Annotated in this window: 57 protein-coding genes and 1 riboswitch (1 of these 58 running past the window's edge); of the genes, 35 read left to right on the plus strand and 22 right to left on the minus strand. The window is 70.6% G+C overall.

The genetic code is table 11. The features are described from left to right. Positions 1-63: 63 nt before the first annotated feature. From MFF06_RS01815 to MFF06_RS01825, 3 genes are all read right to left on the minus strand, one after another. A complete protein-coding gene (locus tag MFF06_RS01815; RefSeq protein WP_238201302.1) occupies positions 64-324 on the minus strand; it encodes an exodeoxyribonuclease VII small subunit in 261 nt (86 codons plus the stop codon). Between the two features lie 186 nt (positions 325-510). Continuing rightward, on the minus strand, positions 511-1,023 hold the full coding sequence (locus MFF06_RS01820) for a tyrosine phosphatase family protein (protein ID WP_238201303.1): 513 nt from the start codon (positions 1,021-1,023) through the stop codon (positions 511-513). Between the two features lie 136 nt (positions 1,024-1,159). Next, entirely contained in the window at positions 1,160-1,381 is a 222-nt protein-coding gene (locus MFF06_RS01825) for a hypothetical protein (protein ID WP_238201304.1), read from the minus strand. A gap of 261 nt (positions 1,382-1,642) precedes the next feature. On the opposite strand from MFF06_RS01825, the gene MFF06_RS01830 reads away from it, so the two are divergent. Together MFF06_RS01830 and MFF06_RS01835 are read left to right on the plus strand one after the other, a co-directional pair. After that, positions 1,643-2,200 (plus strand): metallophosphoesterase, encoded by a 558-nt coding sequence (locus MFF06_RS01830; protein WP_238201305.1) that lies wholly within the window; start codon positions 1,643-1,645, stop codon positions 2,198-2,200. A gap of 179 nt (positions 2,201-2,379) precedes the next feature. Beyond that, complete coding sequence (locus MFF06_RS01835) at positions 2,380-3,078, plus strand: 50S ribosomal protein L25/general stress protein Ctc (protein WP_238201306.1); 699 nt, start codon at positions 2,380-2,382, stop codon at positions 3,076-3,078. Positions 3,079-3,158: 80 nt separating this feature from the next. Here the strand turns inward: MFF06_RS01835 and pdxH are convergent, their stop codons facing one another. Then, positions 3,159-3,758: a pyridoxamine 5'-phosphate oxidase gene (pdxH, locus tag MFF06_RS01840; RefSeq protein ID WP_370876760.1), complete on the minus strand. Its 600-nt coding sequence runs from the start codon at positions 3,756-3,758 to the stop codon at positions 3,159-3,161. Positions 3,759-3,895: 137 nt separating this feature from the next. Here pdxH and MFF06_RS01845 point away from each other — a divergent pair, with 137 nt between their 5' ends. Further along, on the plus strand, positions 3,896-4,435 hold the full coding sequence (locus MFF06_RS01845; RefSeq protein ID WP_238201307.1) for an RT0821/Lpp0805 family surface protein: 540 nt from the start codon (positions 3,896-3,898) through the stop codon (positions 4,433-4,435). Positions 4,436-4,574: 139 nt separating this feature from the next. Here MFF06_RS01845 and MFF06_RS01850 read toward each other — a convergent pair whose 3' ends face one another. Next, positions 4,575-4,886: a hypothetical protein gene (locus tag MFF06_RS01850; RefSeq protein ID WP_238201308.1), complete on the minus strand. Its 312-nt coding sequence runs from the start codon at positions 4,884-4,886 to the stop codon at positions 4,575-4,577. Positions 4,887-4,986: 100 nt separating this feature from the next. Next, on the minus strand, positions 4,987-5,841 hold the full coding sequence (locus tag MFF06_RS01855; protein WP_238201309.1) for a C40 family peptidase: 855 nt from the start codon (positions 5,839-5,841) through the stop codon (positions 4,987-4,989). Between the two features lie 236 nt (positions 5,842-6,077). Between MFF06_RS01855 and MFF06_RS01860 the strand changes: the two genes are divergently transcribed. After that, positions 6,078-6,410 carry a hypothetical protein gene (locus tag MFF06_RS01860; RefSeq protein WP_370876756.1) on the plus strand — a complete coding sequence of 111 codons (333 nt, stop codon included), beginning with the start codon at positions 6,078-6,080 and terminating at the stop codon, positions 6,408-6,410. Between the two features lie 376 nt (positions 6,411-6,786). On the opposite strand, the gene MFF06_RS01865 is transcribed toward MFF06_RS01860, so the two are convergent. Beyond that, on the minus strand, positions 6,787-7,509 hold the full coding sequence (locus MFF06_RS01865; protein WP_238201311.1) for an MgtC/SapB family protein: 723 nt from the start codon (positions 7,507-7,509) through the stop codon (positions 6,787-6,789). 234 nt (positions 7,510-7,743) lie between these two features. On the opposite strand from MFF06_RS01865, the gene MFF06_RS01870 reads away from it, so the two are divergent. The 10 genes from MFF06_RS01870 (at position 7,744) to crcB (ending at position 16,579) form a co-directional block, all read left to right on the plus strand. Next, positions 7,744-8,757, plus strand: coding sequence for an AAA family ATPase (locus tag MFF06_RS01870; protein WP_238201312.1), 1,014 nt, complete (start codon positions 7,744-7,746; stop codon positions 8,755-8,757). 241 nt (positions 8,758-8,998) lie between these two features. Continuing rightward, positions 8,999-9,850, plus strand: coding sequence for a DUF58 domain-containing protein (locus MFF06_RS01875; protein ID WP_238201419.1), 852 nt, complete (start codon positions 8,999-9,001; stop codon positions 9,848-9,850). Between the two features lie 246 nt (positions 9,851-10,096). Further along, positions 10,097-10,561 carry a DUF4381 family protein gene (locus MFF06_RS01880; RefSeq protein ID WP_238201313.1) on the plus strand — a complete coding sequence of 155 codons (465 nt, stop codon included), beginning with the start codon at positions 10,097-10,099 and terminating at the stop codon, positions 10,559-10,561. 20 nt (positions 10,562-10,581) lie between these two features. Then, on the plus strand, positions 10,582-11,601 hold the full coding sequence (locus MFF06_RS01885) for a VWA domain-containing protein (protein WP_370876761.1): 1,020 nt from the start codon (positions 10,582-10,584) through the stop codon (positions 11,599-11,601). Beyond that, positions 11,598-12,521, plus strand: a complete 924-nt coding sequence (locus MFF06_RS01890) for a vWA domain-containing protein (RefSeq protein ID WP_238201315.1) — start codon at positions 11,598-11,600, stop codon at positions 12,519-12,521. The genes MFF06_RS01885 and MFF06_RS01890 overlap by 4 nt, the downstream gene beginning before the upstream one ends. Further along, positions 12,521-13,426 (plus strand): tetratricopeptide repeat protein, encoded by a 906-nt coding sequence (locus tag MFF06_RS01895; RefSeq protein WP_238201316.1) that lies wholly within the window; start codon positions 12,521-12,523, stop codon positions 13,424-13,426. Before MFF06_RS01890 ends, MFF06_RS01895 begins: the two co-directional genes overlap by 1 nt. Beyond that, the gene (locus tag MFF06_RS01900) at positions 13,420-14,733 is read left to right on the plus strand and encodes a hypothetical protein (protein ID WP_306421641.1); all 1,314 of its coding nucleotides are present in this window, start codon (positions 13,420-13,422) and stop codon (positions 14,731-14,733) included. Before MFF06_RS01895 ends, MFF06_RS01900 begins: the two co-directional genes overlap by 7 nt. A gap of 94 nt (positions 14,734-14,827) precedes the next feature. Next, positions 14,828-15,256: a lanmodulin LanM gene (gene lanM, locus MFF06_RS01905; protein WP_238201318.1), complete on the plus strand. Its 429-nt coding sequence runs from the start codon at positions 14,828-14,830 to the stop codon at positions 15,254-15,256. 199 nt (positions 15,257-15,455) lie between these two features. Beyond that, positions 15,456-15,968, plus strand: coding sequence for a hypothetical protein (locus MFF06_RS01910; protein ID WP_238201319.1), 513 nt, complete (start codon positions 15,456-15,458; stop codon positions 15,966-15,968). A 72-nt stretch (positions 15,969-16,040) separates the two neighbouring features. Beyond that, positions 16,041-16,117: riboswitch (Fluoride riboswitch) on the plus strand. 72 nt (positions 16,118-16,189) lie between these two features. Further along, on the plus strand, positions 16,190-16,579 hold the full coding sequence (gene crcB, locus MFF06_RS01915) for a fluoride efflux transporter CrcB (RefSeq protein ID WP_238201320.1): 390 nt from the start codon (positions 16,190-16,192) through the stop codon (positions 16,577-16,579). Between the two features lie 107 nt (positions 16,580-16,686). On the opposite strand, the gene MFF06_RS01920 is transcribed toward crcB, so the two are convergent. Then, the gene (locus MFF06_RS01920) at positions 16,687-17,517 is read right to left on the minus strand and encodes a pyruvate, water dikinase regulatory protein (protein WP_238201321.1); all 831 of its coding nucleotides are present in this window, start codon (positions 17,515-17,517) and stop codon (positions 16,687-16,689) included. 462 nt (positions 17,518-17,979) lie between these two features. Between MFF06_RS01920 and MFF06_RS01925 the strand changes: the two genes are divergently transcribed. Genes MFF06_RS01925 through MFF06_RS01935 form a run of 3 tightly spaced genes read left to right on the plus strand, consistent with a single transcriptional unit; the run spans position 17,980 to position 19,895 of the window. Continuing rightward, positions 17,980-19,080, plus strand: a complete 1,101-nt coding sequence (locus MFF06_RS01925; protein ID WP_238201322.1) for a uroporphyrinogen decarboxylase — start codon at positions 17,980-17,982, stop codon at positions 19,078-19,080. A 4-nt stretch (positions 19,081-19,084) separates the two neighbouring features. Then, positions 19,085-19,516, plus strand: coding sequence for a protoporphyrinogen oxidase HemJ (gene hemJ, locus MFF06_RS01930; protein ID WP_238201323.1), 432 nt, complete (start codon positions 19,085-19,087; stop codon positions 19,514-19,516). A 34-nt stretch (positions 19,517-19,550) separates the two neighbouring features. Further along, on the plus strand, positions 19,551-19,895 hold the full coding sequence (locus MFF06_RS01935) for a lysozyme inhibitor LprI family protein (RefSeq protein WP_238201324.1): 345 nt from the start codon (positions 19,551-19,553) through the stop codon (positions 19,893-19,895). A 109-nt stretch (positions 19,896-20,004) separates the two neighbouring features. On the opposite strand, the gene MFF06_RS01940 is transcribed toward MFF06_RS01935, so the two are convergent. The 4 genes from MFF06_RS01940 to MFF06_RS01955 form a co-directional block, all read right to left on the minus strand. Further along, positions 20,005-20,394 carry a type II toxin-antitoxin system VapC family toxin gene (locus MFF06_RS01940; protein WP_238201325.1) on the minus strand — a complete coding sequence of 130 codons (390 nt, stop codon included), beginning with the start codon at positions 20,392-20,394 and terminating at the stop codon, positions 20,005-20,007. Next, the gene (locus MFF06_RS01945; RefSeq protein ID WP_238201326.1) at positions 20,394-20,633 is read right to left on the minus strand and encodes a type II toxin-antitoxin system VapB family antitoxin; all 240 of its coding nucleotides are present in this window, start codon (positions 20,631-20,633) and stop codon (positions 20,394-20,396) included. Before MFF06_RS01945 ends, MFF06_RS01940 begins: the two co-directional genes overlap by 1 nt. A gap of 61 nt (positions 20,634-20,694) precedes the next feature. Then, entirely contained in the window at positions 20,695-21,669 is a 975-nt protein-coding gene (gene hisG / locus MFF06_RS01950; protein ID WP_238201327.1) for an ATP phosphoribosyltransferase, read from the minus strand. Continuing rightward, positions 21,666-22,805: an ATP phosphoribosyltransferase regulatory subunit gene (locus MFF06_RS01955; RefSeq protein WP_238201328.1), complete on the minus strand. Its 1,140-nt coding sequence runs from the start codon at positions 22,803-22,805 to the stop codon at positions 21,666-21,668. Before MFF06_RS01955 ends, hisG begins: the two co-directional genes overlap by 4 nt. A gap of 392 nt (positions 22,806-23,197) precedes the next feature. Between MFF06_RS01955 and MFF06_RS01960 the strand changes: the two genes are divergently transcribed. The 8 genes from MFF06_RS01960 to MFF06_RS01995 all read left to right on the plus strand — a co-directional run bounded on the left by MFF06_RS01960 (position 23,198) and on the right by MFF06_RS01995 (position 28,648). Beyond that, positions 23,198-23,920, plus strand: coding sequence for an SDR family NAD(P)-dependent oxidoreductase (locus MFF06_RS01960; protein ID WP_238201420.1), 723 nt, complete (start codon positions 23,198-23,200; stop codon positions 23,918-23,920). Continuing rightward, positions 23,913-25,133 carry a hypothetical protein gene (locus tag MFF06_RS22620; protein WP_283207232.1) on the plus strand — a complete coding sequence of 407 codons (1,221 nt, stop codon included), beginning with the start codon at positions 23,913-23,915 and terminating at the stop codon, positions 25,131-25,133. Before MFF06_RS01960 ends, MFF06_RS22620 begins: the two co-directional genes overlap by 8 nt. Further along, entirely contained in the window at positions 25,130-25,585 is a 456-nt protein-coding gene (locus tag MFF06_RS01970; RefSeq protein WP_238201329.1) for an NUDIX hydrolase, read from the plus strand. The genes MFF06_RS22620 and MFF06_RS01970 overlap by 4 nt, the downstream gene beginning before the upstream one ends. Next, on the plus strand, positions 25,585-26,052 hold the full coding sequence (locus MFF06_RS01975; RefSeq protein WP_238201330.1) for a TIGR02301 family protein: 468 nt from the start codon (positions 25,585-25,587) through the stop codon (positions 26,050-26,052). The genes MFF06_RS01970 and MFF06_RS01975 overlap by 1 nt, the downstream gene beginning before the upstream one ends. Before the next feature lie 166 nt (positions 26,053-26,218). Next, complete coding sequence (locus MFF06_RS01980; protein ID WP_238201331.1) at positions 26,219-26,473, plus strand: hypothetical protein; 255 nt, start codon at positions 26,219-26,221, stop codon at positions 26,471-26,473. Between the two features lie 80 nt (positions 26,474-26,553). Next, entirely contained in the window at positions 26,554-27,411 is an 858-nt protein-coding gene (gene ygfZ, locus MFF06_RS01985; RefSeq protein ID WP_238201332.1) for a CAF17-like 4Fe-4S cluster assembly/insertion protein YgfZ, read from the plus strand. A gap of 2 nt (positions 27,412-27,413) precedes the next feature. Beyond that, positions 27,414-28,034 (plus strand): DNA-3-methyladenine glycosylase I, encoded by a 621-nt coding sequence (locus MFF06_RS01990; RefSeq protein ID WP_238201333.1) that lies wholly within the window; start codon positions 27,414-27,416, stop codon positions 28,032-28,034. Then, complete coding sequence (locus MFF06_RS01995) at positions 28,031-28,648, plus strand: HD domain-containing protein (RefSeq protein WP_238201334.1); 618 nt, start codon at positions 28,031-28,033, stop codon at positions 28,646-28,648. The genes MFF06_RS01990 and MFF06_RS01995 overlap by 4 nt, the downstream gene beginning before the upstream one ends. 177 nt (positions 28,649-28,825) lie before the next feature. Here MFF06_RS01995 and MFF06_RS02000 read toward each other — a convergent pair whose 3' ends face one another. The 7 genes from MFF06_RS02000 to MFF06_RS02025 all read right to left on the minus strand — a co-directional run bounded on the left by MFF06_RS02000 (position 28,826) and on the right by MFF06_RS02025 (position 38,360). Further along, positions 28,826-29,215, minus strand: coding sequence for a hypothetical protein (locus MFF06_RS02000; RefSeq protein ID WP_238201335.1), 390 nt, complete (start codon positions 29,213-29,215; stop codon positions 28,826-28,828). 191 nt (positions 29,216-29,406) lie between these two features. Continuing rightward, positions 29,407-31,773 carry a xanthine dehydrogenase family protein molybdopterin-binding subunit gene (locus tag MFF06_RS02005; protein ID WP_238201336.1) on the minus strand — a complete coding sequence of 789 codons (2,367 nt, stop codon included), beginning with the start codon at positions 31,771-31,773 and terminating at the stop codon, positions 29,407-29,409. After that, a complete protein-coding gene (locus tag MFF06_RS02010; RefSeq protein WP_238201337.1) occupies positions 31,770-32,246 on the minus strand; it encodes a (2Fe-2S)-binding protein in 477 nt (158 codons plus the stop codon). The genes MFF06_RS02005 and MFF06_RS02010 overlap by 4 nt, the downstream gene beginning before the upstream one ends. Before the next feature lie 485 nt (positions 32,247-32,731). Then, a complete protein-coding gene (locus tag MFF06_RS22765; RefSeq protein ID WP_370876757.1) occupies positions 32,732-33,088 on the minus strand; it encodes a DUF6968 family protein in 357 nt (118 codons plus the stop codon). A 417-nt stretch (positions 33,089-33,505) separates the two neighbouring features. Continuing rightward, positions 33,506-35,473 (minus strand): potassium transporter Kup, encoded by a 1,968-nt coding sequence (locus MFF06_RS02015; protein ID WP_238201338.1) that lies wholly within the window; start codon positions 35,471-35,473, stop codon positions 33,506-33,508. A 367-nt stretch (positions 35,474-35,840) separates the two neighbouring features. After that, entirely contained in the window at positions 35,841-37,157 is a 1,317-nt protein-coding gene (ispG, locus tag MFF06_RS02020; RefSeq protein ID WP_238201339.1) for a flavodoxin-dependent (E)-4-hydroxy-3-methylbut-2-enyl-diphosphate synthase, read from the minus strand. Between the two features lie 285 nt (positions 37,158-37,442). Continuing rightward, positions 37,443-38,360, minus strand: a complete 918-nt coding sequence (locus MFF06_RS02025) for a LysR family transcriptional regulator (RefSeq protein WP_238201340.1) — start codon at positions 38,358-38,360, stop codon at positions 37,443-37,445. A gap of 171 nt (positions 38,361-38,531) precedes the next feature. Here MFF06_RS02025 and MFF06_RS02030 point away from each other — a divergent pair, with 171 nt between their 5' ends. From MFF06_RS02030 to MFF06_RS02055, 6 genes are all read left to right on the plus strand, one after another. Further along, a complete protein-coding gene (locus MFF06_RS02030; protein ID WP_238201341.1) occupies positions 38,532-40,028 on the plus strand; it encodes a CoA-acylating methylmalonate-semialdehyde dehydrogenase in 1,497 nt (498 codons plus the stop codon). Between the two features lie 239 nt (positions 40,029-40,267). Next, complete coding sequence (locus MFF06_RS02035) at positions 40,268-41,410, plus strand: acyl-CoA dehydrogenase family protein (RefSeq protein ID WP_238201342.1); 1,143 nt, start codon at positions 40,268-40,270, stop codon at positions 41,408-41,410. Further along, complete coding sequence (locus MFF06_RS02040) at positions 41,410-42,450, plus strand: enoyl-CoA hydratase/isomerase family protein (RefSeq protein ID WP_238201343.1); 1,041 nt, start codon at positions 41,410-41,412, stop codon at positions 42,448-42,450. Before MFF06_RS02035 ends, MFF06_RS02040 begins: the two co-directional genes overlap by 1 nt. A gap of 168 nt (positions 42,451-42,618) precedes the next feature. Then, positions 42,619-43,515: a 3-hydroxyisobutyrate dehydrogenase gene (gene mmsB / locus MFF06_RS02045; protein WP_238201344.1), complete on the plus strand. Its 897-nt coding sequence runs from the start codon at positions 42,619-42,621 to the stop codon at positions 43,513-43,515. Next, positions 43,512-44,285, plus strand: coding sequence for an enoyl-CoA hydratase (locus MFF06_RS02050; RefSeq protein WP_238201345.1), 774 nt, complete (start codon positions 43,512-43,514; stop codon positions 44,283-44,285). The genes mmsB and MFF06_RS02050 overlap by 4 nt, the downstream gene beginning before the upstream one ends. 89 nt (positions 44,286-44,374) lie before the next feature. After that, positions 44,375-46,105, plus strand: a complete 1,731-nt coding sequence (locus MFF06_RS02055) for an AMP-binding protein (RefSeq protein WP_238201346.1) — start codon at positions 44,375-44,377, stop codon at positions 46,103-46,105. A 91-nt stretch (positions 46,106-46,196) separates the two neighbouring features. Here MFF06_RS02055 and MFF06_RS02060 read toward each other — a convergent pair whose 3' ends face one another. From MFF06_RS02060 to MFF06_RS02070, 3 genes are all read right to left on the minus strand, one after another. Then, the gene (locus tag MFF06_RS02060) at positions 46,197-46,730 is read right to left on the minus strand and encodes a Dps family protein (protein ID WP_238201347.1); all 534 of its coding nucleotides are present in this window, start codon (positions 46,728-46,730) and stop codon (positions 46,197-46,199) included. A gap of 143 nt (positions 46,731-46,873) precedes the next feature. Continuing rightward, a complete protein-coding gene (locus tag MFF06_RS02065; RefSeq protein ID WP_238201348.1) occupies positions 46,874-48,415 on the minus strand; it encodes a L,D-transpeptidase family protein in 1,542 nt (513 codons plus the stop codon). Between the two features lie 87 nt (positions 48,416-48,502). Beyond that, complete coding sequence (locus MFF06_RS02070; protein ID WP_238201349.1) at positions 48,503-49,684, minus strand: endo-1,4-beta-xylanase; 1,182 nt, start codon at positions 49,682-49,684, stop codon at positions 48,503-48,505. A gap of 93 nt (positions 49,685-49,777) precedes the next feature. Here MFF06_RS02070 and MFF06_RS02075 point away from each other — a divergent pair, with 93 nt between their 5' ends. The 4 genes from MFF06_RS02075 to MFF06_RS02090 all read left to right on the plus strand — a co-directional run. Continuing rightward, positions 49,778-50,620, plus strand: coding sequence for an SDR family NAD(P)-dependent oxidoreductase (locus MFF06_RS02075; protein WP_238201350.1), 843 nt, complete (start codon positions 49,778-49,780; stop codon positions 50,618-50,620). 28 nt (positions 50,621-50,648) lie between these two features. Beyond that, positions 50,649-51,236 (plus strand): hypothetical protein, encoded by a 588-nt coding sequence (locus MFF06_RS02080; RefSeq protein WP_238201351.1) that lies wholly within the window; start codon positions 50,649-50,651, stop codon positions 51,234-51,236. Positions 51,237-51,360: 124 nt separating this feature from the next. Further along, positions 51,361-52,836, plus strand: a complete 1,476-nt coding sequence (gene zwf / locus MFF06_RS02085; RefSeq protein ID WP_238201352.1) for a glucose-6-phosphate dehydrogenase — start codon at positions 51,361-51,363, stop codon at positions 52,834-52,836. Between the two features lie 225 nt (positions 52,837-53,061). Beyond that, positions 53,062-53,201, plus strand: partial view of a hypothetical protein gene (locus MFF06_RS02090; protein ID WP_238201353.1) — the 5' portion only. Its footprint extends 52 nt past the window's final position; the window shows 140 of its 192 coding nt (coding positions 1-140); it begins with the start codon at positions 53,062-53,064; its stop codon lies beyond the right edge, outside the window.

A 53,201-nucleotide genomic window follows, 5' to 3' on the forward strand; every position in this document is an offset into this window, starting at 1 on the left:
ATTGCTCAGGGGTGATCGCCACGCTCACATCCTCATCTCAAACGGGGATCGACCCGAGCCTTGTCACGACACGTCGAGGGGGGCGACCCCCTCGGGGCGCCCGTCGGCCGTCAGCGTGATCCTCTGGATCCGCGCCTCGGCCTGCTTCAGCAGCGCCTCGCAACGCCGCTTCAGCGCCTCGCCCCGTTCGTAAATCGTCACCGATTCGTCGAGCGCCACATCGCCGCGCTCCAGCTTGCGCACGATCTCCTCGAGCTGCTCCAGGGCCTTCTCGAAGGGCAGTGCGTCGATCGACGGATCGGTGTCGGCTTTGCTCGCTGTCATCCCATGCCACTCGTTGGTCTGGTTCTAAGGCGGGTTGCAAACCGCGGACAACCCGCACCTCGCGGTGTCGGTCGAATCCCGCTGCGCTTTTGCCGGTGACGGGCGCGTTTGCGCCACACCGGCCCCTCAGCGCAAGTCATGATGGCAAATCACCATGGCAAGGCACCATGCGCTTTGCGAGGCGGCTCATGCCAGGGCCAGGGTGAAGGGTACCCCCTCGAACGCCTCGGCGCCCCGTCCGATCGCCGCGATGGCGGCCACCATCCGGCCCGAGCGGCCGAGCAGCCCGTCGGCGATGGCGACGAGGCGCGGGTTCGGCGTCGCGGAGGGCGAGGCCGCGCGCAGGGCGGCGGCGATTTCCGCCTCGTCCCGCTCCGGCGCCAGAGCGCAGGCGGCGATGTAGGCGGCCGCTGGGGAGCGGCTGATCCCGGCATAGCAATGCATGACGAGAGGCTTGTCCCGGGGCCAGCCCCGCACGAAGGCGAGGAGGGCGGCGACATGCTCCTCCGCCGCCAGGACATGGCCGTCCATCGGTGCGGCGATATCGCTCACGCCGATCACGGCGTGGTTCTCCGGCGGCACGGAGGCAGGCCGCTCGACGGTGGTGCCGACGGTCGCCAGGGTGAGGACGTGGCGTGCGCCCGTCGCGGACACGGTGTCGGCGAGGCGGGAGAGCGGGCAGACGTGGAGGGTCGGCATCGGGGTGCCGTGCCCTGCGATCGTGTCCGATCGAGGGCCGACCGGGACGGTCGATCGCCGGGATCGAGGGCCGGGCGCCGCCGCTTCTGATGGCGGTCTGCGGCGTCCCGGCCACCGGGCCGGGCCCGGCTCCGGGTCAGGCGTTCACGGCCAGGGCGTGCGGGTTGCCGGCGAGGCCGGCGCAGAGGTCGTCGATCTCGGTGAGATCGAGGGCTTGGCCCGTATGGGCGGCGATGGTGTCGATCAGGTGATCCTGGCGGGGATCGAACGGATGACCCTGCATCCGGTAGAACTGGTAGTAGCGCAAGGCGGCGAGAACGGTGTCGCGTTCACGGTCGGTTACGGTGAAGTTCTGCATGGGTCTTCGCTTCCCCTTGTGGCTTCAACGAACGCCCGGACCGGACCGCGACGCCTCGGCCCAAGCTTGACCGTTGTAACGCGGATGCCGCGGGGCGGCCAGTTCTTGACAGATGCCGGGGATGTGATTCGCCTCGATTGGCATTTCGCGCCGCGCCGGGCCCCGGACGCGGGCGAGATCGCCTTAAGACTATAAGCCGCATCGCCGAGGGGGCGCGCCGCCGGGTTGACCCGGTCCCACGGGGCACGCGACGACGGGACGATGGCGACCTTCTTCACCGCCGACACGCATTTCGGCGACCCCCACGTGCTGCGCCACGGCCGGGCGCATCACGGCACGGTGGAGGCCCACGACGCCGCGCTGATCGCCGCCTGGAACGCCGTCGTGGGGCCGGAGGATACGGTCTGGCACCTCGGCGACTTCGCCGTGGAGGCGAGCCGCGAGCGCTGCGCCGCGATCTTCTCGCAGTTGCGCGGGGTGAAGCGGCTGGTGCGCGGCAACCACGATTCGAACCGCATCCTCGACCTGCCCTGGGCCGAGCCGCCGGTGGAGAGCGCGAGGCTCACCCTCGCGGACGCCACGGGCCGGAGCCGACGCCTGTTCCTGTCGCACTATGCCCACCGGGCCTGGCCCGGCCTGTGGCGCGAGACGCTCCACCTCTTCGGCCACAGCCACGGCTGGCTCCCCGACACGAGCCGCTCCTGCGACGTGGGCGTGGACGCCTGCGACGGGCGGCCGGTGGGGCTCGACGCGATCCTCACCCGGCTGGAGCGGGCCGAACTGGCGCCCGAGGAGTTGGCGCGGCACGGGATGCGGTGAGGGGCGTGACGCGCAGTGCAGTCATCCCAAAAAGTTTGCCATCCCACCCCCTTTTCGTGTAACGCCACGGCGCGCCCCCGAGACACCCTTGGAGGCAGGGGCGCGTCGGGTACGGGTGGGCCGTCCTTGTCGGGCGGCCTTTTCGCGTTCCGGCTCCAGCTATCTGAAGGATCACGCCCATGAGCGCTACCAAGTCGCTTGAGGCCGTGGCACGCGACCGGGTCGGCAAGGGGGCCGCCCGGGCCGTCCGTCGCCAGGGCCAGGTTCCCGCCGTCATCTACGGCGCGGGCCAGCCGCCGGTCTCCATCGCCATCGACCTCGTCCGCACCCGCACCCTGATCTACGCGGGCGGCTTCAAGACCACCCTGTTCGAGATCGCCGTGGGCGGCCGCAAGCTGCGCGCCATCCCGCGCGACTTCCAGCTCGATCCGGTGAGCGGCGTGCCGCTGCACGTGGACTTCCTGCGGGTCGTCTCGGGCCAGACCGTCACGGTCGAGGTGCCCGTGCGCTTCGTCAACGAGGACGAGGCCCCCGGCATCAAGCAGGGCGGCGGCACCCTCAACATCACCGCCCACACTCTCGAGCTCGAGGTCGCCCCCGACAAGATCCCCGAGGCGATCGAGGTGGACCTGACGGGCCTCGAGATCGGCGACGTGATCCACGTCTCCGACGTGAAGATCCCGGCCGGCACCTACACCGGCGAGGCGACCGACCCGGTGGCCAACGTCGTGCCGCCGACGGTGCTCGGCGCCGAGGTCGAGGCCGAGGAGGCCGCGATCGCCGAGGCGCAGTCCGCCGAGGCCGCCGAGGAGAAGGCCGAGGCCGAGGCCGCCGCCGAGGAAGAGAACAAGTCCGACGAGGAGAAGACCGAGGAGTAATCCTCCGGTCCCTCGTCGCCCACGGAAAAGCCCCGGCCTCGCGGCCGGGGCTTTTTTCGTGGCTCAGCCTCGCTCCGGCGTCAGGGATAGAGCCGCTGTCCGCGCCAGCCTTCGCCGTCGCGGACGAAGCGCACGCGGTCGTGCAGGCGGAATTCGCCGTTCTGCCAGAACTCGATCGCGGTCGGGACGATGCGGAAGCCGGTCCAGTTCGAGGGTCGCGGCACCGGCCCCTCGCCGAAGCGCTCGTCCAGCACCGCCACCTCGTCCATCAGCGTCTGGCGGTCGGCGAGCGGACGCGACTGCCGGCTGGCGATGGCGCCGAGGCGACTCTCCCGGCGGCGGCTCGCGAAGTAGGCGTCGGCCTCCTCGTCGCTCACCCGCTCCACCGGTCCCCGCGCCCGGATCTGGCGCCGCAGGCTCTTCCAGTGCAGCACGAGGGCGGCCTTCGGGTTGGCGGCCAGTTCCACGCCCTTGGCCGAGTCCACGTTGGTGTAGAACACGAAGCCGTTCGCATCGAAGCCCTTCAGCAGCACCATGCGCACGTCGGGCAGGCCGTCGGCATCGGCGGTGGCCAGCGCCATCGCGTTCGGATCTTCCGGTTCGGAGGCCTCCGCCTCCCGCATCCAGGCCGCGAAAAGCGCCACGGGATTCTCGGCGCGGGTGAAATCATCGCCCACAATTGAGTGGGCGCCACCGATCGTTAACTCGTTCAAGGGAACACTCCTGGCCTGTCACGTCCGGGGCCTGAGGGGGCAACGGCGCGTCCGTCGAACGGAAAGACCGCCGTGAGTCAGGGTGTGATGGTCTGATGGTCTCGATGAGCTGTAAAGAGTTCCGTTGCCTCGTCCCGGCGGGGTTCGGTCTGTGCCTGGGCGTCATCCTCACCGGATGCAGCCAGCCGTTGCTCCTCTTCCGGAGCACGCCGGAGCCGACTGCCGCCGCCGAACCCGCGACCACGGGTAGCATCGACGCGCGGCCCAAGACGTTCGGTCCCGATCTCAGCGGCGAGGATTGGCGGCGGGCGCAGGGCGCGCTGGTGCTCGCCCTCGATCCGCAGGGCAACGGGCGTCCGGTGAAGTGGGACAACCCGGAATCCGGTATGCACGGCTCGGTGAACCCCACCGGCCTGCCCTTCGTCGCCGACGACCAGATCTGCCGCAACTTCCTGGCCTCCGTCATCGGCACGGAGGGGAGCCGCTTCGTCCGCGGCACCGGTTGCAAGCCCTCGGGCGGCGACTGGACGCTGAAGCGCGTCCACACCGCCGCCGCACCGAAGGGCACGACCGAGAAAGAGACGAAGGAGGCCGCGGCCTCGAAAGTCCCACAGGGCACGAAGGGCGCCAAAGAGGACGAGTGACGTCCTCTTCCCGTGTCCGTCGTGACAGGGATGTGACCCCTCTGCCGCCGCCCCGGGTGCCGCGCTCGCCTGCGGCGCCCCGGAACGACGATGACCGGCACCGACGTCCCCTCAACCAGCGGCGAGGGGGCGCCGTGTCTCAGTACGGGTAGCCGTAATAGGGCCGCATCCGCAGGCGCGGCTGCCGGGCCGGCTCGGGCTGGACGCGCGGCGGGGCCTCGTAGCCGTAGGCTTGCCCGGGGGCGTAGGTCCGCAGATACGGATCGAGGGCGGGATCGCGGTAATTGCCGTTGTTGACCCCGGCCGACCGGTCGTTCCCGTTCAGCGAGGAATAGGGCGAGAGGCCGCTGCCGGAATTGCCGCCGCCGCCGCCACCGAAGGCCAGGGCGGCCCCGGGCAGGAGGGCGAGGAGGCTGGCCCCGAGGACGAGGCCGATGGGCTTGCCGGTCATGATGATCTCCGGTGAGAACGGAACTTGGCCATTCAACGGGTGGGCCGAAGGCAGGGTTCCTTGGGGTGAGGGGTTCCGGGGAGTGACCGCAGGCCGCCGCTCACGACCTGCGGAGGCGGCGGATCGCGGTCACCGCCCCGTAGCTTTTGGCAAGGATGCGGGCGCGGGCCTGGGCCAGGGGCTCGACGGCCACCGCCATGTGGTGGCCGTTGGCGTGGATCAGATGCGTGCCGTCGAGCATCATCCCCACATGGCCGCGCCAGAACACGAGGTCGCCCCGCCGCAGGCCCTCCGCGCCGTCGGGCGACACCGCATCGAGGCCGGCCTCCTGCTGGTCCGCGTCGCGGGGGCACGGAATGCCCGCGAGGTGCAGGCAGAGCTGCACCAGCCCCGAGCAGTCGAGGCCGAGGCTCGTCCGCCCGCCCCAGAGGTAGGGGGTGCCGACGAGGCGTTCGGCGGTGCCCGCGACATCCGCCTCGGTGAAGCCGGTGTCCCGGCAATGCTCGGTGAAGACGAAGCCCGCCGCCGTTTCGAGGTACTCCCCCACGACGCCCAGCGCCGTCGGCCGCGCGCCCAGGCTGAGGTGGCCCAGCGGCGGGCGCTTCAGGTCCGGCTCGGGATAGAGGAACGTCCGCAGGGCCGTGACGACATGGGTCGGCGCCGTGTCGGCCGGGGCGAGGCTCCCCTCGGGCAGGAAGCCGACATAGCCGTCCCGCGCGAGCTGCACGAAGGCGTGGCCGTCGATCGTGTCGTAGAAGGTCACGGCATCGCCGAGCAGCACCTCGGTGTCGATGCCGGATTGGGGGGAAGGCTCCCGGCGCAGGGGGGCCGAGGCCACGCCGACCCGCCGTTCCCGGCCCTCCACATAACGCTCCGCCTGCACGGTCCCGCGCAGGCGGCTGTCGGCGAGGGCGGCGCGAGCGGGGGTGAGTCGCGGATCGCGGGAATCGGTCATGGGGCCGAGGATAGGCCCGGACACCTTTCCAGAAAACGCCGGCCGGCTCCCGAGTGGGTCGCCGACGGGCCGGGAGCGGGCGGCGGCGGCACGGATTCTGCGGCACGGTGACGCGAACCGGTCGACCCTCGGGAAAGGCAGGCCCTGCGCGGGCTGCATCATCACCTTCGTTTGATGCACTGCACAACCCGTGCGGAGCGCGCTATGTTCTCCGCATGAAGACTGCGAGTCGTCCCGTGAAGAAGACACAGAAGAGCTTCGCCGACCTACCGCCGATCCGCGTCCGCCGCGAGCCGCCGACCGTCGTGGAGGCCGTGGCCGCCGCCCAGGATCTGGCCGACGACCTGGAACAACAGGTGGAGATCGCCGCCGGTCTCATCGGCCTGCCCGCCGACGAGGTGCGCCCGCACGTGGTGGCGGCCCAGCGGGCCAAGCCGGAGCGGGCGCCCGAGCGGATCCTGAGCCACGCGAGCCCGACCCGGGCCCCGCGCACGGTCATCGTGGAGCGCCGCACCCGTCCGACCGTCGTGGTGGAGCGCCGGAGCCGCCCGCTCACGCCGCACCGCTGACGGATTCGCGTTCCGCCCGGACAGGCGCCCTGTTGCCCTGCGCGACCTCATCCTGAGTGTCCGGCCGGAAAGGTCGTTGCCCCCTCCGTCTTTGCGAGCGGAGCGAAGCAATCCAGGGATGCGCCACGGTCGGAATCGGCCTGCTGCCCCGGATTGCTTCGCTCCGCTCGCAAAGACGAAGAGGGCTTCATGGGCCTCCAGGACCTTCTCGGCCAGTTTCTCAAGGACGAGGGGGGCGGGCGACCGTCCGGCCAGACCCTCAGGATGAGGACGAGTTTGGGAGAACCGCCGCCTTCCCCGCCACACCCTGAGGAAGTCCCAGGGGCTTCGTCCCCCGGCCCCCCCCCGAAGTGACGATCCCTGTGGGGATCCTGGATCAATCCGCCGTGGTGCGGCTCGCCCAGGTGGCGTGCCGGATGCCGGGGGCCCTCTCCAGCTCGGCGGTGACCGCATCGAGCTCGTGCGCCTCGACGGCGCTCGCGGTCAGTGTGGCGATGACGTCCACGGCCTCGTCGCCGCGTTCCTCGATCTCGATGGCGCTCACGGGATAGTTCGCCGCCTCCAGCCGCTCAATCAGCAGGTCCTGGGCCGGGCCGCTGGCGCCGGGCGCCGTCGTGACCTGGACCTCGTAGGTCGCCTCCGTCTCCGATTCGCGGATGGGCAGGCGGTCGATCAGCTTCACGAGGGGGCGCAGCGCCGTGTTGCAGGCCAGCACCGTCGCGGTGACGAACAGCGCCTCCAGCGGCATGTCGGCTCCCGCGAAGGCGCCCACCGCCGCCGAGCACCAGAGGGTGGCGGCCGTGTTGAGGCCGCGCACGTTCATGCCCTCCTTCATGATCACGCCGGCGCCGAGGAAGCCGATGCCGGAGATCACGTAGGCGACGGTGCGGGTGCCCCCCTCGGCTCCCGTGAGCCGCATCCCGAGATCGACGAAGGCCGAGGCGCCCACCGACACGAGCACGGCGGTACGCAGGCCTGCGGTGCGCTGGCGGTACTGCCGCTCGGCGCCGATGAGCGTCGCGAGGCAGAACGCGACGACGAGGCCGAGGGCGGATTTGGCCGGTTCCGGCAGGCCGGCATAGGTATCGGCGAAGGTCATGACGTCACGGAAGGTTGGGTTCGGCAGGAGGTCTTTGCGCCGCCGCTGATCGGCCAAGCTTGTGGAGGAAACGTGACACGATGCCGGACATCCGGCGAAGCGCACAGGATTGACGGCCCTCCGGCCGACGGGCACACCCGACCGTGTCCGAGGACCACGCGACAAAGCGGGGCCCGGCGACGAGGAGACGTGCAGGATGCCGCAAGCGACCGCCCTGTCGGGACTGCGTCTTTCATGAGCGATGCCGCGTTGGTCGATCGCTCACCCCCCGGCGGCTCCGCGGTCGACGCCGCCGGCCTGCACGGCCGGGTGCTCGCCCTGCGGGACGGGCTGGAAACCGGCCTCATCGGGGCGTCGAGCCTCGTGGAGCGGCTCCTCATCGGCCTCCTGACCGGCGGCCACCTGCTGATCGAGGGCGCGCCCGGCCTCGCCAAGACCCGCGCGGTGAAGCGTCTCGCGGAGGGGCTCGACGGCTCCTTCGCCCGCATCCAGTGCACCCCCGACCTAATGCCCGCGGACCTCACCGGCACCACCGTCTGGCGCCAGGACGGCGGCCATTTCGAGTTCCTGCCGGGGCCGCTCTTCCACGCCCTGGTCCTGGTGGACGAGGTGAACCGCGCGCCGCCGAAGGTGCAGTCGGCGCTCCTCGAATCCATGGCCGAGGGGCAGGTGACGGTCTCGGGCGAGACCCACCGCCTGCCCGATCCGTTCATGGTGGTGGCCACCCAGAACCCGATCGAGCATGCGGGCACCTTTCCCCTGCCGGAGGCGCAGCTCGACCGCTTTCTGCTCCACGTCTACGTCGACATGCCCGACGCGGCCTCCGAGCGGGCGATCCTCGACCTCGTGGAAGGGGAGATGACCCACAGGATCGCGCCGATGCCGACCCGGCTGACCATGGCCGAGGTCCGGGCCGCCCGCGAGGCGGCGCTCGCCACCTACGTCTCGCCGGCCCTGAAGGACTACCTCGTGCGCCTCGTGGCGGCCACGCGCACCGACGAGGCGGCGCCGGACCTGCGCGGCGCCATCGAGCACCCGGCCTCGCCGCGCGGCACCCTCGCCCTGATGATGGCGGGCAAGGCGCGGGCGTGGCTGCGGGGCCGGGACCACGTGACGCCCGAGGACATCACCGAACTCGCCCGCGACGCCCTCTCCCACCGGATCGGCCTGACCTGGCGGGCCTCCGCCGAGGGCAAGACCGCCCGTGGCCTGATCGACGACCTCGTGCGCCGGGTGAAGGCGTTGTGAGTGTGGGGCAGGACAGTCGGAGGTTGTCCGCGAGTCGCCCTCATCGACGGTCCTGGCGGCTCATGAGGCCCGCGGCGTCCTTGCGAGCGCAGCGAAGCAATCCAGGGCAGCGGGCCGTTTCCGACCATGGCGTGTCCCTGGCTTGCTTCGCTGCGCTCGCAAGGACGGGGGGGGCCCGTGATCTGTCCAGCCGGACTCTGAGGAGGAGGATCGCGTGATCCACCTCTCCGGCGAGGCGCTGATGGGCCTGCGCCACCTCGCCCGGCGGGGGGCCGCCCCGGCGACCCGGACGCTCGCAGGCCTGCCCGGCGGCATCGTCACGAAACGCCGGGGCCGGGGCTCGGAGCCGGAGGACGTGCGGCCCTGGAGCGAGGGCGACGACCGCCGCCACATCGACCGCAACGCCACCGCCCGCACCGGACAGTTGCACGTGCGCACCCACCACGACGAGCGCGACCGCGCCGTGGTGCTGCTCGCCGACTTCCGCCCCTCGATGCTGTTCGGCACCCGCCGAACCCTACGCTCGGTGGCGGCCGCAGAGGCCCTGGCCCTGCTCGGCTGGCGGATCGTCGCCGATGGCGGGCGGGTCGGCCTCGCCGTGGCGACGGTGGACGAGCCCGTGGTGCTGCGCCCCGCCGGGGGCGAGCGGGCCATGGCCTCCGTCACGGGGGCCCTGGCGCTCGCCCACGCGGGCGCCCTGGAAAAGGCCGGCGAGGCCGACCCTCCCCTGGAGCCCCTGCTCGGCATCGCCGCGAGCCTCCTACCCTCGGGCGGCCACTTGGTGATCGCCAGCGCGCTCGATGCGCCGGGGCCGGATTTCGAGCGCCTGCTCGGCCTCGTGGCCGAGCGGGTCTCGGTGCGCCTCGTGCTCGTGAGCGACGCCTTCGAGCGCGCCAAGCGGCCGGGCTTCTTTCCCTTCGCCCTTTCCGACGGACGGCGCGGCTCCCTGCGCGCCGACGGGGCCGGAGCCCGGGCCCTCGACGCCCGCCTGTCCGATTACGCCGCCCGGGGCATCGCGGGCCTGCGCCTCGACGTGGAGGCCGGACCGGAGACCTACGCCCCATTGATGGAGCGGCTCGATGCGGTGTTGTGAGCCGAGGACTCTCCGACCCCCAGGATCGCTGGAGGGTGACGTCACGCTTCGATTGCGCTCCCTCCCCCCTCTGCGGGGGAGGGTGGCCCCCGAAGGGGGTCGGGAGAGGGGAGCGACGGTGCAGGATGAGGCACGCCGAGCGACACCTTCGGAACCGCCGCTCCCCTCTCCCCCCCTGCTGCGCAGGGTACCCTCCCCCGCAGAGGGGGGAGGGAGAACCCGAACCCATATCGGGGGAGGCGAACGATGACCCCCGCCGACGCCCCCGCGACCCTCGACCAATTGCGCGGACTGCACCTGCCCGGCGGGGCGGCCGGTCCCGTGGACGAGGGGATTGTCCTCGCCCTCGTCCTGGGCTTCGGGGCCGCCCTGCTCGTCGGGCTCGGCCGCTTCGTCCTGGCCCGGACCCGCGCGAGCGTCCGCCGGGCGGCGCTCGCCGACCTCGCCGGGAGCCGGACCCTGCCGGGACCGGAGCGGGTTCTGGCTCAGGCCCGCCTGCTGCGGCGCCTCGTGCGCACTCTCCAAGGGGACGACGCCGCCTCCGCGCAGGGCGCCGCCTGGGCCGGGCGCCTGGATTCGACCCTGCGGACGGACTTCTTCACCGCCGGGGCGGGACGGGTGCTGGCCGACGGCCTCTACCGGCGGGAGACGCCCGACCCGGTCGTCCTCGACGCAGAACTGTCCCGGTTGATCGGGAGGCTGCGCGCATGAGCGCCTCCGTCCTCGGCCTCCTGCCCGGCTCCCTCGCGGCCTTCGTCACGGGCTTCGACCTCGCCCTCCCCTGGCTGTGGCTCCTCCTGCCCCTGCCTTGGCTCGCCGCCCGGCTCCTGCCCCGGGAGCGGATGGAGGGCGGCGCCCTGCGCGTGCCCGGCACCCTCGTGACCAGCACGGGCACCGGCGGCGCCGTGGCCGGGCGCGGACGCCGCCGGGCCGTCCTGCTCTGGGGACTGTGGATCGGCCTCGTCGCGGCGTTGAGCGGGCCCCGCGTGATCCTGCCCGGCCACGCCCTCCCCGCCTCGGGCCGGGAGATCATGATCGCCATGGACCTCTCCGGCTCCATGGAGCGGCGGGACTTCGCCCTCGACGGCGAGACGGTGAGCCGGCTGGCGGCAGTCAAGCGCGTCGGCGCGGACTTCATCCGCCGCCGGGCGGGGGACCGGATCGGCCTCGTGATCTTCGCCGACCAAGCCTATGCCGCCGCCGGGCTGACCTTCGACACCGCCTCCGTCGCCCGCGCCCTGGAGGAGGCGACGATCGGCATCACCGGCCGCTCCACCGGAATCGGCGACGGCCTCGGCCTCGCCCTGCGGCGCCTCGACCCGAGGGATGCCCGTGGCGACAGCTCCTCGCCCGAGGGCAGGCCCGCCGCCACCAGGGCGGTGGTGCTGCTCTCCGACGGCGCCAACAACGCGGGCCAGACCACGCCGAAGGACGTCGCGGACCTCGCCAGGGAAATCGGCGTGAAGGTCTACACCATCGCGCTCGGCCCCCGGGACCTCGCCGACGCCAACGGCGAGCAGGACGTGGTCGACACCGAGACCCTGCGCGCCATGGCCGAGACCAGCGGCGGGCGCTTCTTCCGGGTGAAGACCACGGACGACCTCGTCGCCGTGGCGAACGCCATCGATTCCCTCGTCGGCGGGCAGGCCGACGCGCCGCCCCTGCCGCTGCGCCGGGACCTGTGGATCTGGCCGGGCGCCCTGGCGCTGGCCTTCGCCGTCGCCCTGCTGGCGGGGAGGACCTCGGCATGACGCTCGCGGGCCTCACCCTCCTGCGGCCCTGGTGGCTCGCGGCGCTTCCCGCCGTCGTCCTGCTGGCGCTCTATGCCGTGCGCCGGGCCGCGCCGCTGGGCGATTGGGGCCGGGAGATCGATCCGGCCCTGATGGCCTACCTGACCCGTACCGGCTCCGTGCTTGGGGGGCGGCGGGGCGCGAACCTCGCGGCGGGGCTCTGTGCGGGCGCCATCGTGCTGGGCCTCGCGGGCCCCGCGATCGAGCGGCGGGACACGGGCAGCTTCCGCAACCTCGACGAGACGGTCCTCGTCGTCGATCTCTCCCGCTCCGTGGCGGAGGGCGGCAACCTCCAGGGGGTGCGCGAGACCGCCGCCGCCGTCGCCGAGGCGGCGGGCACGCGGCCCGTCGCCCTCGTCGTCTACGCGGGCGACGCGTACCTCGCCGTCTCGCCCACCACCGACCGGGATAGCCTCGGCACCACCCTCTTCGCCCTCACCGCCGACACCGTCCCCGACCGGGGCAGCCACCCGGAGCGCGCCCTCGCGCTGGCCTCGCGGACGCTGGCCGAGGCGGGGGTGATCGCCGCCGACGTGGTGCTCGTCAGCGACGGCGACGGGATCGGCGAGGCGGCCATGCGGGAGGCGGCCGCGATCAAGGCACGGGGCTGGCGGCTCGCCACCGTGTTCGTGCCCGCCAAGGCGCAGGTTCCCGGCGCGCCACCGCCGGACAGGACCGCCCTCTCCCGGCTTGCCTCCGTCGGTGGCGGCGTGAGCGCCGACATCGCCACGCCGGGCCCGGTGCTCGAGACGGTGGCCGCGCCCACGGCCCAGCACCTCGCGGAGGGCGGCTACGGGGTGGTGGCCTTCGCCGACCTCGGCCGCTGGCTGCTCCTGCTCGCGGCCCTCCCTGCCCTCCTCCTGTTCCGCCGGAGCGCCTGATGCCGAGCGGCCTCGCCTCGCCCCCCGCCGTCGCCCTGCCCCGGTCCTGGCGCCGCCCGGCCCGGATCACGGGCCTCGCGCTGCTGGCCGCGGGGATCCTGACGCTGGCCGCCCTGTCCCAGCCCCGCACCGGCCTCGGCCGCCTGCTCATAGCCGTCCACCTGCCGGGCCTCGCCGTGCCGGTCTTCGACGATCCCGCCTGGCGGGCCGCCGCCCTGTACGAGGCGGGACGGCCGGAGGAGGCCGCCGCCCTGTTCCGGTCGGGCGGGCGGCGGGCCAGCTACAACCTCGGCAACGCGCTCGCCCGCGCGGGCGACCTGACGGGAGCCATCGACGCCTACGACGAGGCCCTGCGCTACAACCCCCGCGATGCGGACGCGCAGGCGAACCGGTCGCTGATCGCGCGGATGATCCAGGAGGCGATCGACCGCGGGCCCGGCGGTGGCATCGCCAATGGCACCGCCCAGTACGGCGCCCGCTACAACAAGAGCGCCCACCAGGACCCGAACGACGACATCAACGCGAGTTCGAGCGGCGAGGGCTTGGCCGGCAACAAGGAGGCGAGCAGCAGCGCCTCGCTGCCGGGCAACAGCGTCGTTTCCCGGCGGGGCCGCGCGGAGCAGGCGGCGATCGATTCCGCCGCCGGCAAGGCCCGGGGCTCGGCGGGCGACGCGGCCGGACGCGGGCGCTCCGGCACCGGCCCCGCCATGGTGGCCGAGGCGCCCGAGCGCGAGGCGCGACGGGTCACGAAGAGCTTCGAGGCCCACGAGATCCGACCGGACCGCCTCTGGCTCCAGACCCTGCCCGACGACCCCGGCCGCTACCTCGCCCTCCGCCTGAAGGCCGAACACACCCGGCGCGTCGAGGCTGGCACCGCCATGCCCGCGGGAAGCAACCCATGGTGATTCTTTTGGGGTTCTCGCGATCTCGCAAGGATGGAGCGGGTCGATCGACGGGGTGGCGCCTTGCCCTCGCCTTACTGTTGCTCGCCCCCCTGTCGTGGCCCGCGCCCGCCCGCGCCGAGGTGGAGCCCGGCGACCTGACCCTGACCGTGACGCCGGAGTTGAACGGAGGCGCCAACCCCTACGCCCGGGAGATGGTGCTGCTGCGGATCCACGGGGTCTACCGCCAGCCGATCCTGCTGGAGGAGGTGATCCAGCCGCCGCTCGCCAACTTCACCTGGACGCAGCTCGGCCGCGACCATTGGAGCAAGACGCGGCTGCCCGACGGGCAGACCGCCATCGCCTTCGACCGCACGGTGGCGGTCTTCCCCCATCACGCGGGCGACTTCACCCTCGAACCCTTCATCCACCGGCTCACCATCAACGACGTCGGGGCGCGCAAGGTGGTGGACGTGCGCTCGGCGCCGGTGCCCATCACCGTCGCCCCCTGGACCGCGCCGACCGGCGGACCCGACGCCCCCGAGCCCTGGTGGCTCCCCGCCCGCGACGTGAGCATCGCCGATTCCTGGAGCCAGGACCCGGAGACGGTGAAGATCGGCGAGACCGTCCGGCGGACGGTGGTCCTGGAGGCCCAGGGCGTGGTGGCCGAAGGGCTTCCGCCCCGCCCCGTGATGCGCACCCGGGGCATTATCACCTTCGCCGGTCCCGTGACCCGGGAGACCATCATCACGCCCTCGGGCCCCGTCGCCCGCGCCACCTACGTCTGGGACGTGCGCCCCGGCGTGCCGGAGGTGATCCCCCTCGACGCCATCGCGATCCCCTGGTTCGACACGGTGTCCCGCACGCAGCGCGAGGCGGAGATCCCCGCCCGCCAGATCGGCGGGGGCCTGCCCGACCGGGAGACCGGCGGCGGGGGCACGGCGGTGCGCTCCTCGCTGCTGGCCGCTGCGGCCGGAACGATGGCCTTCGGCCTCGGTCTGGCCCTCCTCGGCTTCCGGCGCGACCGGACCTCCCTGCGCCTGCCCAAGGCCCAACGGCGCGCGCTCCGCGACGCCGCGCGGGCCCACGACCCGGCCGGTTTCCGCGCCGCCGTCTCCGAGGGCGAGCGGGCCAACCCGGAACTCGGCCGCCGCTGGCGGCAGGAGCCGGCGACCGCCGCCGCCCTCGCTTCCCTCGACCGGGCGGTCTACGCGAAGGACGGCGGCGACGCGCCCGACCTCGCCGCCCTCGCCAGGGTCCTCGCCCGCAGCCGGCCCGCGCCGGTCGCTGCCTCGGCGGGGCGCCTGAAGCCCCTCGACGGGCCGGCCTGAGCCGCTCCTCGTCGCTTCGTGATGGGGGGCGGGGGAACGCGCCGCCCCGTCGCGCCTTGGGTCCGCCGGTGCATTCCGCAACCGGAGACCTTCCATGATCGGACAGACCCGCACGAGGACCCTGCTCGCGGCCCTCCTCGTCACGGCCGTGGCCCTGCCCGCCACCCTGCCGCAGCCCGCCGCCGCCCGCTCGGGCGGCGCCGCCAAGAGCCTCAAGGCGATCGACACCGACAACGACGGCACGATCGACCTCGCCGAGGCCCAGGCCGCCGGGAAAGCCACCTTCGAGCGCCTCGACACCGACAGGGACGGCTCGGTGGACACGAAGGAGTTGCAGGGCCGGATCAGCAAGAAAGAGATGAAGATGGCCGATCCCGACAACGACAAGTCGGTCGATCAGAAGGAATACGACGCCCTCGTCGCCGAGCGCTTCAAGGCGGCCGACCCGGACGGCGACGGCAAGCTCGACGCCAAGGAGCTGAAGACGCCCGCCGGCCGCAGCCTGCTGCGCCTCCTCAAGTAGCGGGCTCGCAGGGCCGGAGGACGATCCCTTCCGGCCCTTCTGCCTCATTTTTCATCACGTAAATATTTTGAGCATAAGCCCAAGTGATGGGCAAGCATCAATGTTTTGCACTATCTTGCGTCAATTGCATTGCCTCCGTAAACCTGACTGCAGCGGACGAAACGGTCCGGTTTTCAGATGATACCCGGAGGATGAAACCATGGCGCACGTGCACGAAGTCAAGGACCGTTTCCGCAGCCGGCTCGCCGCGGCCGACGCCCGCAGCAACGGCTTCCGTCAGAAGCTTCTGGAGGACGGCACCCGCGCGCTCCGCCCGGTGATCGAGGTGCTGACCCTTATGGCCGAGGTCCTCAACGAGGAGGACAACGTCCACGGCTGCATCACCGGCCTCGACCCCGTGATCGACGGCGACAACTTCGTCACGCTCTGCGCCAAGCTGCGCGGGATCGAGACCGAGCAGAAGATCAAGATCAAGTACGGTCCCGAGCTCGGCGGCACGAACTATATTTCCATCTCGGGCCTCAACCAGCGCTACAACGAGCGCCTCGTCCCCGGCGCCAGCACCAGCGCCCATATCGGCCGGGTGATCGGCAGCGACCTGCACCTCGACGAGCACCGCGGCACGGACCTCGCCGACGTCATCCGCGACGTGATCGAGGATTTCTACGTGGCGCAGATCGAGCAGCGCAGCCACTTCGCCATCGCGGCGTAAGGGGACCCGGCACGGGGAAGAGGGCACGGCGATCGCCGTGCCTTTTCCTTTCACCGGTCCTGTATTACCCTCGCCGTCGATGGGGATGGAGCTCCCCCGATAACCGCCTTGCCGGATGACCGGCCAGGGCTGATGGCTCCTACCGTGAGGGCGGTCTCCGCTCGCGGTGGGGGCGTGCCCGCATCGTGGGCGGCCCGCCCGTTCAGACGAACGGGACTGGCATGGTCAACACTTTCATCGTCTTCCTCGGCGCCGGGATCGGCGGAGGCTTTCGGCACGGGCTGAACCTCGCCGTGGCGCGACTTCTGCCGGGCTTCGGATTTCCCCTCGCGACGCTGATCATCAACGTGCTCGGCTCGGTCCTGATGGGCGTGCTCGCCGAGGGCTTCGCCCTGCGCGGGGCGGCGGGCCACCCCGCCCGGTTGTTCCTGACCACCGGCGTGCTCGGCGGCTTCACCACCTTCTCGACCTTCTCCCTCGACGCGATCGCCCTCTACGAGCGCGGCGAGACCACGGCGGCCGCCGTCTACGTCTTCGCCTCGGTGGCGCTGGGCCTCCTCGGCCTCATCGCGGGCATGGCGCTGGTGCGCACGGTGCTCGGCGGCTCGTAAGGGGTATCCAGAGGGCTCGCCCTCTGGGGGGTGCAGGGCGGCGCCCTGCCTTCCCAGGGGTTTCACCCCTGGACCCCACCCAAGGACTTGTCCTTGGGGATCCCGGATTATTCCGCGATGAACTTCATCCGGTGGTCGCGGTGCAGGTCGAGGATGGCGGCGGCCGTCTCCTCGATGGAGCGGCGGGTCACGTCGATGGTCGGCCAGCGGTTGCGCATGAACAGGCGGCGCGAGGCGGTGATCTCGTCGGAGACCGCCTCCCGGTCCACGTACATCGAACTCTCGTCCGCGTTGAGGCTCGACAGGCGGTTCTGCCGGATCTGGATGATGCGCTCCGGCGAGGCGAACAGGCCGACGATGAGGGGCTTGCGCGCCGCCTCGATCTCGGCGGGCACCGGCACCCCGGGGATGAGGGGGAGGTTCGTGGTCTTGAGGCCGCGGTTGGCGAGGTAGATCGAGGTCGGCGTCTTCGACGTGCGGCTGACGCCGAGCAGGATCACGTCCGCCTCCTCCAGATCCTCCGGCAGGTTGCCGTCGTCGTGGGCGAGGGTGAAGTTCATCGCGTCGATGCGCTTGAAGTACTCGGCGTTCAGCATGTGCTGGGCGCCCGGCCGGGCCGCCTTCTGTGTGCCGAGGTAGGATTGCAGCAGGTCGTGGACCGGTTGCAGCACCGAGAGGCACGGCGAGCCCGATTCCCGCGCCGCCATCTCCAGCCGCTGCCCGAGATCGCCGCCCACCAGGGTGTAGAGCACGAGGCCCGGCGCCGCCCGGATCTCCGAGATCACCCGCTCCAGCTGCGAGCCCGAACGCACCAGTGGGTAGACGTGCTCGATCGCCGACACGCCCTCGTACTGCGCCGCCGCCGCCCGCCCGACGTTGATCAGCGTCTCGCCGGTGGAGTCGGACACGAGGTGGAGGTGGAAGTAGCTGCGGCCCATGCGCGGCGTCTCCGGCCGGGGGAGTTCGGGTTATCCAACGGCGAACCGCCGGGGAGTCGATGAGTGTGGATAGGCAGCCCTCTTTGGCCGGTCCAGTGCCGAGAGGGCGCCGGCTATCGACTCCGGCGTGCACAGGCCGTCAAAATAGGACGGATTCCAAGCGCGAGTCGGGAAAAGCGGGATGCGCGAGGCCGCACCCCCGGCTCCCCCTTCTCCAAGCCCTTGGACGGGAAGCCTCTTCCATCATCTTCGCCGGAATCCTTTAAAGCTCCGTTAACGGCGCCTGGCCGGGGATCGGGTGTGGATACGGTTGCGCTCCCGTGATCCAGCCTCCAAGAGAAAAAACAGAGTCTAAGATTCTCTCTTTTCTTTTAGAGAGGTCCCCCTGGGGATGCGTCGCGACCGGACCGGTAGCGAAGAGAACGGGGTCGGGAGCGTATGACGGATCGAGCGGACAGGACGATGCTGAAGGTCCTTTCGGGCGAGGCCGTCTGGCCGCCGCCCGCCTGGATGATGCGGCAGGCCGGACGCTATCTGCCGGAGTACCGGGCCACCCGGGCGACGGCGGGCTCCTTCCTCGACCTGTGCTACACGCCCGACTTCGCGGTGGAGGTGACCCTCCAGCCGATCCGCCGGTTCGGGTTCGATGCGGCGATCCTGTTCTCGGACATTCTCGTCGTGCCCCATGCGCTCGGCCAGGACGTGCGCTTCGTCGAGGGCGAGGGGCCGCGCCTCGATCCGCTGAGCGACCGCGCCGCCTTCGAGCGCCTGCGCGAGGCGGGCGACGGGGCGGTGATGACCCATCTCGCCCCCGTCTTCGAGACGGTGACGCGGCTGCGGGCGGAGCTTCCGGCGGAGACGACCCTTCTCGGCTTCTGCGGCGCCCCCTGGACGGTGGCGAGCTATATGATCGGCGGCCGGGGCACGCCGGACCTCGCCCCCTCGCGGGCGCTCGCCGAGGGCGACACGGCGCTGGTGGACGAACTGATCGACCGTCTCGTCACCGTGCAGACCGACTATCTCGTGCGCCAGCTCGAGGCCGGCGCGGACGCCGTGCAGATCTTCGAATCCCACGCCGGCACCCTGCCGAAGGCGATGCCCGCCTCGCCGGGCTTGATCGAACCCGTGGGCGACGTCACCGAGAGCGCCCTGCCGGGCGGGGCGGCGCCCGACGCCCTCACCCGCTGGTCGCTCCAGCCCATCGCCCGGATGATCGCGGGCATCCGCTCCCGGGTGCCGGATGCCAAGATCATCGTTTTCGCCCGGGGCTCCGGCCTCGACGGCCATGCCCGCGTGGTGCCCGAAACCGGCGCCGACGCGGTGGGTGTCGATTGGGGCGTCGATCTGAAGGCCCTGCGGGGCCGCGTGCCGGCTTCCACGGTCACGCAGGGCAACCTGCACCCCGAGACGCTGATCGAGGGCGGGGCGGCCCTGGACGCGGCCGTGGACGGCATCCGCGAGGCCGTGGAGGGCCTGCCGCACGTCTTCAACCTCGGCCACGGCATCACGCCGCAGACGCCGGTGGCCCATGTCGAGCGGATGCTCGCCCGGCTGCGGGGCTAGGCGCGTGCTCTACGACTGGATCAAGGCCGGGCACATCGTGAGCCTCATCGCCTGGATGGCGGCGATGCTCTACCTGCCCAGGCTGTTCGTCTACCACGCGAGCCTGCCGCCGGGCTCGGAGGCGCAATCGGCGACCTTCAAGATCATGGAGCGGCGCCTCCTCAAGGCGATCATGACGCCCGCCATGATCGCGACCTGGGCGTTCGGGCTGCTCCTCGCCTGGATGAGCGGCTACTACGCGAGCCACTGGCTCCAGGCGAAGTTCGCCCTGGTGGTGGCGCTGTCGGGCATCCACGGCTGGCTCGCCCGGATGGTCAAGGACTTCGCCGCCGACCGGAACAGGCGGGGCCACAAGTTCTACCGCGTGATCAACGAGGTGCCGACGCTGCTGATGATCGTGATCGTCGTGCTGGCGACGGTGAAGCCGGGATTCTGAGGGAGCCTCCGGCAGGCTCGGCCGTTATGGCCCCATGCGTGTCACGACATCGACCCTCGCCCTCGTCCTCACCCTCGCCGCCGGCTCGGCTCAGGCCGCGAGTTTCCCCTGCGACAAGGCCGAGGCGCCCGACGAGAAGGCGATCTGCGCCCACCTTCCCCTCAACGACCGCGACGTCGAGATGGCGACCCGGTTCGAGATCCTGAAGGCCGTGCTGCCGATGGGCGGCCAGTCGAAGCTGCGCGACGACCAGGAAACCTGGCTCACCGAGCGCCGGACCTGCGGCGCCGAGGTCGAGTGCCTGCGCACCGCCTACGACGCGCGTCTGAAGGTGCTCCGTGCCGTCCTCGGGGAGTTCGCCAAGCAGGGACCGCAATAATCCGGGATCCCAAAGGACACGTCCTTTGGTGGGGTCCAGGGGGCAAAGCCCCTGGAACAAGGCAGGGCGCCCTGCGCCCGCCAAAGCGCCCGATCCTTTGAAATTTCCCTCAGACAATGTCCGTTTGAGAGAAGTCATCGCCCTTGAAGAGGAGCGGTACGCCGAAATGGCGGGCGCAAGCATAGGCGAAGCAGTCACCGAAGTTGAGTGAAGCGGGATGCCGGCTCTTGCCGTAGCGCTCGAAGGCATCGAGCGCCCCTTCGCCCACCTCCGGTGGAACCGGCATGACGATGATGGCCGCGAGCGCGAGGTATTCGCGCACCGCCGTCCGTGCCTCGAAGAGGGGAAGGTCGAGGCGGCGCGCTACCGCCACCGTGGTCTCCCAGACCGCGAGCGGCGAGATCATGCGCCGGGGCGCCTGCTTCAGGCGGGCAAGGAGGTCGTCGGCTTCGTCTTCCCCCACCAGGATCGCCGTCAGGGCCGAGGCATCCACGAACATCAATCGCGCTCGTAGAGGCTGTCGATGAAGACCTTGTCGACCGGCTTGCCCACGCCGCTGCGGGCCCGGAGATCGCGGGTGAAGGTGCGGGTCATCTCGATGAGGTCTGGCTCGGCCTTCGTCCGGGCGATCTCGTTGCGCAGGGCCTCGCGGACGGCCTCGGTCTTGGTCGAGCCCTTGAGCGCCGTCAGTTCGTCGGCGAGCGCATCGACCTGCGGATCCTTGACATAGAGGGGCATCGGAACGGCTCGACCGGGATATTCCTGCAACGTTAGGGGATATCCCGGTGACTGTCCACGCTCACACCCTGGCCAGCAACCGCTCCGCCAGGGGGTTCTCGGCCGCGAAGGCGTAGTCGATCCGCCTCACGCTCACCGCCCGGGCGCCCGCCGCCACGAGGGCGTCGGCGAGGTCGAACATCGCCGCCTCGGGGCAGCGCAGGACGATCTCGCCGTCGGGCCCGCTCGGGGCGCCGTAGGGCAATTCCGCCTCGTGCAGGCCGGCCAGGGTGGCGAGGTCGATGGTGCCGTTCTCCGGCATGGCGGCCCGGACCTCGCGGGTGGTGCGGGCGCGCTCCTCGGCGCTGATCCGGCCGAGCACCGCCTTCAGGGCGGTCCGCTGCGCCTCGCCCCAGGGGGCCTTGAGGGAGGCGACGAGGTTCGCCTCCGAACGCAGGATGATCCCGTCGTCGAGGACCTTCAGAGCGTTGGCCGCCAGGGTCGCGCCGGTGGTGGTGATGTCCACGATGATCTCGGCCGAGCCCGCGGCGGGCGCGCCCTCGGTGGCGCCGAGGCTCTCGACGATCCGGTAGTCCGCGACGCCGGTCTCGGCGAAGAAGCGGCGGGTGAGGTTCACGTATTTCGTCGCGACACGGAGACGGCGGTTGTGGCGGGCGCGCATGGTGGCGGCGACCTCGTCGAGGTCGGCCATCACCCGCACGTCGATCCAGGCCTGGGGCACGGCGACGACCACCGTGGCATTCCCGAAGCCCAGGGGCGTGAGCAACTCCACTTGGCCGCGCACGTCGGGCAGGGTCTCGCGGATCAGATCCTCGCCGGTCACGCCGAGATGGGCGGCGCCGGAGGCGAGCTGGCTCGCGATCTCGGAGGCGGAGAGGTAGCGCACCTCCACGCCCGGCACGCCGACGAGCTTGCCGCGATAGTCGCGGATCCCGGTGCCCTGCGTCAGCTTCAGCCCGGCGCGGGCGAAGAAGGCGCTGGCGTTCTCCTGCAGGCGCCCCTTGGAGGGGACCGCCAGAACGAGGGCGTCGCTCATCGGCCGGCTCCCGTGGCACGCTCGATCCAGAAGGTGCAGCCCACCGCCGGCAGGGGCGTGGGGCTGCCGAGATGGGAGAGCAGGCCGTCGTACCGGCCGCCGCCGACGAGCACCGGCCCGTCGCCCTGGGCCACCTCGAAGATGAAGCCCGTATAGTAGTCGAGGTTGCGGGCGAAGCCGCCCTGGAACCGGAAGGTCTCGACGGGCAGACCGCGGGCGGCGATGAAGCCGGTGCGCTCCTCGAACAGGTCGAGGGCCGCCTCCACCGCCTCGTGGCGGATGCCCGCATCCGAGACCAGAGCCCGGAGGTCCCGTGCGGCGGAATCGGGATCGCCCGAGACGGCGCGGTAGCGGTCGAGGATCGCCCGGTTCTCGGAGTTGAGCCCCGCCCCGCCATTGGCCTGGGCGGCGGCCCGGCCGAGGAAGCGCTCGGCGATCTCGCCGGCGCTGCGCCCGCCCACCGCCGAGATGCCGGCGATGGCGAGCACATCCTCCACGAAGGCGCGCACGCCCTGCGGGTCCTGGCCCTGGATGGCGGCCAGCAGCCCCGCGTGGCGGTCCTCCCTCGGCTGACCCTCGGCCCCGTTCGTCACCCCGTCGAGGGACCGCCCGGCGGCCAGCGCCCGGAGCGTCCGGCGCTTGGCGGCAGGGGGAACGGCCAAGCCGTCGAGGAGGGCGACGGTGAGGCCCATGTCGCCGAGGCGGACCTGCGGAGCGGTCCGCCCGAACAGCGCCAGCCCCTCCAGGGCGAGGCCCAGCACCTCCGCGTCGGCGGCGGGCGTGTCGGTGCGGCCGATCGATTCGATGCCGGCCTGGAAGAACTCGTCCGGCTCGTCGGCGGCGAGCCGGAAGACCGGGCCGCAATAGCTGTAGTCCGCCGCCTGCCCGTCCGCCCGCTGGCGGTGGAGGCGGCACACGGGGATGGTGAATTCCGGCCGCAGGCAGAGTTCGGCCCCGCCCGCATCCTGCGTGACGAAGATGCGGCGGCGGATATCCTCGCCGGACAGCTCCAGGAAGGGCTCGATCGGCTGGAGCACCGGGGGCGCCACCGTGGCGTAGCCCGCGGCGGCCAGATGGGCGAGCAGCCGCGCCTGGGTGGGCTCAGCCGTTTCCGAGTCGGGCTCCGGTCGCGTCATGGTCATCCTCGTGCGCGCGCTCTGTAGCAACCGGCGCAACGCTTGGCGACATGGGGCGGCTGTGGAGGAGGACGGACCTTGTTGATCTGCGGTTTCGCGGCGCTCGGACGCGGGCCACAGCCTCACCGTCATCGCGAGCGACAGCGAAGCGATCCAGGGCGGCGGGACGTCTCCGAACGAGGCGAGTCCCTGGATTGCTTCGCTAACGCTCGCAACGACGGTGGCGACTCTGAAGGCCCTTGCACCCGCCGCGTGAGTCCGGTGCCCTGGATTTCCCGCGTTCCTCCGCCTAGACGTTGCAGTGCACCGGCGGAATCCATCCCGCATCGGGGCGCCCGCCCGCTAGCGAGGCTTGAACCGTGGCCCTCCCTCTCAACGAACGTCGGCGCATCATGCTGCTCACGGGGGCGAGCCGGGGCATCGGCCATGCCACCGTCAAGCGGTTCTCGGCGGCCGGCTGGCGGGTGATCACCTGCTCGCGCCAGCCCTTCCCGGAGAACTGCCCCTGGGAGATGGGGCCGGAGGACCACCTGCAGGTGGACCTCGCTGACGCCGCCGACACGGTGCGCGCCGTGGAGGAGGTACGCGGGCGCCTCGCGGCCGAGGGTGGGGTGCTGCACGCCCTCGTCAACAATGCCGGCATCTCGCCCAAGGGGCCGGACGGCGAGCGCCTGGGTGCGCTCGGCACCGAGTTCTCCGATTGGCTGCGGGTGTTCCAGGTGAACGTCTTCGCCACGATCCTCCTGGCCCGGGGCCTGCGGGAGGAACTGGCCCGCGCCAAGGGCTCCATCGTCAACGTCACCTCCATCGCCGGCTCGCGGGTGCACCCCTTTGCCGGGGCGGCCTACGGCACGTCGAAGGCGGCGCTGGCCGGCCTCACCCGGGAGATGGCCGCCGATTTCGGGCCGATCGGCGTGCGGGTGAACGCCATCTCGCCGGGCGAGATCGACACGTCGATCCTCTCGCCGGGCACGGAGAAGCTGGTGGAGCAGATTCCCCAGCGCCGCCTCGGCACGCCGGACGAGGTCGCCAAGGCGATCTACTTCCTGTGCACCGAAGCCTCCTCCTACGTGAATGGGGCCGAGCTGCACATCAACGGCGGGCAGCATGTCTGACGCCCCCGGCTTCGGGAGGCGCGCCGTCATCGCGAGGGGCTCGCGGTCCGCTCCCAGATCCGCCGGGCGCGACCGCGCGGTCCGGGACGGGCGCCCGCGTCCCTCGAACCGGTGGGGCGTGGTGCTGGCCGTCGCCGCCGCCCTCGCCCTGCCCATGGGCTCCGCCCGCGCCGAGCCGGCCCTGCGCCTCCTCGATCTGCCCTTCAAGGTCCGCGAGATGCGCGGCCCCCGCAGCGAACTCGCCGTCGCCGTGGCGACTTCGGGCCTCCTGCCCCTCGTCCGCCGGAACGAGGCGGGCCGGGAGGGTGGCAGGGAGGCGAGCGGGTCCGGCACGCCGATCGCCGTGGTCTGGGGCGACGAGGGCGGGGCGATCCTGCTCGTGGAGAACGGCTCCGTCGCGGTGAAGCCGGTGGGGCGCGAGGCGGTGGAGGACCTCGTGGCCTCCGAGACGCCCAAGGGAGCCCTGCCGGGCGTCCGCCGCGCCCTCGACGGTCCCCTCAGCGCCTTCCTGACCGGCCGCACCCGCGCGCCCGACGGCAGCCCCGCCGCCGCGACCCTCGCGTTACGGGAGCGCCAGCCCCTGGGGGTGACCTCCGAGCCGAAGCCCGTGCCCGTGGCGACGACCGATCTGCCGCCCGGCGACGGTGCCGTCTTCGCGCCCCAGGCCCCGCGGATCGTACCCGTGGCGGGACGCCCCGCCATCCTCGCCGCCACCGTTGCGGGAGCGGGAACGGGGAGCTTGGTGCTGATCACCCGATCCGGATCCTCGCCCGCCCCCTGGAGCGTCACGGCCCGCTCCGCCCCCGGTCCTCGCCCGTCCCTCGCGGCGGTCGGCGCCTTCTCCGGCGCGGACCCATCCGAAGCGGCCACCGTCGATGCCAAGGGCACGCTGCGGCTCTGGCGCCTCGCCCCGGACGCCATCACCCCCGGTCCCGAGGCGGCCGGATTCCTCCCCGGCGAGGGCGATGCCGCCCTGGCCGACGTCGTCCAGGCCGGACACGGCACGGAACTGGCGGTGCCGCTCGCCGGGGCGTCGGCCCTCGTCCTGATGTCCGCCCAGGGTGGGGCCCTGACGGAGCGGCTGCGCATCGCCTTGCCCGCGCCCGCCGGGAGCGGCATCGCCAGCCTGGGTGAGGGGGCGGCCTCGCGGCTCGTCGTCGGCCTGAGCGACGGGCGGATCGCCGCCATCGCCCTCGACGGGGGTCGGCCGTGAGCGAGGCCGACGATCGGACCTTCCCCACGCGGCCCTTCGTCGGCGCATCCATCGCCGTGATCCGGGACGGGCGCGTCCTGCTGGCCTCCCGGGCCAACGAGCCGATGCGCGGCGTCTGGACCCTTCCCGGGGGTCTGGTGGAGGCCGGCGAGACCCTGGCCGAGGCGGCCCTGCGGGAACTCGTGGAGGAAGTCGGCGTCACCGCCGAGGTGGTCGGCGTGCTCTCGCCGACCGAGATCATCGTGCGCGACGGGACCGGCCGCGCCCGGCACCACTACGTCGTCCACCCCCACGCCGCCCTGTGGCGCGGCGGCGAACCGATGGCCGGGCCGGAGGCCCTGGGCGTGCGCTGGGCGGACTTGTCCGAGATCGGGGCGCTCGAGACCACGCCCGGCCTCGTCGGCACCCTGCGGGAGGCCTTCGCGCGGGTGGACGGACGGGGGACGGCGTGATGGGACGGATCCCTCACCGCACGGGCGGGTGGGCGGCGCTCCTGTGCGTCGCCCTCCTCGCGGGTCCCGCACAGGCCCAGCAGCGCGCCAAGCCCCCCGCCAGGGAGACGACCAAGGACACGGCGAAGGAGGCCCCCAAGGAGCAGCCCGCCCCGGCCGACGCCCCCGCCCCCTACGACCGGGATCTGATGCGCATGGCCGAGGTGATCGGCTCCCTTGCCTTCCTGCGCAATCTCTGCGCGACGGCCGACGCCGCCGAGTGGCCGACGCGCATGAAGGCCCTGATCGAGGCCGAGGGCATCACCCCCAACCGGCGGGACCGGCTCGCGGGCGCCTACAACCGGGGATACCGGAGCTACGCCCTCACCTACCGGGTCTGCACCCCCGCCGCCCACGAGGCGGCGGCGCGCTTCCTCACGGAGGGCGAGCGCCTGTCCCACGGCCTGGCCGGGCGGTTCGGCGGGTGAGGTGATGCGCCCGGGCCACAGGGCGATGCGATCCGGCCGATGGCCGGCATTCGATCGACCGCGTTAACCGATCTGCAATTACCGGCTAGGCGTCCCGCATTGAGCCGCCTATCATCCATCCTGTCCGCCGTTCTGTTTCAGAGCGGCGCAATGGAAGTGTCGGACCATGCAGACCATCTCCCACACCGCCCCCCTCGAGGCCGATGTCGAGGAGAAGCGTGCCGCTTTGAGCTATGTCTCCGAAGCGTTCGCGGAAGGCTGCCTCGATGGTCTCGACGGCGATTGCATGGCCCAGGCCGCCCTGTTCGCGGCCTTCCAGGAACTCGTCATGACCTATGGCGAGGAGGCGACCGCGCGCTACGCCGAAGGTTTCCCGGAGCGCATCCGCGGCGGCGCCTTCACCACCACCTTGCAGCATTGAGATCCGGCGGCCCGCCGGTTGAGGCGGGCCGCCTTCGCCCTTACCTCCCGGCTGCCACCGCCGTGTGAGGATTGCCCCGAATGCCCATCGCCCTGTTGCCGGACCGCGCCCTCGTCACCGTGACGGGGCCGGACGCCACGAGCCTCCTGCAGGGCGTGCTGACCTGCAACGTCGAGACCCTGCAACCGGGCGAGGCACGCCTCGGCGCCCTGCTGACCCCGCAGGGCAAGATCCTGTTCGATTTCCTGATCTCGCGGATCCCGGACGGATTCAGGCTCGATGCGGCGGCCGACAAGGCGGCCGACCTCGCCAAGCGCCTGACCCTCTACAAGTTGCGCGCGGCGGTCGAGATCGCCGCCGATCCGACCGTCGCGGTGGCCGCCGCCTGGGACGGGGCGAGCCCGGCCGCCGAGACCGCCACCGTCGCGGACGCCCGCCATCCCGACCTGGGAGCCCGCCTCTACGCCGCCGAGGGCGCCTTCTCCGCCGACGCCTCGGAGGAGGGTTACCACGCCCACCGCCTCCGCCTCGGCGTGCCGGAGGGCGGGCGGGACTTCGCCTACGGCGACGCCTTCCCCCACGAGGCGCTGATGGATCAACTGGGCGGGGTCGATTTCCGCAAGGGCTGCTATGTCGGCCAGGAGGTCGTCTCGCGGATGCAGCACCGGGGCACGGCCCGCACCCGGTTGCTGGTGGCGGAGTATCCCGGGGGGGCTTCCCCCGCCCCCGGCACGGAGGTCCAGGCCGGGCAGAAGGTGCTCGGCATCACGGCCGGCGCGGCCGGAACCCATGGCCTCGTCATGCTGCGGCTCGACCGGCTCGGCGACGCCCTGGCGGCGGGCGAGAGCCTGCGGGCGGGCGGCCAGGCGCTGGCCGTCGGCCGCCCGGCCTACGCCACCTTCGCCATGCCGGATGCCGGAAGCGGGACCTCCGCCTGACCATGGACACGCCGCTGCCCGAGGGGCTGATCCTCCACCCCGACGGGTGCCCGCGCTGCTGGTGGGCCGGGCAGGACCCGCTCTACGTCGCCTATCACGACACCGAATGGGGCGTGCCGGAGCACGACAGCCGCGCCCTCTACGAGAAGCTGATCCTCGACGGGTTCCAGGCGGGCCTCTCGTGGATCACCATTTTGAAGCGCCGGGAGGGATTCCGCGCCGCCTTCGACGGATTCCGGCCGGAGGTCATCGCCCGCTACACGGAGGAGGACGTGGCCCGGCTGATGGCCGACACGCGCATCATCCGCAACCGGGCGAAAATCGTCGGGACCATCGCCGGGGCCAAGGCGTGGCTGCGGATCGAGGAGAGCGGCCCCGGCTTCTCGCGCTTCCTGTGGGAGTTCTGCGAGGGTCGGCCGATCCAGGGCCATGCCCGCAGCCGCGCCGAGATCCTCACCGAGACGGAGGTCTCGAAGCGGATGGGCAAGGCGTTGAAGGCGGAAGGGTTCTCCTTCTGCGGGCCGACGATCATCCACGCCTTCATGCAGGCGGTGGGGATGGTGAACGACCACCTCGTCGGCTGCCACCGGCACGGGCCCTGCGCGGCCCTGGCCGAGGCATGAGTGTGAGCCGGACGGCCGAGAGCCCCCGCGCGTGGCAACGGATGCTCTCCGGGCGCCGCCTCGACCTCCTCGACCCCTCCTCCCTCGACATCGAGATCGGCGACATCGCCCACGGCCTCGCCCGGGTCGCCCGCTGGAACGGGCAGACGGCGGGACCGCATGTCTTCTCGGTGGCCCAGCACAGCCTGCTGGTGGAGGGAATCGGCCGCCACTGCCATCCGGACGCCACCCCGGCCGAGGGTCTCGAATTCCTGCTCCACGATGCGCCGGAATACGTCGTCGGTGACATCATCTCGCCCCTCAAGGCGGCGATCGGCGACGCCTACAAGGGTGTCGAGCGGCGCCTGCTGGCCGCCGTGCGCCAGCGCTTCGGCCTTCCGGCTCCGTCGCCCGCCCTCGCCCGCCGGGTGAAGCGGGCGGACCGGATCGCCGCCCATTGGGAGGCCGTGCGGCTCGCGGGCTTCTCCGCCGGGGAAGCCGCCCGCTATTTCGGCCCGGCCGTCACCCTGCCGGACCCGGTGCTGGCCCTCGCCGACCCCTGGCCGACGGGTGACGCGCAACGTCGCTTCCTCGCCCGGTTCGAGGAGCTGAACGAGGGGTCCCGCAGGACATAGAGCGTCTTCCGGGACTTTCAGATCGCCTCCGCCGCCACGTCCTCGCGAGCGACAGCGACCCAATCCAGGGCAGCGGGACTTCTCCGAACGGCGCGCCGGATGGCTGCGCCGGGGGCGTCGCCCGAAGGCACCCGCGCCGACCCCGCCGGAGGATCCGGTCCTCCGGGATCCCCGACCTTACGGGGCCTTGCCGAGTTGGGACTTCGCCCGCTCCACGGCAGCCTCGCAGCCCTTCGCGTCGCCCTTGGCGTCGGCGGTCTTGGCCTCTTCGAGGGCCACCTTGGCCTGCTGGGCGGCGTCGGCCCCCTTGCCGGCTTCGGCGGACTTCTCCGGCGGCGCCTGGGGCGCTTCGTTCGCCCGGGCTCCTTCGGTACCGGTCACGCCCTCGCCGCCGCGCTTGGCCGCCGTGCCCTGGCCGCTGGTGTTCGCGGCGATGGCGTCATGCGTCTCGGCCTTCACCTTGCCCGACAGGGCCTGGATCTGCTCGGAGCAGGGGGAGGCGAGCGTCGGCGTGGCGAGGCTCGCCACGAGGCAGAGACCGGCCAGCACGGGGGCAAACTGTTTCATCGATCCTCGGTCCGCGACCGGCGGGCTCATCGGGGCCCGCCTCACGTCCTTAACCGCGGGCGGCGCAGGCGGTTCTGCGGACCGGCGTGAATTGCGATGGTTCGAACCACCCGCCCGGAACGGCAACGGGGAGGCACGCCCTCACAAGCGTCCCTCCCCGCCGTTCGTTTAGCCCAGGTGCGGGGCCGTGGTCAGGCGCCGGCGGCCTGATCGCGGATCGGCAACTGCCGGATGCGGCGGCCGGTGGCGGCGAAGACCGCGTTGGCGATGGCCGGCGCCACAGGCGGGACGCCCGGCTCGCCGACGCCGCCGAGCGGTCCGTCGAAGGTCCCCGTCGGCACGAGGTGGACGCGAACGACCTTCGGGGCAGCGTCGATCCGGATGATCTCGTAGCCGTCGAAGTTGTTCTGCTGGGCGCGGCCCTGCTTGAAGGTGATCTCGGAGGTGAGGGCGAGCCCCATCCCCATGACCACCGCGCCCTCCATCTGCGAGCGGATGCGCTCCGGGTTGACCTGCGGGCCGCAATCGACGGCGATGTCGATGGCCTGCACCTTCACCTGGCCCTTCTCGTCGACCTCCACCTCGGCCGCGACCGCCGTGTAGGTGACGAAGCTGTAGTGCCCGGCGATGCCGAGCCCCCGGCCCTTCTCCAGCTTGCGGCCCCAGCCGGCGCCTTTGGCGGCGGCCTCGATCACGCCGCGCAGGCGGCCGGTGTCGATCGGGTAGCGGGCGGGATCCTCGCCGTAGTTCCACACGTCGCCGATGGAAGCCGGGTCGATCTTCCGGGCGGGGCCGATGAGATCGAGCAGGTAGTCCTTCGGATCCCGCCCCGCCTCGTGGGCCAGCTCCGAGACGAAGGACTGGATCGCGAAGGCGTGCGGGATGTTCGAGACCGAGCGGAACCAGCCGATCCGCACATGGGCGGCGGCCTCCGGGTTCTCCAGCCGCATGTTGGGAATCGCGAACGGGGTGTTCACGAGGCCCATGCCGAGCTCGAAGGGCAGCTCGTGCTTCGGATCGGGCGCGAAGATCGAGCCGATGGTGGGCGCGCAGGAGCGGTGGAGCCACGCCACCGGCATGCCCTTGTCGTCGAGCCCCGCCTCGATCCGCTCGGCGGAGATGGTGTGGTAGTAGCCGTGGTGGATGTCGTCCTCGCGGGTCCAGGACAGCTTGACCGGTGCGCCGCCGACCTCGCGGCTGCACAAGGCCGCCTCGACGATGTAGTCGGGCTTCGACTTGCGCCCGAAGCCGCCGCCGAGCAGCGTGACGTTCACCGTCACCTTGTCGTCGGGCAGGTTGAGGGCCTTCATCAGCCGGTCGTTGGCCGCCTGCGGACCCTGGGTCGAGGCCCAGGCTTCACAGACGCCGTCCTTCACCCGCACCACCGCCGCCGGGGGCTCCATCGGCGCCTGGACGAGGTGGGGGACGAAGTACTCGGCCACGAGCTTCTTCTTGGCCTTGGCCAGCGCACCATCGACGTCGCCCTGCGTGCGCACGACCTTGCCGGGCTTGCGCGCCGTCTCCTCCAGCTCTTTGCGGAACACGTCGGTGTCGTAGGAGGCGTTCGGGCCGTCGTCCCAGGTGATCTTGAGGGCGTCGCGGGCCTTGAAGGCCGCCCAGGTGTTCTTGGCCACCACGGCGACGCCGCCGAGCGGCATGAACTCGGAGGGGATCGGGGCGCCGTCGATCTTGAAGATCTTCACGACGCCTGAGACCTTCTTGGCCTCGGAATCGTCGAAGGACTTCACCGTGCCGCCGTAGACCGGCGGACGGGCGATGGCCGCGTAGAGCATCCCGTCGAGCTTGGTGTCGGCGCCGTAGACCGCCTTGCCCGTGGTGATGTCGCGGTTGTCGATCAGCCCGATCTTGCCGGTGCCGATGTAGCGGAAGTCCTTCGGGTCCTTGAGCTTGACCTCGGTCGGCACGGCGAGCTTGCCCGCCGCCTCGGCCACGGCGCCGTAGTCGAGCGTCCTGCCGGACTTGGCGTGGGTCAGCGTGTGGTTCCGGGCCGTCACCTCGGAGGCGGGCACGCCCCACTGCTTCGCGGCCGCCTCGACCAGCATCGCGCGCATCGCCGCGCCGGCGTGGCGGAAGTGCTGGAAGAAGTGGCGGAGCGAGCGCGAGCCGTCCGTGTCCTGGTTGCCGAAGCGGTTCTCGTCCCCGTAGGCCTGGACGACCTTCACCTTCGGCCAATCGGCCTCGAGCTCGTCCGCGACGGTGAGCGCGATGGAGGTGCGCACGCCCTGGCCCATCTCGGAGCGGTGGTTCGTCACCGTCACGGCGCCGTCCGGGGCGATCGCGATGAAGATCTTCGGATCGTCGCGCCAGCCGTGCGGCATGCCGTCGGCGCCGTACTTGTGCTCCTTCTGCTCCTGCGTCTGGGTCTCGTCGGCCTTGGCCGGGGAGCGCAGCGACAGGGCGAGCACCAGCGCGCCCGCGCCGCCGAGGATACCCCGGCGGCTGACGTTGGCGAGCGCCGGGCGGGTGGCGGGCTCGGCGGAGGCTGTCCCGGCCTCGGCGGCGGCCTGCTTGGCCATCAGTGCAAGATCGTGAATCACAGGCGCTCTCCCTTGGGGGCGGCGGTCTGGCCGGCGGCCTGGTGGATGGCGGCGCGGATGCGCGGGTAGGTGCCGCAGCGGCAGAGGTTGCCGCTCATGACCTCATCGATCTGCGCGTCGGTGGGCTTGGGCGTATCCTTGAGCAGCGAGGCCGCCTGCATGATCTGGCCGCCCTGGCAGTAGCCGCATTGCGCCACGTTCTGATCGCGCCACGCCACCTGGACCGGGTGGTTGCCGTCCGGCGACAGGCCCTCGATCGTGACGACTTCCTTGCCCTCGGCCTCCGAGACCGGGGTGACACAGGAGCGCACGGCGGTGCCGCCGAGATGGATGGTGCAGGCGCCGCACAAGGCCGCGCCGCAGCCGAACTTCGAGCCGGTGAGGCCGACTTCATCCCGGAGATACCACAGCAGCGGCATGTCGGGATCCCCGTCGAAGCTGCGGGCAGCCCCGTTCACGGTGAGCTTGATCATCGATGTCCCTCGCTTGGACGACCGCGCGATGGGCGGTCCGAAGGGGCGGCGGCCGGAGGCGCGCCGTCCTGAAGGCGGGAATGCAGCGACTGCATTCAATTGGAACGGGTTTAAAGAGCCCGCCTATCGGCCGCAATGCACGGCGACCATCCATGTGCGCTGGCGCACCTAGCTTGGCCTCAATTGCGTGCCCGCGGCACCGCAATCCAAGGCGGCAAGACGTGTCTACCCTGCCATCGCTTCATGTAACATTTTTCATTGAACCTATTTCGACAAGTATATTACTTGCCGAGATAGGTGTATGCAATTCTATTTTTGATATTCTATGTCATAACTGATCGGTTTTGCTAAAAATATCAGCCGTCGAATATTTTATCGTATCCGACCAGGAGGTCACGGGCGTTTTTTGGGACGGGGAAGCCATAGCCCTCTCCCTGCCCTTTCCAAAATAGAATACTACTTTTGTGTTAGGCACTGGCGTAAATTTATATTCCTATCTTCATAAGCGCGGAGTGCAAGGCTTGGACCAAATCTACCCCTGCACTAAAGCTTCTTCTTTCGCGGCCAGGCCATTCAATAATGTATTCGCAGATGTGCATGCCATCTGCGAACCTGGGAGCATAGATGCTGATGGGTACCTGCTTCGCCCCATCGGGCATTTGAGCTGTAAGAATTCTCTCTGCAATGATCATGACGAACCTCAAAAGTTGAGCGGAGGAATAGGATGCCCTCTTTTCGCAGGCGGCCCGTCTAACATATGCTTGTGTATAGCGACCAGATTTTCCAGTAAATCTACAAACGATTAGGTCTCGTTGGTGCATTTCATCGCATTCATCCCGCATCAGCGACGTTTTTTGACCCGCATCAGAGACGTTTTTTGACCCGCATCAGAGACGTTTTTTGAATTGACTCGTTGAGCTGCATGTAAAATCTCGAATGAGAATCGGTTGATTGCCCATCCCTGGTCCAGCGTCCTCCACCTGTTTGTCTTGCTGGTATACGGGGTTGATTCGGATTGTATTCTTTCAACAGCAAAGATCGTCGCATTTGGGCGACGTGGTTTTGCATTTTGTCGAGTTCCAGCCGTGTGAACGCTATAGCTAAATCAATTTTCCGTTTTGTTCGCATGGCCACGTCCGTGGACATACCTTCATATACGATTAAATTCAAAATTTAAAGGAAAAAATGACCAATGTGAGCTCGCGGTTCAAGGCCGCTGTCGCTTCGCATCGTTGGAGCAAAACCCTTCGTGCTCCGCCCTATACCGTCACCTGCGTCCCCACCTCGACCACCCGTCCGGTCGGGATCTGGAAGAAGTCCGTGGCGTCGTTGGCGTTCTTGGCCAGCGTGATGAAGATGCGGTCCTGCCAGAGCGGCATGCCGGAATGGGCGGCCGGGCGGATCGAGCGGCGGGACAGGAAGAACGACGTCGCCATGATGTCGAACTTGAAGCCCTGGCGGCGCAGCAGGGTCAGCGTCTTCGGGATGTTCGGCGTCTCCATGTAGCCGAACTTCATCACTACCCGGTAGAAATGCGGGCCCACGGGGTCGATCCGGACCTTGTCGGCCTCCTGCGAGCGGGGCGTGTCCACCGTCTCGACGGTGAGCACCACGTTCTTCTCGTGCAGCACCTTGTTGTGCTTCAGGTTGTGCAGGAGGGCCGCGGGGGCGATCTCGGGGTCGCTGGTCAGGAACACGGCGGTGCCGCGCACATGGTGGGGCGGGCTCTTCTCCAGCATCGCCACCAGCTCGGTCAGCGGCACGTCGGTCTTGCGGGTCTTGTTGAAGAGGATCGTCACGCCCCGCACCCAGGTCCACATCAGGACGATGAGGGCGCCCGCCAGCAGCAGGGGCACGTAGCCGCCCTCCACCACCTTGATGAGGTTCGAGAGCAGGAACAGGAACTCCACCACGATGAAGGGCAGCATCACCGCCCCCGCCACCAGCGGCGACCACCCCCACATCCGCCACATCACGAGGAAGGTGAGGGAGGCGGTGAGCAGCATCGTCCCTGTCACCGCGATGCCGTAGGCCGAGGCGAGCGATGAGGAGGTCTTGAACAGGACCGCCAGCAGCACGACGCCGACCATCAGCAGCGTGTTGATCTGCGGCAGGTAGATCTGCCCCGCATGGGACTCGGAGGTGTGGCGGATCTCCAGGCGCGGCAGCAGGCCGAGCTGGATCGCCTGCCGCGACAGGGAGAAGGCCCCGGTGATCACCGCCTGGCTCGCCACCACGGTGGCGATGGTGGCGAGGATCACCATGGGCAGCAGGCCCCAGGACGGCACCATCTGGAAGAACGGGTCCGAGGTCTCGGGCTTCTCCAGCACCAGGGCGGCCTGCCCGAGATAGTTGAGGGCGAGCGCCGGGAAGACGAGGCAGATCCAGGCCACCTGGATCGGCTTGCGCCCGAAATGGCCGAGGTCGGCGAAAAGGGCCTCCGCCCCGGTCACCGCCAGGAACACGGCGCCGAGCGCCACCAGCGCCCCGGTGCCGTGGCCGAGGAGGTAGTGCACCGCGTGCCACGGGTTGGCCGCGCGGAACACCTCCGGGTGCAGGGCGATGTGGGGCAGCGCCGCCGCCGCCATGGCGACGAACCAGACGACGGTGAGCGGCCCGAAGAAGGCCGCGACCTTGGCCGTGCCCCGGTTCTGCACGAGGAACAGGGCGAGGATGATCGCCACCGTGATCGGCAGCACGTACTCGTCCAGGGCGGGGGTGACGAGCTTCAGCCCCTCCACCGCCGAGAGCACGGAGATGGCCGGCGTGATCACCGCGTCGCCGTAGAACAGCGCGGCGCCCATCAGGCCGAGCATGAACACGATCCGGGAGCCGCCGAGCGCCTTGCGGGCCAGCGCCATGAGCGAGAGGATGCCGCCCTCGCCGTTGTTATCCATGCGCAGCAGGATCGCGACGTATTTCACGGTCACGATCAGGAACAGCGCCCACAGGATGAGCGAGACGGTGCCCAGCACCTCCTCGGGCAGGAGGATGCTGTCGGCCCGCGCCGGACCCAGGGCCTCGCGGAAGGCGTAGAGGGGGCTCGTGCCGATATCGCCGTAGACGACGCCGATGGAGCCGACGAGGAGGGTTCCGAACCCGGCCTTGCCATGCCGGGTCTCGGCCCGTTCGGGCGCATCGAGGGCGCCGGACGGCGCGGGCCCGTCCAACTCCGCGGACGCGGCGGCAGGCGGGGTGGAGGAACCCGGAAGGGCGGTCTGGTTCATCGGGGATGTCGGCTTTGTCCGGCTTGCCGGCGGCGCACGGAGCGGCTCTTCGCGGTCCGGATCATGGGGCCATCGTCACGGGGCCATCGGGGCGCGAAGGAACCGCCGGGCTGCCCGGCGCTCGGTTTCATGGCGCCTGATTATCACGATGCCGTGCAGGCGGGAACTGGGAAGCGAGCGGGGGAAGGGTCCCGGCCACAGGGTCTCGGCCACCCTGTCGTCACCGCAGGGCGGCGGCATCCGGGGGACGGGGCGTGCGGCCCGGCGGACCCATCGCCGGCCGGCCCCTCCCCCCGTGGCCCTCTTCCCGCAGGCATGGCGAGGGGGAGAGAGTGGGCAGGGGAAGGGGGCAGGGATTCGGAGAGCCCTACTCCGCCGCGCTGCGGTTGCCCTGCCCGAAGCGGCGCTCGATGTAGTCGGTCACGATGGTCTCGAAGTCCTTGGCGAGCGTCGCGCCGCGCAGGGTCATGGCCTTCTTGCCGTCGATGAAGACCGGAGCCGAGGGCGCCTCGCCGGTGCCTGGGAGCGAGATGCCGATGTCGGCGTGCTTCGATTCGCCAGGGCCGTTCACGATGCAGCCCATCACGGCCACGTTCAGCCCCTCGACGCCCGGATAGGTCTTCTTCCACTCCGGCATGGAGGTAGTGATCCAGTTCTGGATGTCGCGGGCGAGTTCCTGGAAGGTCGTGGAGGTGGTGCGCCCGCAGCCGGGGCAGGCGGCCACCAGCGGCACGAAGGTGCGGAAGCCCATAGTCTGCAGCAGTTCCTGCGCGACCTTCACCTCCACCGTCCGGTCGCCGCCGGGCTCGGGGGTCAGCGAGTAGCGGATCGTGTCGCCGATGCCCTCTTGGAGCAGCACGCCGATGGCGGCGGAGGCGGCGACGATGCCCTTCGAGCCCATGCCCGCCTCGGTGAGGCCGAGGTGGATCGCGTAGTCCGAGCGGCGGGCGACCTCGCGGTAGACAGCGATGAGATCCTGTACCGCCGAGACCTTGGCCGACAGGATGATCTTGTCCTTGCCAAGTCCGAGTTCTTCGGCGCGCTTGGCCGAGCCCAGCGCGGAGCGGACCATCGCCTCGCGCATGACGGCGCGGGCGTCGATCGGACGCTCGGACTTGGCGTTCTCGTCCATCAGGTGGGTGAGGAGCTCGCCGTCCAGCGAGCCCCAGTTGGCACCGATGCGCACGGTCTTGCCGTACTTGATCGCCTGCTCGACGATGGTCGAGAACTGGGTGTCCTTCTTCTCCTTGAAGCCGACGTTGCCGGGGTTGATCCGGTACTTGGCCAGCGCCTGGGCGCAGGCCGGATGGTCGGAGAGGAGCTTGTGGCCGATGTAGTGGAAGTCGCCGACCAGCGGCACGTGGACGCCGATCCGGTCCAGGCGCTCGCGGATCTTCGGCACGGCGGCGGCGGCCTCGTCGCGGTCCACGGTGATGCGGACCAGTTCCGAGCCGGCGCGGGCGAGCTGGGCGACCTGCGCGACGGTGGCGTCGATGTCGGCCGTGTCGGTGTTAGTCATCGACTGGACGACGATCGGCGCGCCGCCGCCCACCATGACGGCGCCCTCGCCCTCGCCGACCGTGACGCCGACGGTGCGGTGACGCGGGGCGGGCCCGGCGATCTCGGGACCGAGGCCGGCGAGCGAGCCGGAGAAGAGGGTGTCGCTGTCGCTGCGGGCTTCCATCACTTCCGCTTCCTTAGACTGCCACCGGGCCTTGTGCGGGCAGGGGGACCGGTTCGGGCGATCCGAGGCCGCGCGGGGCGAAAACTGACGTGTACAGCATCTTAGCTGCGAACGGCGCGGCACGGAATCAAGACAACCCGGCCGAGGCTGATGTCGCCCGCCTCTTGTCCCATCCCGGCGGGGTTGTCGAGGTTGGTGGCGCGATTTGCGCATTCTGTGGCTTGTACGCGACGACTTACGCGCGCCCTTTCGCGGGTCGCTGCCGCCGGCAGGGATGGCGGTGCGCTACGGGGCCATGCCACCCTCGAACAGCTCCCGGGCTGCCTCGACCTCGGCCGCGATGAAGGCGGCCACGGCGCGGATCGGCGCCGCCTGCCGGTGGTCCTCGTGGATGTGCATGTGGAAGGCCCGGGTCAGCGAGACCGACTCCGGCAGCACCGCCCTCAGCCCCGGATGGGCGGCGGCGATGAAGGCGGGCAGGATGCACAGGCCGGCGCCCGCGAGGGTCGCGTGGACCTGCGCGAGGAGGTTGGTGGAGCGTAGCCGCGCCGAGACGGCGGGCCCCAGAACGCCGAGATAGTTCAACTCGCGGGTGAACAGCATGTCCTCGATGTAGCCGACGAAGGGATGCCCTTCGAGGTCGGCGGGCGCCCGGATCGGCGGGGCCTGCGCGAGGTACGTCCCGGCACCGTAGACGAAGAGGCGGTAGTCGGTGAGGCGCCGGGCCACCACCCGCGCCTGTTGCGGCGGCGACAGGCTGACCACGATGTCGGCCTCGCGCTTCGACAGGCTGAAGATCCGCGCCGTGGCCATGATCTCGACCTCCAGCCCCGGATGGCGCCGCGTCAGCCGGTGCATCCGCGCCGCGAGGAACACGCTGCCGAACCCGTCCGGCGCGCCGATCCGCACCGTGCCCGACACCGTATGGGCCGCCTCCGCCGCCGCGTTGGCCGAGAGGAACGCGCTCTCCATGTTCTCGGCGGCGGCCAGCAGGTTCTCGCCCGCCTCGGTGAGGGCGTAGCCGAGGTTGCTGCGGTGAAAGAGCTGCGCGCTCAGGGTCTCTTCCAGGGCGCGGATGCGTCGCCCGACGGTGGTGTGCTCCGTCCCGGTCTGACCGGCGGCGGCGCTCAGCGTGCCCGTGCGGGCGACCGCGAGAAAGAAGCGCAGGTCGTCCCAGCTTCCGGCGACCTTCCTTGCGACCATTCCCTCGCCCTTTGAATCCTCAACGTCATGGCTTCGCTGTCGCTCGCCGATGACGCGGCGTGCTGTGCATCGATGCACGACCGCTGCGAGCAGGTCCAGCTTTATCGTTCAGTGCATGGTGTTACTGTCCGCCAAAAGCCGGAGACGGCACGAATCATAGGGAGAAGCGTCATGCGCCACGTCGGGCATTTCATCGGCGGCCGGATCGTGAACGGTGAGAGCGGCCGCACGGCGGACGTGTTCCACCCCTCGACCGGCGAGGTCCAGGCCAAGGTGGCTCTGGCGAGCCGCGCCGAGATGCGCGCGGCGGTCGAGAACGCCAGGGAAGCTCAGGTCGCCTGGGCGGCCACCAACCCGCAGAAGCGCGCCCGCGTGATGATGCGCTTCCTGGAGCTGATCCGCGGCTACAACCAGGAACTCGCCGAGTTGCTGGCCTCCGAGCACGGCAAGACCGTTCCCGACGCCAAGGGCGACATCCAGCGCGGTGTCGAGGTGGTGGAGTTCGCCTGCGGCATTCCGCACCTGCTGAAGGGCGAGTACACCGAGGGCGCGGGCCCCGGCATCGACGTCTACTCCCTGCGCCAGCCGCTCGGCGTGGTGGCCGGCATCACGCCGTTCAACTTCCCGGCAATGATCCCCCTGTGGAAGTGCGCCCCGGCCATCGCCTGCGGCAACGCCTTCATCCTGAAGCCTTCCGAGCGCGACCCGAGCGTGCCGATCCGCATCGCCGAGATCTTTTTGGAAGCGGGGCTTCCGCCCGGGATCCTGAACGTCGTGAACGGGGACAAGGAGGCGGTCGACGCCATCCTCGATGACGAGGACATCAAGGCGGTGGGCTTCGTCGGCTCCTCGTCGATCGCCGAGTACATCTATGTGCGCGCGGCGGAGACGGGAAAGCGCGCCCAGTGCTTCGGCGGCGCCAAGAACCACATGATCATCATGCCCGACGCCAACCTCGACCAGGCCGTCGATGCCCTGATCGGCGCTGGCTACGGCTCGGCGGGTGAGCGCTGCATGGCGATCTCGGTGGCCGTGCCCGTCGGCGAGAAGACGGCCGACCGGCTGATGGAGCGGCTGATCCCCCGCGTCGAATCCCTCAAGATCGGCCCGTCGCACGACGAGGCCGCCGATTACGGGCCCCTCGTCACCCGCGAGGCGGTGGAGAAGGTGCGCGGCTACATCGAGACCGGCGTCAAGGAAGGCGCGCAGCTCGCCGTGGACGGCCGGGGCTTCACGCTCCAAGGCTACGAGAACGGCTTCTACCTCGGCGGCTCGCTCTTCGACCGCGTCACGCCGGACATGACGATCTACAAGGAGGAGATCTTCGGTCCGGTGCTGTCGGTGGTGCGGGCCAAGGACTACGAGGAGGCGCTGGCGCTGCCCTCCACCCACCAGTACGGCAACGGCGTCGCCATCTTCACCCAGGACGGCGATGCGGCCCGCGACTTCACCGCCCGCGTCAACACCGGCATGGTCGGCGTGAACGTGCCGATCCCGGTTCCGATCGCCTACCACACCTTCGGCGGCTGGAAGCGCTCCGGCTTCGGCGACCTGAACCAGCACGGGCCGGACTCGATCCGCTTCTACACCAAGACCAAGACCGTGACGCAGCGCTGGCCCTCCGGCATCAAGAGCGGCGCGGAGTTCTCGATCCCGACGATGCGGTAAGACGCCGAGCGTCCCCCTCTCTGCGCTTGCGGGGAGAGGGGGACCGGTTTGTGTCCGTCATTGCGAGCGAAGCGAAGCAATCCAGGGTAGCGCCACGCTTCATGGCGTCCCGCATCCCTGGATTGCTTCGCTGACGCTCGCAATGACGGTGAGGTAGCGCGATCCGCTTCGTTTCAGGATCGCCTGCTTGCGGACCGGGCGAACCTGCGCTTGGTTCCCGGACAGAGAGGACTTGACCCATGTCATTCGGCCTCGACGAGGATCTGACCGCGGTCCGCGACATGGCAGCGGCCTTCGCGGCGGACCACATTGCCCCCCATGCGTTGGAATGGGACGAGACCAAGCATTTCCCCGTTCAAACCCTGCGCGAGGCGGCGGCACTCGGCATGGCGGGCATCTATGTCCGCGAGGACTCCGGCGGCACCGGCATGGGCCGGATCGAGGCGGCGCTGATCTTCGAGGCGCTGTCGACGGGCTGCCCGACCGTGGCGGCCTTCCTGTCGATCCACAACATGTGCGCCTGGATGGTGGACGCCTACGGCTCGGACGAGCAGCGGGCCCGTTTCCTCCCCGGCCTCACGACGATGGACGCCATCGCCAGCTACTGCCTCACCGAGCCGGGCTCCGGCTCCGATGCGGCGGCGCTGCGCACCCGCGCCGAGCGGGACGGCGACCACTACGTGCTGCACGGCGAGAAGCAGTTCATCTCCGGCGCCGGGGCGAGCGACCTCTACCTGTGCATGGTCCGCACCGGCGAGGCGGGCCCCAGGGGCATCTCGGCCATCCTGGTGGAGAAGGACACGCCCGGCCTCTCCTTCGGCGCCAACGAGCGCAAGATGGGCTGGAACGCCCAGCCCACCCGCGCCGTGCGCTTCGACGGGTGCCGCGTGCCCGTGGCCAACCGCCTCGGCGCCGAGGGCGAGGGGTTCAAGATCGCCATGAGCGGCCTCGATGGGGGCCGCATCAACATCGCGGCCTGCTCGCTCGGCGGGGCGCAGGCGGCGCTGGACAAGGCGCTGGCCTATATGGGCGACCGCCGGGCCTTCGGCGCCAAGCTCACGGACTTCCAGGCCCTGCAGTTCCGTCTGGCCGACATGCAGACGGCGCTCACCGTCTCGCGGACCTTCCTGCACCACGCCGCCCGGGCGCTCGACGCGAAATCCCCCGAGGCGACGCAGCTCTGCGCCATGGCCAAGCGCCACGTGACGGATGCCGCCTTCGAGGTGGCCAACCAAGCCCTGCAACTGCACGGCGGCTACGGCTACCTCGCCGAGTACGGCATCGAGAAGATCGTCCGCGACCTGCGGGTCCACCAGATCCTCGAGGGCACCAACGAGATCATGCGGATGATCGTCGCCCGCAGCCTGATCGGAGGCCGTTGATGAGCGATGTCCTCGTCGAGACCGCCGGGGCGCTGGGGCGCATCCGCCTCAACCGGCCGAAGGCGCTGAACGCCCTGAACCACGGGATGGTCGGCCTGATCGACGCCGCCCTCGACCGGTTCGCCGCCGACCCGGCGGTGACGGCGGTGCTGCTCACCGGAGAGGGCGAGCGCGCCCTCTGCGCGGGCGGCGACCTGCGCTCCCTCTACGAGAACCCCACCGACGCGGCCGCCCCGTTCTGGCGGGACGAGTACCGCCTCGATTCCCGCATCGCTGCCTACGAGAAGCCCTTCGTGGCGGTGATGGACGGCATCACCATGGGCGGCGGCGTCGGCCTCTCCGGCCACGCGGCGCACCGGATCGTCACCGAGCGCTCCCGCGTCGCCATGCCGGAAACGGGGATCGGCTACCTCCCGGATGTCGGCGGGACGTGGCTGCTGCCCCGGGCGCCGGGGGAACTCGGCACCTATCTCGGCCTGACCGGCGCGCAGATCGGCGCCGCCGACGCCATCCTGTGCGGCATGGCCGACGCCTTCATCCCCTCCGCCGCGCTGCCGGACCTGATCGCCGCCCTCGTGGAGGGCCAGGAGCCGGAGGCCGCCATCGCCCGCTCGGCGAAGGATCCCGGCCCGGCGCCGCTCGCCGCCCACCGGGGGGTGATCGACCGCTGCTTCGCCTTCGACATGATGGACGAGATCGTCGCGGCCCTCGACGCGGACGGCTCGGACTTCGCCCGCGAGACGAAGGCCACCCTCGCCGCCAAGTCGCCGTCGAGCCTCGTGCTGACCCTGTGCCTGCTGCGCCTCGGCCGCGCGGCGCCCACCCTCGAAGCCTGCCTGGAGCGCGAGTTCCACGCCTCCCTGGCGCTTCTGGAGGAGGGCGACTTCCGCGAGGGCATCCGCGCCGTGGTGATCGACAAGGACAAGTCCCCCCGCTGGACCCCGCCCAGCCTCGATCAGGTCGATCCGGCCCGGATCGCCTCCTGGCTGGAGCCGCGGGCTGAGCCGGTCTTCGGGGGTGATCGCACGGGGGCGGTGTGAGGTGAGCATCCCACCCTCATCCTCATCCTGAGGTGCTGCGGAGCAGCCTCGAAGGAGGGCTCCAGGGATCGCGACGCGTTCTGGATCCCTCCTTCGAGACCTGCTGACGCGGGCACCTCAGGATGAGGACGAGGGTGGGAGATCATCACGAAACGGGAGAACCACAGCATGGCACGCACGATCGGCTTCATCGGGCTCGGCAACATGGGCGGGCCGATGGCCGCCAACCTCGTGAAGGCGGGGCACACGGTGCGCGGCTTCGACCTCGCCCCCGCCTCCCTCGACCTCGCCCGGGAGGCGGGCGTGACGGTCGCCGCCTCGGCGCTGGAGGCGGTGCAGGGTGCCGACGTGGTGGTGACGATGCTGCCCGCCGGGCGCCACGTCATCGAGGTTTGGACGCAGCTCGCCGAGGCGCTGCCCGACGGCACGCTCCTGATCGATTCCTCCACCGTCGACGTCGAGAGCGCCCGCAAGGCCCACGCGCTGGCGCGGGCGCGGGGCTGCCTCTCGGTGGACGCGCCGGTCTCCGGCGGCACGGGCGGCGCCAAGGCGGGGACGCTGACCTTCATGGCCGGCGGCAGCGGCGAGGCGTTCGCGCAGGCGGAGCCCCTCCTGAAGGCCATGGGCAAGAACGTCTTCCATTGCGGCGAGGCCGGGGCCGGTCAGGCGGCCAAGATCTGCAACAACATGATCCTCGGCATCTCGATGATCGGGGTCTGCGAGGCCTTCGCGCTTGGCGAGAAGCTCGGCCTCTCGCACGAGGCGCTCTACGACGTCGCCTCGGTTTCCTCCGGCCAGTGCTGGTCGCTCACGAGCTACTGCCCGGTGCCCGGCCCGGTGCCGACTTCGCCGGCTAACAATTCCTACAAGCCGGGCTTCGCCGCCGCCCTGATGCTCAAGGACCTGCGCCTCGCGCAAGCCGCCGCCCTCGCTTCAGGGGCCTCGACCCCGCTCGGCGCGGAAGCCGCACAGATCTACGGATTGTTCGACGGCCTCGGCCACGGGGGTGAGGACTTTTCCGCCATCATCCGTATGCTCCGCGGCGGCGCAGGGGAGGCCCGATGACCTACGAGACGATTCTCACCGAGACGCGGGGGCGGGTTCTCCTCGTCACCCTCAACCGGCCGAAGGCGTTGAACGCCATCAACGCGCAGCTCACCGCCGAGGTGATCGCCGCCGCGACCGCCGCCGATGCCGACCCCGGCATCGGCTGCATCGTGCTCACCGGCTCGGAGCGGGCCTTCGCCGCCGGGGCCGACATCAAGGAGATGCAGCACCTCACCTACGCCGAGGTCTACGGGCGCGACCGCTTCTCCGATTGGGACCGGTTCAACGCCGTGCGCACGCCGATCATCGCGGCGGTGGCGGGCTATGCGCTCGGCGGCGGCTGCGAACTCGCCATGATGTGCGACTTCATCCTCGCCGCCGACACGGCCCAGTTCGGCCAGCCGGAGATCAAGCTCGGCGTCATGCCCGGCATGGGCGGCAGCCAGCGGCTCACCCGTTTCGTCGGCAAGGCCAAGGCGATGGAGATGTGCCTCACCGGGCGCATGATGGACGCAGGCGAAGCCGAGCGCTGCGGCCTCGTCTCGCGGATCGTGCCCGCCGCCGACCTCGTGGAGGAGGCGGTGAAGACCGCCACGACCATCGCCTCCATGTCGAAGCCCGCCGCCATGATGACCAAGGAGGCGGTGAACCGGGCCTACGAGACCACCCTCAGCGAGGGCCTGCGGCACGAACGGCGCGTGTTCCACGCCATGTTCGCGACGGAGGACCAGAAGGAAGGCATGGCCGCCTTCGTGGAAAAGCGGCCGGCGACGTTTTCGCACCGCTAGAGGTCCCGGCCGCCATCCCGTCATTGCTTCGCTCCGCTCGCAATGACGGAAGCGGGTGGAACGAACGATAAGAAGGGGAGGACACGACCATGCCGAGCTTCCGGGAGGCCCGCGACCTGCTGCTGGCCCATCGCACGGATTACGCCACCGCGGTTGCGCAGTTCGCGTGGCCCGAGCCGGTGCCGTTCAACTGGGCGCTCGACTGGTTCGATGCCGGACTCGCCGCCGAGTACCCCGACCGGCCGGGCCTGCGGATCGTGGAGGCCGCGACGGGAGCCGAGCAATCCCTGACCTTCGGCGAACTCAGCCGCCGCTCCAATCAGGTCGCCAACCGCCTGAGGGGCCTCGGCCTGAAGCGGGGGGACCACCTGCTCCTGCTGCTCGGCAACGTGCCCGCCCTGTGGGAGACCTTCCTGGCCGCCATGAAGCTCGGCGTGGTGGTGATTCCGGCGACCACGCTCCTCACCGCCGAGGAGCTGGCCGACCGGCTGGAGCGCGGCCGGGCCAGGGCCATCGTCGCCGGGCCGGAGCAAATGCCGCGTTTCGCGGGCCTCGACACCGACGACGTGATCCGCATCGTGACCGGGCCGGCGGCCGAGGGCTGGCTCGCCCACGACGAGGCCTTCCACGAGGCCGAGACCTTCGCGCCGGATGGGCCGACGGGGGCCGAGGACCCGCTGATCCTCTACTTCACGTCCGGCACCACGGCGAAGCCGAAGCTGGTGCGCCACAGCCACCGCTCGTATCCGGTCGGCGCCCTCTCGACGATGTACTGGCTCGGGCTCCAGCCCGGCGACCAGCATTGCAACGTCTCGTCGCCGGGCTGGGCGAAGCACGCGTGGTCCTCGTTCTTCGCCCCCTGGAACGCGGGGGCGACGATCCTCGTGATCAACCAAGCGCCGTTCAACGCGCGCATCCTGCTGGAGCAACTGGAGAAGACCGGCGCGACGACGCTGTGCGCCCCGCCCACCGTCTGGCGCATGGTGATCCAGGAAAAGCTCGAAGGGCGCGACCTGCGGTTGCGCGAGGTCTGCGCGGCGGGCGAACCCCTGAACCCGGAGGTGATCGAGCGGGTGAAATCCGCCTGGGGCCTCACCATCCGCGACGGCTACGGCCAGACCGAGACCACGGCGCTGATGGCCAACACGCCTGGCCAGCCGGTGGTGCCCGGCGCCCTCGGGCGGCCGCTGCCCGGCTACCGGGTCCGGGTGCTCGATGCCGACGACCAGCCCGCCACCGAGGGCGAGGTCTGCCTCGAACTGGGGAGCCACCGTCCCGCCGGCCTGATGCAGGGCTACGACGACGGGCGCGGGCGCCTCACCGGAGCCGAGGGCGAGGTCTACCGCACGGGCGATGTCGCCTTCGTGGACGCCCAGGGCTGCTACACCTTCGTCGGCCGGGCCGACGACGTGTTCAAGTCCTCCGGCTACCGGATCAGCCCCTTCGAGCTGGAGAGCGTCCTGATCGAGCATCCCCTCGTCGCCGAGGCGGCGGTGGTGCCGGTGCCCGACCCCGTCCGCTACATGATCCCGAAGGCGTACGTGCTGCTCACCTCCGCCGCGACGCCGGGGCGGGAGGCGGCGCTGGACATCTTCCGCTTCACCAACGTCAAGCTCGCGGGGTTCAAGCGCCTGCGCGCCCTGGAGTTCGTGAGCGAGTTGCCAAAGACCATCTCCGGCAAGATCCGCCGGGTACAGCTGCGCCGCCTGGAGCACGACGGCGTGACGGACGACCCCTACCGCGGCGTCTCCTTCACCCAATCCGATTTCCCGGAACTGAAGGGCGATGCCGAGCGCAAGCCCGACCAGACGGCGGGATAGAAACCCCCTCCGTCATGGCATCGCCGACGCGTGACGACGACGCCGGAGAGAGGGAAGGCCCCACACTGTGCAGTGCGGGGCCTCAAGGGTCTCAGTGGCCGCTGTCGGTGGCGTTGCGGGTGGTCTCGTAGAGGAACCACGTCCGCTCCTCGGACTGGTCGATCCACTCCTCCAAGAGGGAGGTGGTCGAGACGTCGTTCGCCTCGTCGGTGATCTCGTGCAGCTCGCGCATGTGGGCGGTGAGCGCCTTGTTGTCGTCGCGCAGCTCCTTGAGCATGTCGATCGGGCTCACGTACGCCGCATCGTTGTCGGCGACGCGAGTGAGGCTCTTGGCCTCGCCGAGGGAGCGGAGGACCGTGCCGCCGATCTTGCGGGCGCGCTCGCCCACGGCGTCGATGATCGAGAAGATCTGCTGCGCCTGCTCGTCCATGAGCAGATGGTAGTCCCGGAAGTTCGGGCCGCTCACATGCCAGTGGAAGTTCTTGGTCTTGATGTAGAGCGCGAACAGATCCGAAAGCAGGACGGTCAGGCCCTCGGAGATGGCCTTGACGTCCTTGGGATCGAGGTCGGTCGGCGTGTTGAGGCGGTCGCTCTCGACGCGGCGAATGGGCTTGGCCTTGGCCATGGATGCTTGTCCTTAGTCATGCGGAGGCCGGCCCTCGGCGGGCGGGCCATGTTCCTCCGGCAATGACGGGACGCCCGAATTGTTCCGGCCGATAAGGTCGCGGCGTGCCGATCCGGACCTCGCCGCGCGTGGCCCGAACCTGCTTAGCGCGATGGGCCGGAGCGCGCGCGGGGGGCGATGGAGCCCGTGGTCGCCGGGTCGGCGGGATGGGTCACGGCGGCGGCCGGGACGGGGGCCGGCGTGGCGCCCGGTGCCGGGCGCGGCGTGTCGAGGTTGTAGATGTCGTCGCGGAAATGCGCGCGACCGTCCGGCCCCGCATAGCCCGTGAGGTAGACGAAGGCGACCGGCACGGGCTTGGGCAGCTTGATGTCCCGCCGCTCCCCGTCCGCGATTCCCGTCTCGATCTCCATGGGGCCCCAGGTCGAGCCTAGGCCGTTCGGTCCTTCGACGCCCTGGAGCAGCCAGCCCACCAGTTCCTTCACCTGTCCCACCCGGACGCAGCCGTGGCTGTGGAACCGCACCGACCGGGCGAAGAGCGACTTCGCCGGGGTGTCGTGCATGTAGACGGCAAAGCGATTGGGCATGTCGATGCGGACCTGGCCCAGCGAGTTGTCGAGCCCCGAATCCTGCCGCAGCGTGTAGTTGGCGGCCTTCTGGGTCGCCCAGTCGATCTTCGTGGGATCGACCTCGGTGCCGCCGGGCCCGAGGATGCGGATGCGGTTCTTGGCGAGGTAGCCGGGGTTCTTCCGCATCTGCGGGATGATCTCGTTCTTCACCACCGAGACCGGCACCGTCCAAGTGGGGTTGAAGTTGATGTCCGTGATCCGGGTCTCGACGGTGGGCGTCGCCTTGTCCGGCGAGCCGACCACGGCGACATAGCGGCGCGTGACTTGACCCCCCTCCACCGCCTCGACGGTGGCCGAGGGAATGTTCACGGCGACGTAACGGTCGCCGAAGGCGAACTTCGTCCCCATCAACCGGGCCGCCGAGGCGGCGAGTTGGCGCTGCCGCGTCTCGGCGGGGACGTTCAGGGCGTTGACGGTGAGGCGGCCGAGGATGCCGCTGTCCGGCAGACCCAGGCGGGCCTGGAAGGCGGAGATCGCCGCCACCAGCGGCGGATCGAGGCGGTCGGATGGCGGCGCGCCTGCGGGGAGATCGCCCTCCAGGGTGAGATGATGGCGGAGCGCGGGGATCGCGGGATGCCGCTCGCCCGGTTTCACGCTGATCAGGCTGTCGGGCACCTTGTCCCAGCCGCCCGCCTCCACGAAGGCCGCGTAGCGCTCCGCCGCCTTGACGGTGGCGAGAAAGGTCTGCGGCGAGAAGGACGGGACCGGATCCGCTGAGACCTTCGCGTAGACGAGCGGTGCGGGCTCGCGGGATTTCTTCTGCGCCTCCTGCGGCTTGGCGGAAGTCGTCGGAGACTCGGCGGCGGCGGGGACGGGGGCGGGGGCCGCCGGCGCGAGCGGAGCGGGGATGACGGGCTCGGCGATCTTCGCCGGAGCCGTGACCTTTGCCGGCTCACTAACGGCGTTCTCGATCCGCGCGGGCGCGGGCGCCGCCGATTGCAGCTGCGGCGTCGGGGCCGGACTATCCTGGGCGAGGGCGGGCAGCGGCCCGGCCACGAGGGCGCTCAGGCACAGGCCAGCCGTGAAGACCGTGGGTGAACGACTCGGCGCGGAGACCATACGCGACTCTCCCGACGGCGCCGGGGGCGGCGCGGTCTGCTGGGAGAATGGGGATGGATGGTTACCAATCCCCTCCGGCCTGCCTGCTCAGATTGTCTCACGCAGGCGCGCTCGCGCGACGGAATGATCCGGCGCGGCGCGGAAGGCGGCGATCAGGGCCTCGCGGAAGGGCTTGGGACGCATCGTCGTGTCGAGGGGCAGGGGGCGCTGCGCCAGCCCGTCCCTGCGGCGGTGATCGGGATGGTCGTTGAGCCACGTATCGCCGTCGAAATAGCCCCAGGTCACCACCGACAGGGTGGCGGGCTCGTCGAGCACCACGTCGAGGAAGCGGCGGGCGAACTCGGCCACCGCCTTGTCGCGAAGGGCCGCATCGGCGGGGAACGCCTTGTCGTCGATGTCGAGTTCGGTGATCTCGATGCCGATGCCGAGCTGGCCGAGATCACCGATGAAGCGGCGGAACGCCTTCGGATCGAAGGGCTGATCGCTGATGAGGTGGGCCTGGATGCCGAACCGGCGGACCGGCACGCCCCGGGCGCGCATCCCCTCCAGCCGCTTGAGGACGCGGCCGCGCTTGGCCTCCACCCAATCGAAGGCGTGCTCCAGGGAATCCTCGTTCCAGGCGAGCGCCGCCCGCGGGTCGGCCTCGCGGGCCCAGCGGAAGGCGAGGTCGATGTAGTCCGGCCCCAGCGCCGTGAGCCAGGGGCTCTCCCGCAGGCCGTCCGCCCGGCGCACCGGACCGTAGCCCGCCAGGACCTCGTTCACCACGTCCCAGGAGTCGATCACCCCCCGGTAGCGCCCGGCGGCGGTGTCGATCCAGCGGTGGAGGAAGTCTCCGGCCTGGGCGGCGCTCGCGTGCTCCAGCAGCGGGGCGACCCAGGCGGGCAGGGCCTCGTGCCAGACGAGCGCGTGACCGCGCAGGCGCTGCCCGTGCGCCCGGCCGAAGCGGACGACCGAATCCGCCGGGGCGAAGTCGGGGCGGCCCGGCTCGGGCAGCATCACCGCCATCTTCATCTCGTTGTTGCCGACGAGCACCCCGCAATCGCGGGCCATGATCTTTTGGAAGTTCGCGCTGCGGTTGAGGAGGTTCGACGGCACTGCCGCGCCGAATCCCAGCCCCTTCGCGGCGGCGGCACCCTGCGGCCCGTCCGCCGCCCAGGAGGGCCTTTTGAGGGGGCCGAACTCCCCGGCCGGCGCCGACGCGACGGGCCCGGCGAGGCCGGCGGCGGCCACGCCCCCGAGGAGGCTCCGGCGGTTCAGGGTCGTCGCCATGCGTGTCCTCGCCCGTGCCGACCCCGCGGGGCGCTGGCGGTCTCTCGCCCCCGCCCCATGTCACGCCTGCCACAGAGCATGGAGCAAAGCGCGATGTCCCGACACCCCGCGATCACCCCCGGCCACAGCGCAGTGGTGACGGGCGCGGCGAGCGGCATCGGCCTCGCGGCGGCCAAGGCCTTTGCCCAGGTCGGCATGAACGTCTGGCTCGCGGACCTGCCGGGGGAGGCCCTGCAGGCCGCCCACGCCGAGGTCGCCGCCCTCGCCGCCGTCGAGGTGCGGGCCGTGCCCACCGACGTGTCCGACCGGGGCGCCGTCGAGGCCCTGGCCGGCGCGGTCCTGCGCGCCGGGCCCCCGGCGATCGTGATGCTGAATGCGGGCGTCGAGGCCGGCGGCAAGCTTTTCTCCGATGCCGAGACCTGGGAGCGGATCATCGGCACCAACCTGTGGGGCGTCGTCAACGGCATCCGCTCCTTCGCCCCGGCCATGGCCAAATCGGGCCAGCCCGGCGCGGTGATCGTCACCGGCTCGAAGCAGGGCATCACCACGCCGCCGGGCAACGCGCCCTACAACGTCTCCAAGGCGGGGGTGAAGTCCGTGACCGAAGCCCTGGCCCACGAGCTGCGCAGCACGGAGGGCTGCCGGACCAGCGCCCACCTGCTGATCCCCGGCTTCGTCTATACCGGCCTCACCAAAGCCCGCGGCGTCGCCGAGAAGCCCGCCGGCGCCTGGACGCCGGAGCAGACCGTCACCTTCATGCTGGAGCGGATGGAGCAGGGCGACTTCTACATCCTCTGCCCCGACAACGAGACCACCCGCGCCCAGGACGAGAAGCGCATGGAATGGGCGATGGGCGATATCATCGCCAATCGCCCGGCGCTCTCCCGCTGGCATCCCGACCACGCGGAGGCGTTCAAGCGGTTCATGGAGGGGTAGCTTTTCCGGCTTCCAAGAGAGCCGCCTGATGGTCTCACCGTCCCGGCGAACGAAGGTGGAGCCCGTCAGGGCCAGTGGGCGCAACCGTAAGGCTCAGATCGTAGGAGACGATTCGCGCAGAGAATTCAGTGCCGAAGCGGAAGTCATCGCTTATAAAAGCGATGACACCAACAGGTATTGGACGGATCAGATGGCGCCTCGACCCGCGCCCCGGAAGCAGGCCCGCGAACCCATCTTCGGCCCCCCGGCCACGACGCAGGAGCAGGCCTTCCTCCGATTCGGCAATGCCCTGCATTGGGTGGCCCATTTTGGCGGCGAGGGGCTCCCCTGGCCGGTACCTACTCCGCGAAAGGAGGGGCCGGACGCCGTGCTGGACATGGCTTTGGCGCGCTTGGTGAGAGCCGAACACCGGCTCGTCGCCGAATTCATCACCACGTTGACGAGTGGCCATGTCACCTTCGCCGAAGCGGTCGCCATCTGGCGACGGTCCGAGAGCAACACGATGCGAAGCCATTGGGAGGACCCCACTGCCTTCCTCCGTTTCCTCACTCATATCCGCGACCGGATCGACCCCCACTTCCAGCCAGCCTCCCGGCCGCGCTTCAAGGCGGGGTGACGGCAAGCGTCGGGCAAACGACGCCACCCTTGGCGCGGCTCCTGCACCGGTCTAAGTCCGGCACCTCACGGGCTCGCTCGGGAGCCGCACCACGGGGCATGCCGCCACCTTACGGGAGCCGCCTTTGGCCACGACGATCATTCCCGTCGCCTCCTTCGATTGCGTCGTCTTCGGCGCCACCGGCGATCTGACCGCGCGCAAGCTCCTGCCGGCCCTGTATTATCGGTTTCGCGATGGGCAGATCCCCGGCACCAGCCGGATCATCGGTGCCTCCCGGTCGGAGCTGACGGCCGACGCCTTCCGCGAGCATGCCCGCGATGCGCTGAAGCGGTTCGTGACCGCCGCCGACCTGCCCGAGGACACGCTCACCGACTTCCTGGCCCACCTCGATTACGTGGCGGTGGATGGGAAGGGCGACGACGGCTGGGACGACCTCGCGCAGAAACTCGCCGAGCGGCCGGATCAGGTGCGGCCCTACTACCTCGCCACCTCGCCCGACCTCTACGGCTCGATCTGCCGCAACCTCGCCAAGCACGGGCTGATCGGCGAGAAATCCCGCGTCGTGCTGGAGAAGCCGATCGGCAAGGATCTGAAGTCGGCACAGGCGATCAACGACGCCGTGGGCGAGGTCTTCCCCGAATCGCAGATCTTCCGCATCGACCACTACCTCGGCAAGGAGACGGTGCAGAACCTGCTCTCGCTGCGCTTCGCCAACACCATCTTCGAGCGGCTCTGGACCTCGGACGTGATCGACCACGTGCAGATCACCGTGGGCGAGACGGTGGGAGTCGAGGGGCGCGCCGGGTACTACGACACCTCCGGTGCGCTCCGGGACATGCTGCAGAACCACATCCTGCAGCTCCTCTGCCTCACGGCGATGGAGAGCCCCCTGAACCTGGAGGCGAACTCCGTCCGCGACGAGAAGCTGAAGGTGCTGCGCGCCCTCAAGCCCATCACCGCCAACGACATCCAGGCCGTCACGGTGCGCGGCCAGTACGTCGCCGGGGCCGTCGCCGGCCAGCCCGTGCCCGGCTACCTCGAGGAGCTCGGCCACGAGAGCCGCACCGAGACCTTCGTGGCCATGAAGGTCGAGGTGCAGTCGGGCCGCTGGGCGGGGGTGCCGTTCTACCTGCGCACCGGCAAGCGCCTGCCGCGCAAGCTCTCCGAGATCGTGGTGCAGTTCCGGGCCTCGCCCTTCTCCATCTTCCCCGAGGAGGCCTTCGGCCGGGAGCCGAACCGCCTCGTCATCCGCCTGCAACCGCAGGAGGGTATGAAGCTCGAGGTGATGACCAAGGATCCGGGCCCCGGCGGCCTGCGCCTGCGCCCGACCGACCTCGACATCTCCTTCGAGGAGACCTTCAAGCAGCGCTATCCCGACGCCTACGAGCGCCTGCTGATGGATGTGGTGCGCGGCAACGCCACCCTGTTCATGCGTCGCGACGAGGTGGAGGCCGCCTGGGCCTGGGCGGGGACCATCCTCAAGGCGTGGTCCGAGCGGCCGGACGCGCCGCGCCCCTACCCGGCCGGATCCTGGGGACCCACCGCGGCGATCGCCCTGATCGAGCGGGACGGGCGCACTTGGCACGAGGAGTTGCGCTAGGGCGTCGATCCAGGCGAAGGCGTCGGACAGGGCCGGAAAAATTTATTAAAAACAATAAGATAGCGGGATGATGCATCAACGGAGCGAGCGCGTCGCCGAGCTCGTCGCCCGTGCGATGGCGAATTCTCCACAGCTTACGGCCAAGCTGCCTTTTTCCCGGCCAAGGCGTCTGGTGTCACTGCGTGCGACGCGAAGGATTCGCGAGCGCGCAGGTAAGGGTTGGCCATGCCACAGGGGAGCTTCGATATCGCCGCCGACGAGCGTCGCCTGGAGCGCTCGGTGGCCGCCGCCCTGCGGATCATCGACGCCGCGCAGATCGAGCGGCAGGCCCCGCCGGTGCGCCACGCCCGCGACCGCCTGACCAA

The sequence above is a fragment of the Methylobacterium aerolatum genome, assembly GCF_022179085.1.
GTDB lineage: Bacteria > Pseudomonadota > Alphaproteobacteria > Rhizobiales > Beijerinckiaceae > Methylobacterium > Methylobacterium aerolatum.

What these genes read in the sequence shown, in the direction of transcription:
- MFF06_RS01815 (WP_238201302.1), bottom strand. Translation starts at nt 324, where the DNA reads ATGACAGCGAGCAAAGCCGACACCGATCCGTCGATCGACGCACTGCCC.
- MFF06_RS01820 (WP_238201303.1), bottom strand. Translation starts at nt 1,023, where the DNA reads ATGCCGACCCTCCACGTCTGCCCGCTCTCCCGCCTCGCCGACACCGTG.
- MFF06_RS01825 (WP_238201304.1), bottom strand. Translation starts at nt 1,381, where the DNA reads ATGCAGAACTTCACCGTAACCGACCGTGAACGCGACACCGTTCTCGCC.
- MFF06_RS01830 (WP_238201305.1), top strand. Translation starts at nt 1,643, where the DNA reads ATGGCGACCTTCTTCACCGCCGACACGCATTTCGGCGACCCCCACGTG.
- MFF06_RS01835 (WP_238201306.1), top strand. Translation starts at nt 2,380, where the DNA reads ATGAGCGCTACCAAGTCGCTTGAGGCCGTGGCACGCGACCGGGTCGGC.
- MFF06_RS01845 (WP_238201307.1), top strand. Translation starts at nt 3,896, where the DNA reads ATGAGCTGTAAAGAGTTCCGTTGCCTCGTCCCGGCGGGGTTCGGTCTG.
- MFF06_RS01850 (WP_238201308.1), bottom strand. Translation starts at nt 4,886, where the DNA reads ATGACCGGCAAGCCCATCGGCCTCGTCCTCGGGGCCAGCCTCCTCGCC.
- MFF06_RS01855 (WP_238201309.1), bottom strand. Translation starts at nt 5,841, where the DNA reads ATGACCGATTCCCGCGATCCGCGACTCACCCCCGCTCGCGCCGCCCTC.
- MFF06_RS01865 (WP_238201311.1), bottom strand. Translation starts at nt 7,509, where the DNA reads ATGACCTTCGCCGATACCTATGCCGGCCTGCCGGAACCGGCCAAATCC.
- MFF06_RS01870 (WP_238201312.1), top strand. Translation starts at nt 7,744, where the DNA reads ATGAGCGATGCCGCGTTGGTCGATCGCTCACCCCCCGGCGGCTCCGCG.
- MFF06_RS01875 (WP_238201419.1), top strand. Translation starts at nt 8,999, where the DNA reads ATGGGCCTGCGCCACCTCGCCCGGCGGGGGGCCGCCCCGGCGACCCGG.
- MFF06_RS01880 (WP_238201313.1), top strand. Translation starts at nt 10,097, where the DNA reads ATGACCCCCGCCGACGCCCCCGCGACCCTCGACCAATTGCGCGGACTG.
- MFF06_RS01890 (WP_238201315.1), top strand. Translation starts at nt 11,598, where the DNA reads ATGACGCTCGCGGGCCTCACCCTCCTGCGGCCCTGGTGGCTCGCGGCG.
- MFF06_RS01895 (WP_238201316.1), top strand. Translation starts at nt 12,521, where the DNA reads ATGCCGAGCGGCCTCGCCTCGCCCCCCGCCGTCGCCCTGCCCCGGTCC.
- MFF06_RS01900 (WP_306421641.1), top strand. Translation starts at nt 13,420, where the DNA reads ATGGTGATTCTTTTGGGGTTCTCGCGATCTCGCAAGGATGGAGCGGGT.
- lanM (WP_238201318.1), top strand. Translation starts at nt 14,828, where the DNA reads ATGATCGGACAGACCCGCACGAGGACCCTGCTCGCGGCCCTCCTCGTC.
- MFF06_RS01910 (WP_238201319.1), top strand. Translation starts at nt 15,456, where the DNA reads ATGGCGCACGTGCACGAAGTCAAGGACCGTTTCCGCAGCCGGCTCGCC.
- crcB (WP_238201320.1), top strand. Translation starts at nt 16,190, where the DNA reads ATGGTCAACACTTTCATCGTCTTCCTCGGCGCCGGGATCGGCGGAGGC.
- MFF06_RS01920 (WP_238201321.1), bottom strand. Translation starts at nt 17,517, where the DNA reads ATGGGCCGCAGCTACTTCCACCTCCACCTCGTGTCCGACTCCACCGGC.
- MFF06_RS01925 (WP_238201322.1), top strand. Translation starts at nt 17,980, where the DNA reads ATGCTGAAGGTCCTTTCGGGCGAGGCCGTCTGGCCGCCGCCCGCCTGG.
- MFF06_RS01935 (WP_238201324.1), top strand. Translation starts at nt 19,551, where the DNA reads ATGCGTGTCACGACATCGACCCTCGCCCTCGTCCTCACCCTCGCCGCC.
- MFF06_RS01940 (WP_238201325.1), bottom strand. Translation starts at nt 20,394, where the DNA reads ATGTTCGTGGATGCCTCGGCCCTGACGGCGATCCTGGTGGGGGAAGAC.
- MFF06_RS01945 (WP_238201326.1), bottom strand. Translation starts at nt 20,633, where the DNA reads ATGCCCCTCTATGTCAAGGATCCGCAGGTCGATGCGCTCGCCGACGAA.
- hisG (WP_238201327.1), bottom strand. Translation starts at nt 21,669, where the DNA reads ATGAGCGACGCCCTCGTTCTGGCGGTCCCCTCCAAGGGGCGCCTGCAG.
- MFF06_RS01955 (WP_238201328.1), bottom strand. Translation starts at nt 22,805, where the DNA reads ATGACGCGACCGGAGCCCGACTCGGAAACGGCTGAGCCCACCCAGGCG.
- MFF06_RS01960 (WP_238201420.1), top strand. Translation starts at nt 23,198, where the DNA reads ATGCTGCTCACGGGGGCGAGCCGGGGCATCGGCCATGCCACCGTCAAG.
- MFF06_RS22620 (WP_283207232.1), top strand. Translation starts at nt 23,913, where the DNA reads ATGTCTGACGCCCCCGGCTTCGGGAGGCGCGCCGTCATCGCGAGGGGC.
- MFF06_RS01975 (WP_238201330.1), top strand. Translation starts at nt 25,585, where the DNA reads ATGGGACGGATCCCTCACCGCACGGGCGGGTGGGCGGCGCTCCTGTGC.
- MFF06_RS01980 (WP_238201331.1), top strand. Translation starts at nt 26,219, where the DNA reads ATGCAGACCATCTCCCACACCGCCCCCCTCGAGGCCGATGTCGAGGAG.
- ygfZ (WP_238201332.1), top strand. Translation starts at nt 26,554, where the DNA reads ATGCCCATCGCCCTGTTGCCGGACCGCGCCCTCGTCACCGTGACGGGG.
- MFF06_RS01990 (WP_238201333.1), top strand. Translation starts at nt 27,414, where the DNA reads ATGGACACGCCGCTGCCCGAGGGGCTGATCCTCCACCCCGACGGGTGC.
- MFF06_RS01995 (WP_238201334.1), top strand. Translation starts at nt 28,031, where the DNA reads ATGAGTGTGAGCCGGACGGCCGAGAGCCCCCGCGCGTGGCAACGGATG.
- MFF06_RS02000 (WP_238201335.1), bottom strand. Translation starts at nt 29,215, where the DNA reads ATGAAACAGTTTGCCCCCGTGCTGGCCGGTCTCTGCCTCGTGGCGAGC.
- MFF06_RS02010 (WP_238201337.1), bottom strand. Translation starts at nt 32,246, where the DNA reads ATGATCAAGCTCACCGTGAACGGGGCTGCCCGCAGCTTCGACGGGGAT.
- MFF06_RS22765 (WP_370876757.1), bottom strand. Translation starts at nt 33,088, where the DNA reads ATGCGGGATGAATGCGATGAAATGCACCAACGAGACCTAATCGTTTGT.
- MFF06_RS02015 (WP_238201338.1), bottom strand. Translation starts at nt 35,473, where the DNA reads ATGAACCAGACCGCCCTTCCGGGTTCCTCCACCCCGCCTGCCGCCGCG.
- ispG (WP_238201339.1), bottom strand. Translation starts at nt 37,157, where the DNA reads ATGGAAGCCCGCAGCGACAGCGACACCCTCTTCTCCGGCTCGCTCGCC.
- MFF06_RS02025 (WP_238201340.1), bottom strand. Translation starts at nt 38,360, where the DNA reads ATGGTCGCAAGGAAGGTCGCCGGAAGCTGGGACGACCTGCGCTTCTTT.
- MFF06_RS02030 (WP_238201341.1), top strand. Translation starts at nt 38,532, where the DNA reads ATGCGCCACGTCGGGCATTTCATCGGCGGCCGGATCGTGAACGGTGAG.
- MFF06_RS02035 (WP_238201342.1), top strand. Translation starts at nt 40,268, where the DNA reads ATGTCATTCGGCCTCGACGAGGATCTGACCGCGGTCCGCGACATGGCA.
- MFF06_RS02040 (WP_238201343.1), top strand. Translation starts at nt 41,410, where the DNA reads ATGAGCGATGTCCTCGTCGAGACCGCCGGGGCGCTGGGGCGCATCCGC.
- mmsB (WP_238201344.1), top strand. Translation starts at nt 42,619, where the DNA reads ATGGCACGCACGATCGGCTTCATCGGGCTCGGCAACATGGGCGGGCCG.
- MFF06_RS02050 (WP_238201345.1), top strand. Translation starts at nt 43,512, where the DNA reads ATGACCTACGAGACGATTCTCACCGAGACGCGGGGGCGGGTTCTCCTC.
- MFF06_RS02055 (WP_238201346.1), top strand. Translation starts at nt 44,375, where the DNA reads ATGCCGAGCTTCCGGGAGGCCCGCGACCTGCTGCTGGCCCATCGCACG.
- MFF06_RS02060 (WP_238201347.1), bottom strand. Translation starts at nt 46,730, where the DNA reads ATGGCCAAGGCCAAGCCCATTCGCCGCGTCGAGAGCGACCGCCTCAAC.
- MFF06_RS02065 (WP_238201348.1), bottom strand. Translation starts at nt 48,415, where the DNA reads ATGGTCTCCGCGCCGAGTCGTTCACCCACGGTCTTCACGGCTGGCCTG.
- MFF06_RS02070 (WP_238201349.1), bottom strand. Translation starts at nt 49,684, where the DNA reads ATGGCGACGACCCTGAACCGCCGGAGCCTCCTCGGGGGCGTGGCCGCC.
- MFF06_RS02075 (WP_238201350.1), top strand. Translation starts at nt 49,778, where the DNA reads ATGTCCCGACACCCCGCGATCACCCCCGGCCACAGCGCAGTGGTGACG.
- MFF06_RS02080 (WP_238201351.1), top strand. Translation starts at nt 50,649, where the DNA reads ATGGTCTCACCGTCCCGGCGAACGAAGGTGGAGCCCGTCAGGGCCAGT.